At 37.5% G+C, this 57,671-nt stretch carries 50 protein-coding genes and 1 pseudogene (2 of these 51 cut by a window edge); 7 read left to right on the top strand and 44 right to left on the bottom strand.

All coding sequences use genetic code 11. From position 1 onward, the window contains the following. The 3 genes from recG to VXM77_RS04680 all read right to left on the bottom strand — a co-directional run. On the bottom strand, positions 1-641 hold the 5' end (the start) of the coding sequence (recG, locus tag VXM77_RS04690; protein WP_338507250.1) for an ATP-dependent DNA helicase RecG. Its footprint begins 1,405 nt before the window's first position; 641 of the gene's 2,046 nt are visible here — the first part of the coding sequence; it begins with the start codon at positions 639-641; its stop codon lies off the left edge, out of view. 323 nt (positions 642-964) lie between these two features. Continuing rightward, positions 965-2,590 (bottom strand): DAK2 domain-containing protein, encoded by a 1,626-nt coding sequence (locus VXM77_RS04685; RefSeq protein ID WP_338507249.1) that lies wholly within the window; start codon positions 2,588-2,590, stop codon positions 965-967. A gap of 14 nt (positions 2,591-2,604) precedes the next feature. Further along, complete coding sequence (locus VXM77_RS04680; protein WP_161830875.1) at positions 2,605-2,970, bottom strand: Asp23/Gls24 family envelope stress response protein; 366 nt, start codon at positions 2,968-2,970, stop codon at positions 2,605-2,607. A gap of 213 nt (positions 2,971-3,183) precedes the next feature. On the opposite strand from VXM77_RS04680, the gene rpmB reads away from it, so the two are divergent. Next, positions 3,184-3,375 carry a 50S ribosomal protein L28 gene (rpmB, locus tag VXM77_RS04675; protein ID WP_055245030.1) on the top strand — a complete coding sequence of 64 codons (192 nt, stop codon included), beginning with the start codon at positions 3,184-3,186 and terminating at the stop codon, positions 3,373-3,375. A gap of 55 nt (positions 3,376-3,430) precedes the next feature. Here the strand turns inward: rpmB and VXM77_RS04670 are convergent, their stop codons facing one another. From VXM77_RS04670 to gmk, 21 genes are all read right to left on the bottom strand, one after another. Continuing rightward, positions 3,431-3,790, bottom strand: coding sequence for a hypothetical protein (locus VXM77_RS04670; RefSeq protein ID WP_161830874.1), 360 nt, complete (start codon positions 3,788-3,790; stop codon positions 3,431-3,433). 10 nt (positions 3,791-3,800) lie between these two features. Continuing rightward, the gene (locus VXM77_RS04665; RefSeq protein WP_161830873.1) at positions 3,801-4,172 is read right to left on the bottom strand and encodes a hypothetical protein; all 372 of its coding nucleotides are present in this window, start codon (positions 4,170-4,172) and stop codon (positions 3,801-3,803) included. Positions 4,173-4,435: 263 nt separating this feature from the next. Next, positions 4,436-5,065, bottom strand: a complete 630-nt coding sequence (locus VXM77_RS04660; protein ID WP_161830872.1) for a thiamine diphosphokinase — start codon at positions 5,063-5,065, stop codon at positions 4,436-4,438. A 6-nt stretch (positions 5,066-5,071) separates the two neighbouring features. Further along, positions 5,072-5,716 (bottom strand): ribulose-phosphate 3-epimerase, encoded by a 645-nt coding sequence (gene rpe, locus VXM77_RS04655; protein WP_161830871.1) that lies wholly within the window; start codon positions 5,714-5,716, stop codon positions 5,072-5,074. A 20-nt stretch (positions 5,717-5,736) separates the two neighbouring features. Next, on the bottom strand, positions 5,737-6,624 hold the full coding sequence (gene rsgA / locus VXM77_RS04650) for a ribosome small subunit-dependent GTPase A (protein ID WP_161830870.1): 888 nt from the start codon (positions 6,622-6,624) through the stop codon (positions 5,737-5,739). A 49-nt stretch (positions 6,625-6,673) separates the two neighbouring features. After that, entirely contained in the window at positions 6,674-7,993 is a 1,320-nt protein-coding gene (pknB, locus tag VXM77_RS04645) for a Stk1 family PASTA domain-containing Ser/Thr kinase (protein ID WP_161830869.1), read from the bottom strand. Next, on the bottom strand, positions 7,990-8,742 hold the full coding sequence (locus VXM77_RS04640; protein ID WP_161830868.1) for a Stp1/IreP family PP2C-type Ser/Thr phosphatase: 753 nt from the start codon (positions 8,740-8,742) through the stop codon (positions 7,990-7,992). Before VXM77_RS04640 ends, pknB begins: the two co-directional genes overlap by 4 nt. 1 nt (position 8,743) lies before the next feature. After that, the gene (rlmN, locus tag VXM77_RS04635) at positions 8,744-9,784 is read right to left on the bottom strand and encodes a 23S rRNA (adenine(2503)-C(2))-methyltransferase RlmN (protein WP_161830867.1); all 1,041 of its coding nucleotides are present in this window, start codon (positions 9,782-9,784) and stop codon (positions 8,744-8,746) included. A 121-nt stretch (positions 9,785-9,905) separates the two neighbouring features. Beyond that, positions 9,906-11,237 carry a 16S rRNA (cytosine(967)-C(5))-methyltransferase RsmB gene (rsmB, locus tag VXM77_RS04630; protein ID WP_161830866.1) on the bottom strand — a complete coding sequence of 444 codons (1,332 nt, stop codon included), beginning with the start codon at positions 11,235-11,237 and terminating at the stop codon, positions 9,906-9,908. 185 nt (positions 11,238-11,422) lie between these two features. Continuing rightward, on the bottom strand, positions 11,423-12,301 hold the full coding sequence (locus VXM77_RS04625; protein ID WP_161830865.1) for a YitT family protein: 879 nt from the start codon (positions 12,299-12,301) through the stop codon (positions 11,423-11,425). 188 nt (positions 12,302-12,489) lie between these two features. Next, complete coding sequence (locus tag VXM77_RS04620) at positions 12,490-12,669, bottom strand: sporulation protein Cse60 (RefSeq protein WP_161830864.1); 180 nt, start codon at positions 12,667-12,669, stop codon at positions 12,490-12,492. Between the two features lie 41 nt (positions 12,670-12,710). Next, positions 12,711-13,583, bottom strand: a complete 873-nt coding sequence (locus VXM77_RS04615) for a YitT family protein (RefSeq protein WP_161830863.1) — start codon at positions 13,581-13,583, stop codon at positions 12,711-12,713. 38 nt (positions 13,584-13,621) lie between these two features. After that, positions 13,622-14,485, bottom strand: coding sequence for a S1-like domain-containing RNA-binding protein (locus tag VXM77_RS04610; protein ID WP_161830862.1), 864 nt, complete (start codon positions 14,483-14,485; stop codon positions 13,622-13,624). A gap of 196 nt (positions 14,486-14,681) precedes the next feature. Next, entirely contained in the window at positions 14,682-15,566 is an 885-nt protein-coding gene (locus tag VXM77_RS04605) for a TraX family protein (protein ID WP_161830861.1), read from the bottom strand. 297 nt (positions 15,567-15,863) lie between these two features. Then, positions 15,864-17,102 carry an FprA family A-type flavoprotein gene (locus VXM77_RS04600; protein WP_161830860.1) on the bottom strand — a complete coding sequence of 413 codons (1,239 nt, stop codon included), beginning with the start codon at positions 17,100-17,102 and terminating at the stop codon, positions 15,864-15,866. A 128-nt stretch (positions 17,103-17,230) separates the two neighbouring features. After that, positions 17,231-17,611 (bottom strand): VOC family protein, encoded by a 381-nt coding sequence (locus VXM77_RS04595; RefSeq protein ID WP_161830859.1) that lies wholly within the window; start codon positions 17,609-17,611, stop codon positions 17,231-17,233. Positions 17,612-17,713: 102 nt separating this feature from the next. Beyond that, positions 17,714-18,271 carry a peptidylprolyl isomerase gene (locus tag VXM77_RS04590; RefSeq protein WP_161830858.1) on the bottom strand — a complete coding sequence of 186 codons (558 nt, stop codon included), beginning with the start codon at positions 18,269-18,271 and terminating at the stop codon, positions 17,714-17,716. 21 nt (positions 18,272-18,292) lie between these two features. After that, on the bottom strand, positions 18,293-19,225 hold the full coding sequence (gene fmt, locus VXM77_RS04585; RefSeq protein WP_161830857.1) for a methionyl-tRNA formyltransferase: 933 nt from the start codon (positions 19,223-19,225) through the stop codon (positions 18,293-18,295). Between the two features lie 266 nt (positions 19,226-19,491). After that, positions 19,492-21,861 carry a primosomal protein N' gene (priA, locus tag VXM77_RS04580; protein ID WP_161830856.1) on the bottom strand — a complete coding sequence of 790 codons (2,370 nt, stop codon included), beginning with the start codon at positions 21,859-21,861 and terminating at the stop codon, positions 19,492-19,494. A 102-nt stretch (positions 21,862-21,963) separates the two neighbouring features. Beyond that, positions 21,964-22,191, bottom strand: coding sequence for a DNA-directed RNA polymerase subunit omega (gene rpoZ / locus VXM77_RS04575; protein ID WP_161830855.1), 228 nt, complete (start codon positions 22,189-22,191; stop codon positions 21,964-21,966). Between the two features lie 2 nt (positions 22,192-22,193). After that, positions 22,194-22,817 carry a guanylate kinase gene (gene gmk / locus VXM77_RS04570; protein ID WP_161830854.1) on the bottom strand — a complete coding sequence of 208 codons (624 nt, stop codon included), beginning with the start codon at positions 22,815-22,817 and terminating at the stop codon, positions 22,194-22,196. Between the two features lie 234 nt (positions 22,818-23,051). Here gmk and VXM77_RS04565 point away from each other — a divergent pair, with 234 nt between their 5' ends. Next, a complete protein-coding gene (locus VXM77_RS04565; protein ID WP_161830853.1) occupies positions 23,052-24,755 on the top strand; it encodes an NFACT RNA binding domain-containing protein in 1,704 nt (567 codons plus the stop codon). Positions 24,756-24,795: 40 nt separating this feature from the next. On the opposite strand, the gene VXM77_RS04560 is transcribed toward VXM77_RS04565, so the two are convergent. Beyond that, complete coding sequence (locus tag VXM77_RS04560) at positions 24,796-26,070, bottom strand: VanW family protein (protein WP_161830852.1); 1,275 nt, start codon at positions 26,068-26,070, stop codon at positions 24,796-24,798. 38 nt (positions 26,071-26,108) lie between these two features. Next, positions 26,109-28,172: a hypothetical protein gene (locus VXM77_RS04555; protein WP_161830851.1), complete on the bottom strand. Its 2,064-nt coding sequence runs from the start codon at positions 28,170-28,172 to the stop codon at positions 26,109-26,111. Positions 28,173-28,360: 188 nt separating this feature from the next. Between VXM77_RS04555 and VXM77_RS04550 the strand changes: the two genes are divergently transcribed. Beyond that, positions 28,361-29,284 (top strand): exonuclease domain-containing protein, encoded by a 924-nt coding sequence (locus tag VXM77_RS04550; RefSeq protein WP_262950254.1) that lies wholly within the window; start codon positions 28,361-28,363, stop codon positions 29,282-29,284. A gap of 347 nt (positions 29,285-29,631) precedes the next feature. On the opposite strand, the gene VXM77_RS04545 is transcribed toward VXM77_RS04550, so the two are convergent. After that, on the bottom strand, positions 29,632-31,410 hold the full coding sequence (locus tag VXM77_RS04545) for a D-alanyl-D-alanine carboxypeptidase family protein (RefSeq protein ID WP_262953504.1): 1,779 nt from the start codon (positions 31,408-31,410) through the stop codon (positions 29,632-29,634). A gap of 165 nt (positions 31,411-31,575) precedes the next feature. On the opposite strand from VXM77_RS04545, the gene VXM77_RS04540 reads away from it, so the two are divergent. Further along, positions 31,576-32,067, top strand: coding sequence for a CotY/CotZ family spore coat protein (locus VXM77_RS04540; protein WP_161830848.1), 492 nt, complete (start codon positions 31,576-31,578; stop codon positions 32,065-32,067). Between the two features lie 859 nt (positions 32,068-32,926). After that, positions 32,927-33,532, top strand: a pseudogene (locus VXM77_RS04535) (IS30 family transposase); the annotation flags it as partial. Positions 33,533-33,726: 194 nt separating this feature from the next. Here VXM77_RS04535 and VXM77_RS04530 read toward each other — a convergent pair. Further along, positions 33,727-34,461 carry a hypothetical protein gene (locus VXM77_RS04530; protein WP_161830847.1) on the bottom strand — a complete coding sequence of 245 codons (735 nt, stop codon included), beginning with the start codon at positions 34,459-34,461 and terminating at the stop codon, positions 33,727-33,729. Between the two features lie 367 nt (positions 34,462-34,828). Here VXM77_RS04530 and VXM77_RS04525 point away from each other — a divergent pair, with 367 nt between their 5' ends. Beyond that, a complete protein-coding gene (locus VXM77_RS04525) occupies positions 34,829-36,109 on the top strand; it encodes an FtsW/RodA/SpoVE family cell cycle protein (RefSeq protein WP_338507245.1) in 1,281 nt (426 codons plus the stop codon). Between the two features lie 44 nt (positions 36,110-36,153). Here VXM77_RS04525 and addA read toward each other — a convergent pair whose 3' ends face one another. The 10 genes from addA to VXM77_RS04475 all read right to left on the bottom strand — a co-directional run bounded on the left by addA (position 36,154) and on the right by VXM77_RS04475 (position 52,519). After that, a complete protein-coding gene (gene addA, locus VXM77_RS04520) occupies positions 36,154-39,759 on the bottom strand; it encodes a helicase-exonuclease AddAB subunit AddA (RefSeq protein WP_338507243.1) in 3,606 nt (1,201 codons plus the stop codon). Next, positions 39,749-43,309 carry a helicase-exonuclease AddAB subunit AddB gene (gene addB, locus VXM77_RS04515; RefSeq protein WP_338507242.1) on the bottom strand — a complete coding sequence of 1,187 codons (3,561 nt, stop codon included), beginning with the start codon at positions 43,307-43,309 and terminating at the stop codon, positions 39,749-39,751. The genes addA and addB overlap by 11 nt, the downstream gene beginning before the upstream one ends. 448 nt (positions 43,310-43,757) lie before the next feature. After that, positions 43,758-44,030: an HU family DNA-binding protein gene (locus VXM77_RS04510; protein WP_161830844.1), complete on the bottom strand. Its 273-nt coding sequence runs from the start codon at positions 44,028-44,030 to the stop codon at positions 43,758-43,760. A gap of 208 nt (positions 44,031-44,238) precedes the next feature. Further along, entirely contained in the window at positions 44,239-45,714 is a 1,476-nt protein-coding gene (gene spoIVA, locus VXM77_RS04505; protein WP_161830843.1) for a stage IV sporulation protein A, read from the bottom strand. Positions 45,715-46,019: 305 nt separating this feature from the next. After that, positions 46,020-46,268, bottom strand: a complete 249-nt coding sequence (locus tag VXM77_RS04500; RefSeq protein ID WP_161830842.1) for a stage VI sporulation protein F — start codon at positions 46,266-46,268, stop codon at positions 46,020-46,022. Positions 46,269-46,375: 107 nt separating this feature from the next. Beyond that, complete coding sequence (locus VXM77_RS04495; RefSeq protein WP_161830841.1) at positions 46,376-47,383, bottom strand: NAD(P)H-dependent glycerol-3-phosphate dehydrogenase; 1,008 nt, start codon at positions 47,381-47,383, stop codon at positions 46,376-46,378. Between the two features lie 26 nt (positions 47,384-47,409). Further along, entirely contained in the window at positions 47,410-48,720 is a 1,311-nt protein-coding gene (gene der, locus VXM77_RS04490) for a ribosome biogenesis GTPase Der (RefSeq protein ID WP_161830840.1), read from the bottom strand. Between the two features lie 282 nt (positions 48,721-49,002). Then, entirely contained in the window at positions 49,003-50,667 is a 1,665-nt protein-coding gene (locus VXM77_RS04485) for a S1 RNA-binding domain-containing protein (protein ID WP_161830839.1), read from the bottom strand. After that, complete coding sequence (cmk, locus tag VXM77_RS04480; protein ID WP_161830838.1) at positions 50,667-51,335, bottom strand: (d)CMP kinase; 669 nt, start codon at positions 51,333-51,335, stop codon at positions 50,667-50,669. The genes VXM77_RS04485 and cmk overlap by 1 nt, the downstream gene beginning before the upstream one ends. 281 nt (positions 51,336-51,616) lie before the next feature. Then, positions 51,617-52,519, bottom strand: a complete 903-nt coding sequence (locus VXM77_RS04475) for a hypothetical protein (RefSeq protein WP_161830837.1) — start codon at positions 52,517-52,519, stop codon at positions 51,617-51,619. Positions 52,520-52,837: 318 nt separating this feature from the next. Here VXM77_RS04475 and VXM77_RS04470 point away from each other — a divergent pair, with 318 nt between their 5' ends. Continuing rightward, positions 52,838-53,068, top strand: coding sequence for a ferredoxin (locus VXM77_RS04470; RefSeq protein WP_161830836.1), 231 nt, complete (start codon positions 52,838-52,840; stop codon positions 53,066-53,068). A 215-nt stretch (positions 53,069-53,283) separates the two neighbouring features. Here the strand turns inward: VXM77_RS04470 and VXM77_RS04465 are convergent, their stop codons facing one another. From VXM77_RS04465 to VXM77_RS04440, 6 genes are all read right to left on the bottom strand, one after another. Continuing rightward, positions 53,284-54,051, bottom strand: a complete 768-nt coding sequence (locus tag VXM77_RS04465) for a pseudouridine synthase (protein ID WP_161830835.1) — start codon at positions 54,049-54,051, stop codon at positions 53,284-53,286. Between the two features lie 130 nt (positions 54,052-54,181). Then, entirely contained in the window at positions 54,182-54,703 is a 522-nt protein-coding gene (locus VXM77_RS04460) for a nucleoside recognition domain-containing protein (protein ID WP_161830834.1), read from the bottom strand. A gap of 4 nt (positions 54,704-54,707) precedes the next feature. Beyond that, positions 54,708-55,334, bottom strand: coding sequence for a hypothetical protein (locus VXM77_RS04455; protein ID WP_161830833.1), 627 nt, complete (start codon positions 55,332-55,334; stop codon positions 54,708-54,710). Continuing rightward, complete coding sequence (locus tag VXM77_RS04450) at positions 55,334-56,437, bottom strand: D-alanyl-D-alanine carboxypeptidase family protein (protein ID WP_338507238.1); 1,104 nt, start codon at positions 56,435-56,437, stop codon at positions 55,334-55,336. Before VXM77_RS04450 ends, VXM77_RS04455 begins: the two co-directional genes overlap by 1 nt. Positions 56,438-56,666: 229 nt before the next feature. After that, on the bottom strand, positions 56,667-57,557 hold the full coding sequence (locus tag VXM77_RS04445) for an IS3 family transposase (protein WP_161832944.1): 891 nt from the start codon (positions 57,555-57,557) through the stop codon (positions 56,667-56,669). Beyond that, on the bottom strand, positions 57,512-57,671 hold the end of the coding sequence (locus tag VXM77_RS04440; RefSeq protein ID WP_161832943.1) for a helix-turn-helix domain-containing protein. The gene runs 374 nt beyond the window's last position; only the last 160 of its 534 coding nucleotides appear in the window; its start codon lies beyond the right edge, outside the window — the gene reads right to left on this strand; it ends in the stop codon at positions 57,512-57,514. The genes VXM77_RS04445 and VXM77_RS04440 overlap by 46 nt, the downstream gene beginning before the upstream one ends.

Here is a 57,671-nt window from a genome sequence, read left to right as displayed (position 1 = left end):
AGTAATTCCTCATATTTAATCCGACGTTTAGCCTGACGAACCTGTTCTTTATTTTGAGGAAAGTGAGAGAATAAAACCGCCTCCTCCGCCGATATGAGTCGATATCGCATTCGGATTTCATGAGGTAAGTCATCATTCAATGACGCCCCATAGGTATCATACGCCTCTTTTAAAATTTTTTTAAATGTTTTAACGGGGATTTCTTTTAAGGAGTAGATGGGTTCAATTTTTTTACCATCTACGGTTCCTAGTTTTATATCCGTCGCCGTAATCACTTTCCGTCCGAGATCCCATTTCCCTGTCACTGTGACAAGTGTATCGAGTTTTAGTTGATTTTTTAAAAACGTTCGATTAAAGATGACTACCTTCACGATTTCTTGGTTGACTAACACATTAAAGCTTAATCGCGACTTCATCTTTCCGTAATACTGCACCTGACACGCCGTCACAACCTTACCTAAAACGGTAATTTTCTCTTCATGCATGGCACGGTGAATATCGATCAACTCAAAGCTATCATAGCGGTAAGGAAAATACTCTAATAAATCCTTGACGCTTTCGATTTTTAAATGCTGTAGTTTTTCAAGAAGAGACGGCCCTACCCCTTTAACTTTTCCAACTGGAACCGTAGCTAGTGACATCTCATCACACCCTTTCTATCCTCGGTGAACAAATTTATTGAACAAACGTTCTTTAAATCTTATTTTATCACAATTTTCTTCATTCGCTCTACCTCCGACAAAATTTTATCTCTTTTATAGCTTTTCTTGTTTTCAATGATGACACCATTGAAGCGTTAGCCTCTCCATCATAAGAATAACCTCCTTTAACTCTAACTAAAAAGACTCTCCCTTAGCTGCGAAGCATTCACTTATGCATACATTCCCCATTCTTCCCATCATAACTCTTCATACTACTTATAAAAACAAAAAAAGATGAGAATATTCATTCTCACCTTTTTTAATTATTCAACTGAAATAATATATGAATAAACAGGTTGTTGTCCGTTAAAGATTGTTACTTCCACATCGTCATATTTATTCTCAATGTATTCTGCTAATTCATCAGCTTCATCTTCATCGACACCTTCACCATAAAGAATTGTAACAATTTCGCTGTCTTCATCAATCATTTTATCGGCTAAAGCGCAGGCACTTTCAAAACGTTCTGGAACAGAAATCACAATATCTTTGTCTAAAATTCCGATAAAGTCATTTTGTTTAATGTCAACACCGTTCATTTGTGTATCGCGAACCGCGTATGTGACTTGTCCAGATTTAACTTCTTTAATTGCCGCTGTCATCTCTTCCTCATTATCTTCAATCGGTGCATTTTCATTAAACATCATTAATGCCGTATATCCTTGAGGAATCGTTTTTGAAGGCACAACAACAACATTTGCATCTTCTGTTACATCTTTAGCTTGATTTGCCGCCATAATGATATTACTGTTATTCGGTAAAATGATAATGTTCTTCGCATTCAACTCTTTAATTGCCGTTAAGAAATCTTCTGTTGAAGGATTCATCGTTTGTCCACCTTCAATCACGTAATGGCACCCTTGTTCTTCAAATAACTGTTTAACACCTTCACCAGCAACAACTGAAATAATTCCATACTCAGCTTTCTCTGCTTTTGCAACCGGAGCGTTTTGACCAATGATCTCATTATGTTGCTCCGTCATATTTTCAATTTTTAATTTCACGAATTCACCGTGTTTTTGTGCTAAATTCAACGCATCCCCTGGTGTTAAGGTATGGACATGCACTTTAACGATATCTTCATCTTGCACCACGACAATTGAATTCCCTAACTTTTCTAATCGTCCACGGAAAACATCTTCTTTAAATGGTCGACGTCCTTCCTCTAAACGAATGATGAATTCTGTACAATATCCAAACTCGACTTCCTCACTTGATAAAGCCGTTTGAGCAACCTCTTGTGTGGTTGTCTGTTCTTCTAATGCGATTGTTTCTCCTTTTAATGCTTTTAAGAAACCTTCAATAATATAAAGTAATCCTTGCCCACCACTATCAACAACACCAACTTCCTTTAAAACCGGAAGTAATTCTGGTGTACGATTTAACGACGCTTGCATTTCATCAACCACTATCTGATAAAGAGCCTCCATTGTTTCAACTGTTTCATAATTAGCAACTGCTGCCTCTGCAGATTCGCGTGCAACCGTTAAGATTGTTCCTTCAATAGGCTTCATAACTGCCTTATATGCCGTTTTCACACCACTTTCTAATGCCATCGCAACTTCTTCAATATTTGCTTCGTCCTTCCCCTCAAGTCCTGTCGCAAACCCTCTAAATAACTGCGATAAAATAACTCCTGAATTTCCACGTGCACCCATTAATAATCCACGAGATAATACTTTAGCAACCTTTCCGACTGAGGCTTCATTTAAGGCAAGTAATTCTTTAGCCCCTGCCGTCATCGTCATGCTCATATTCGTTCCCGTATCACCATCTGGAACAGGGAACACGTTAAGTTGGTCAACATATTTAGAATGATTCGCTAAGTTATTAGCCCCGTTAATTACCATTTGTTTAAATACGATTCCATTAATCTGTTGTAACGACATGTTCAATACTCCTCCTAGCGATCTAAACCTTTAACTCCTTGTACAAACACATTAACTTCTTTAACGTGTTCACCGAAAGTTTTTTCGATCACATATTCTACCTTCTTCTGAATTTCAAAACATACTTCTGATACTTTAATTCCGATTCCAACAATAACATATAAATCTACAATTAATTTATTATTTTCATCTGCGCGAAGTGTAACACCTTTACTATAGTTTTCCTTTCCTAAAACAACGGCTAATCCATCTTTAACTAAATTTTTTGAAGCCATCCCCACAACACCATAACATTCCGTTGTTGCATTCCCAATGACTGTTGAAAGAGCCTCTCTTGAAATATCAATTCGACCATATTCATTTTTAATTTGGACTGTCATCTGCGACAAACCTCCCTCAGCGCTTTATTCTTAACTTCAATTTTACTATATATTATACACATTGACAAATATAAAATGCCCTGAAAGCCAGGTAAAACCACTTTAACATGACTATTATCCGCAATTATTTCAAAAAAACTTGCTAATCAACAAAAAGTATGATAAATTTATAGGAGTCTCAGATATGAATGTGAAGTAAGGAGGTTTTTACTAATGGCTCGTGTTTGTACAGTAACTGGACGTCGTACTAAAACTGGTAATGCTCGTTCACACGCTATGAACGCTTCAAAACGTACTTGGAAGTCTAACGTTCAAAAAGTTAAAATCTTAGTTAACGGTAAACCTAAAAAAGTATACGTTTCTGCTCGCGCATTAAAATCAGGAAAAGTAGAACGCGTTTATTAATAACATAAAAAAGGTTATCTCTTATGAGATAGCCTTTTTTATGTTATTAACCATCTTATTCTATCCAAATTCTTGTTTTTTCCGTTTGGGTTAAAATATTCACAAAATCGCCCAGCGCTTTTTTTTCGATAAATAGAAGTAATTGATCATAGTCAATATCAGCATATTTTAAAAGCTCCTGTTTAACCACCTCAATTTTTAAAACCGAACTCGCTAATGAAACAGGAATTCGAAAGGTCATCAAACTTTCTGTTTCCTCGAATTGATTGATATTAATATTTAAATATCGATACGTTTGTCCATTTATGCTCTCATAACTTTGTTCAATTGTTTTAATCAATTGTTGGGCCTGCTCGGCCGTAATGATCCGACGCTCGACCATTTTTAAAATTTTAATTAATTCCTCACTCTTCATAAGGCCCCCCTTATTGTGTGATGATACGGACTTGGATTTCTTCCGATTGTAACCGAAAAACTTCAATTGGCGGATAGTCTGCCATTAACTCAACAATTTCTTTTAAGTGTCTTAGAATTTGTGACTTCTCCTCCTTTGTTAACGGATTTGTTGATTCCCCTTGTTCAAAAGTAATAAAAGGGGCACATAGTTTTAAAAAAGGGGTAACAAATTTCAAAGAAACAGCGGGTAATAAAATTTTTTTCCCTCGATGAGTCACTAACAATTTAATTTTACAGGCGCTTTGCTTCTTTAATTTAGTGCCTCGTTCTATCTCCTTAATTGCTTGTGGAACATTTAATTGGCCGGATTCTATCTTTTCTAGTACCGCTAAATAGTTCAAGGCTCATCCCCCTCTCTCCCCTTCATCTCCCTATATTGTATTCAAAAAAACATTTAAAAATTATGTAAAATAAAAAAATAGTTGTCGATTAATTCGACAACTATTTTTAGTGTTTCTTGAACACATTCATAATACTTTGAATAATAACACTGATCCATTTTGGTAGTTTGATTGTATAGAATCTCATCTTTATCCGCTCCCCTAATCAAAGATGTTAATTACTGTACACTATATGAGGGGAAAAATAGAGATATGACTAAAAGTTAATCACAACTCGAAATCATTAATAAATAACCCGATTCAAATTTTACTTGATAGTCTGCTCCAAGTGTTTCATTACTAATACATCGAATATCATCCTGCGCTAATGTATAGTTTACGAGTGGGTATTTAACGTTTTTTAACGTAAGATGAGTCACTGTTGATTCTAATGCAAAAAAGGAAAGGTATTTAAAAGCAGTTGCCTCTAAGTGATGCTCTCCCTTAGAAAGAACCGTCAACCTATTTTTCTCACCAACAAGTTGAACGTAAAGCCCCTTCTTGACAAACTGAAGTAATAATCGAATATTGGCTAATGTATGATCAATGCGTCCTCCTAGCGCTCCATAAAGAGTCACTTCCGACGCTCCTCGCTGCAAAGCTAGATTTAATGCAGCCTCAGTGTCTGTTTCATCCTTTTCGCAAGGAAGATGAATAAGCTCCCTTGTAGCTTGAGAAACTGCATCATATTCTTCGGGTGTCACGGAATCAAAATCTCCGATTGCTAAATCCGGTGAAATACCCCGTTTAAGCAGATGAAAGGCTCCACGATCCACCCCTATAATAAACTGGCCTGCTAATGCCTTTTCATCTAAATATAATTCATGAGAACCACAGACAACGGCGACTTTCATGGGCCATTAACCTTTAATCTGTTCGATGGCAACGCGTCGATTTGGGGCATTAAATACCGCTGAACCCGCGACAACAACATCGGCCCCAGCTTCCTCACATAAGCGAGCTGTCTGTTCATTTACCCCACCATCAACTTCAATTAAGAAAGATAACTCTAACTTTTTGCGCCATTCATTTAAAATCGCAATTTTATTTAATGCCTCAGGAATAAATGTTTGCCCCCCAAAGCCTGGATTAACAGACATAATTAACACCCAATCCACCTCATGTAAGACGTGTTTAATCATCTCAAGTGGCGTGTGAGGGTTTAAGACGACACCGCATGCCATTCCATTTTGTTTGATTAATTGTAAAGTACGATGTAAATGGCGACATGCCTCCACATGTACCGTAATAATATCCGCCCCAGCTTCTTTGAAATCTTGAATAAATAAATCAGGATTTTCAATCATTAAATGAACGTCAAAAGGTAATGACGTATGAGGACGTAAGCATTTAATTAGACCCGGTCCTAATGTAATATTCGGTACAAAGTGACCATCCATTACGTCAATATGAATATAATCAGCTCCAAGCTGTTCCACACATTGGACTTCCTCCGCTAATTTTGAAAAATCAGCAGCTAAAATTGAAGGTGCAAGTTTTAACATCGGTTCGACTCCTTTATTCCTTAATACTTCGGTTTACGGCTTTTAATTTCTGTCAAGAATTGTAGATAATTTTCGTATCTTGTTGGCAATATCTCTCCTACCTCAACCGCTTCCTTTACCGCGCAACGCGGCTCATTGACGTGTAAGCATCCTCTGAACTTACAATCTTGTGATCGTTGGTAAAATTCAACAAAACACTCCGATAAATCATTAGGTTCTAATTGGTCTAAGTCTAACGAACTAAATCCCGGCGTATCTGCAATTAATCCATCACTTAATTTATGAAGTTCGACATGCCTTGTCGTATGTTTTCCACGTCCTAACGCTTTCGAAATTTCATTCACCTGAATATTTAGTGTTTGATCCATTGAATTTAATAACGATGACTTCCCAACTCCTGATTGACCACAGATGACGACAATCTGATTGCGAATCAGATCCTTAATCCCATCTAACCCAAACTGTTGTTTCGAGGAAGTTTCAATGACTTGATAACCAATTTCTCGATAATACTGAATGATTGGCGCAATTAAAGATTGCTCCTCAGACGTTAACAAGTCCATTTTGGTCAAAACGATAATAGGTTCGATTTGATTCGCTTCAATAACAGCTAAAAAGCGATCCAAGAGTTTAGGACTAAAGTCAGGTTCTTTTACCGAAAAAACGACTAATGCCAAATCAACATTTGCAATGGGTGGACGAACCAACTCATTTTTACGGTTTAAAATCTCCATGACATACCCATTCCCATCGGGCTCTACAGTAAAGTGAACAGAATCACCAACAAGCGGAGTAATTTTCTTTTTTCGAAATAATCCACGACTTCGACATTGAATCAGTTCTTTCGTCTGTAAATCTTCAACGTAATAAAACCCGCTTAATGCCTTTAAAATAATTCCTTTTTTCAAACTATCACCTTCTAAATGATGAAACGATTTCATCATTTTTCTTTGTTGTCTATTCTTTCTTATTTGTTTTCTTCTTTTCCTTTTCAGGCTCTTTTGCCACATAAAGGGTTACATTCGATTTAACCTTCACACGTGTTCCTACGGCTGGTGAAGTTTTAAAAATATCCCCGTCTTCATATTCCTCGTCTTCAATATAAATCACTTTTCCATATTTCAGATTCAGTTTTTTCAATTCTTGTTCTGCTTCTTTTAACGTCTTTTGGGTAACATCTGGGATATAAACCTCTGCAACTTTACTATGCGCTGGATGGTAAATAATAATAAAGTAAAGTAACATTGCACCGGCTAAGAAAATAGAAAATGAAACTAAAATGGCTGAATTTAAGAAACCAAACTTCTTTCCGGTATTGGTTTTTCGTCGCCTTTTAGTTTTTTCTGTTGGCTGCTTCGCCATTTTTTCCGATACCTCCTTTTTAAGGTCCGTCATCACCATCGTTTTTTCAAGATCTTCCTCTTGTAAATCAGTGAGTAGAGGTTCATCAACACGATCCATTTGCAGTGCTGAACGTAAACTGACAAGCAATTCATCTACACTACGATAACGTTCACTCGGTTGTTTTGATGTACAACGGCTAATAATATTATCTAGACTATTTGGCAATTGATCGTTCACTAATTTAATAGATGGCATCTCTGCTTCTAAATGCTGTAACGCGATATTAACGGCTCCCTCTCCTTTAAAAGGAACATCGCCCGTCAGTAACTCATATAAAATGATCCCTAACGCATAAATATCTGAGCGCTCTGTAGCTAAATTACCACGGGCTAATTCTGGTGCTAAATAATGCACTGATCCCATAATGGTATTCGTTTGAGTAATATCGGCCTCGTTACTTGAGAGTGCAATTCCAAAGTCAGTAATTTTTACAACCTGATCCTCTGTAATCATAATATTTTGTGATTTTAAATCACGATGAATAATCTTATTTTGGTGAGCGTATAGGACCCCTTCCGCCAACTGGGTCATGACATGAATCGCAGTTTGTGGATCCAGTGCCCCATGCTCACGCAAATAGTCTTTTAATGTTTTACCATTAACATACTCCATGACAATAAACGGTTGTTGTTTATAATCACCCACGGTATAAACATGAACAATATTCGGATGATCTAAATTAATCACCTGAGCCGATTCGCGTTTAAACCGTTTAATAAACCCCTCATCTTTTGACAATTCATAACGCAACATTTTAATTGCTACGTGTCTTTTTAACGTACGATCGTACGCTAAATAAACATTAGCCATCCCCCCATCGCCAATTAACATTTTAATGTCATAGCGTGAATTAATCGTTGTTCCGATTATCATAAAGCTTCACTCCCTTCAAGACGTTCACATAAGGCAATCGATATATTATCTTTTCCGCCCTTTAAATTCGCCATTTCAATCATTAAATTAACTTTTTCTTCTGTTGATTTATCTTGACTTAAAATCCCAAAAATCTCATCATCATCCACCATTGAGGTCAAGCCATCTGTACAAAGTAAAATGGCGTCTAAATTATAATGTTCAAGAACAAGATAATCAAACTTGACATCCTTATTTACCCCTAAAGCATTCATAATAATATTACGATGCGGATGATTTTTAGCTTCTTGTTCCGATAGTTTTCCTTCATCCACTAATTTGCGGACAAACGTATGATCTTTTGTAATCTGTCTTAGTCGTTGATGTGATAAAAGATACGCTCGACTATCTCCAATATGCGCTAATGCAATAAAGGATTTCGTCATCACTGTTACAATTGCTGTCGTTCCCATCCCATGTGAAAGTTGGTGATCGGCAATATACGTCAAAATTTCTTGATTAATTTGATTTAATAGTTGCTTTAACCATTTCCTTAATTCTTCAGGATCCTCAAACTTTAATTCTTCGTCAAAGTGATTACTAATCGTATTAATGACCATACCACTTGCTACCTCGCCCGCAGCATGGCCCCCCATCCCATCAGCAATCACCATCATCGAACAATGTTGGTTTTTATATCCTTTAACAGCATCTTCATTGTGTGGTCGGACTTTTCCGACATCCGTCTTATAACACACCTGATCAAACATTTTACAAGGCCCCCTCTTTAGCTCTTAATTGGCCACACGCCGCGTCGATATCACTTCCTAATTCACGGCGTACTGTCGCATTAATTCCTCGCTTTTTCAATGTCTTTTCAAATTGTTCAATATGCTCAACTGGTGTCCGGTCAAATCCACGTTCTGGAACATAATTGACCGGAATTAAATTCACATGACAATTCATTCCTCTTAATAAATCGGCTAACTTTTGCGCACACTCCACCGTATCATTTACATTTTTTATTAACCCATACTCAAAGGTAATTCGACGATTGGTTTCATTAACATAAAATTTAGCCGCTTCCATTAACTTTGCCAACGGATACGCACGGTTAATTGGCATGAGCTGAGAACGCATCTCATCCGTTGGGGCATGAAGCGAAATCGCAAATGAAACCTGCGGATGGTGTTTAGCAAAATCATAAATTTTAGGAACGATCCCGCTTGTCGAAACGGTAATATGACGCGCCCCAATATTTAATCCTTGCTCCGCGTTTATAATTTCAATAAATCGCGTCAAGTTCTCATAATTTTCAAATGGTTCACCAATTCCCATCACGACGATATGGCTAACACGTCCCTCTGATTGGTCGAGGTACTGTTGAACACGTAAAACTTGGGCAACAATCTCACCAGCTTCTAAATTTCTTTTTAAACCGCTTAACGTTGATGCACAAAACTTACATCCAATGCGACACCCTACTTGCGTAGTCACACACACTGAATAGCCGTAATGATGGCGCATTAAGACCGTCTCAATCAAGTTTCCATCCGACAACTCAAAAAGAAACTTTGTTGTTCCGTCACTTGCTACCTGCTTTTTACGTTCTGAAAGAGTTGTAAAATCAAATGTCTTACTTAGTAACTCTCTTAAGTCCTTCGGTAAGTTATTCATTTCATCAATGGACTGTACTCTTTTTTTATAGAGCCAATCAAAAATTTGCTTGGCACGAAATTTAGGTTGCTTTTGATTGACTAACCACGTTTGCCAATCCTCAATATCTAAACTAAAAATGGACTTAAACTCCATCCAATCACCACCATTTCTACTAAATTCATCATCTATTGTTCACCCTTAAATTAAATGGAACATCCCTTATTTCTTATTATTCACCAAAAAATATCATTTAATCGATGATTCTTCTATCCCCTTACGCCTTTCTTTTTAAACAGGCGATAAAAAATCCATCGGTTTGATAATCGCCAGGAAACAGTTGAACCATTCCATTTTTTGTTTGAGCGGCTAATACTTCAGGTAATCGAGAAACTAAGGTTTGATCGAGTTCAAACTCCGGATGTTTATTTAAAAACCATTCAACACGTTTATCATTTTCCTTACGATTAACCGTACACGTACTATAAACCAGCGTTCCCTGCACCTTTACTAAAGGAGCGACCGCTTCTAAAATATTTTCTTGGATTTTAACAATCTCATCTAAATCTGAGGGTTTCTTCGTTAATTTAATTTCTGGATGTCTTCTTAAAATTCCAAGTCCTGAACATGGGGCGTCAACCAGAATGGCATCAAAACTCTCTTTGTCGTAACATTCATTCAACTTTGTTGCATCTTGAAGCGATGTCACAACATTCGTCAATCCTAAGCGTTTGACGTTCTCTTCAATCAATTTAAGTTTGTGCTCATATATATCATGGGCATAGACCTTACCAGTTTGCCGCATCATTTCAGCAATATGTGTTGTCTTCCCACCAGGGGCCGAACAAGTATCTAATACTCTCGCATGGTGTTTAGGTTTTAACGCGCGAGCGACGAGCATCGATGCTTCATCTTGTACATAAAACCATCCTTGCTTAAAGGTTTGAGTCTTAAGCGGATTCCCTTTTAAAACGATGAGAGCGTCCTCACTTAAATATCCCTCTTTGCATTCCACGCCTTCAGCTTGTAACCTTTGCTTCAACTCCTCGCGTGTTCCACGAACAGCATTGACACGAATCGCCATTTTCACCCGCTCATTATTAGCGCGGGCCATCTGTTGTGTTTTTTCTTGACCGAATTGTTTACTCCAAAGTTTAATGAGCCAAAGGGGATGTGACGTTTCAATGGCTAGTCTCTGTGTTTCGTCCCCTATCGTATCAAGGCTCGCCAAAGGAGAGCGCGTCATTTCACGTAAGATTGCGTTCACTAATTTTCCATGAAACTGTCCACCACGTTTCTTCGCAATAGCTACCGCCTCAGAAACCGCCGCATGCTCTGGGACTCCGTCTAAAAATAACATTTGATAAAGCGTCATTTGAATTAAAATACGCACCCATGCTTTCACTTTCCCTTTAAAAAAAGGAGCTGCATAAAAATTCAATAACTGTTCATTTTGCAATGTCCCATAAACTAATTCTGCCATAAAATTTTTATCTTGCACCGTTAAGTCATTTTTTTCAATTTTATCATTTAGGGCATGATTACTATAGGCCTGGTTAACTAAAATATCCGTTAACGTCTGTAAGGCTAGCTCACGAGCATTTGCCATAATACCACTCCGTTCTCCTGCATTCTTGATGTTTATAGAATGATGTCATTTTATATTATAGCATAATCTACCTACTTTCATCTGTCATTTCACACAATTCTTGCCTAAATTCCCCGCGATTTTAACAATTGATTAATAAAAAAAAGAGGATTCATCCTTTACACATCGATGAACCCTCTTCACTTTTATGCCTTATCAACAATCTTACGATCGAAATTCCCCTGAATTTGCGTGCTTTGTAAAACATTCGTAAACGCGCGTGGATCAACTTCAGATAACAACCTTAAAGCAATATATAATTCATAACTTGAAACGACCATCATTAATAAACTACGATTTTGATGGGTATAAGCTCCCTCTGCATTAATAATCGTAATCCCACGTCCTAGACGATTTTGCAAGGTTGTAATCACCTCGTCTTGTTTATTGGTCACGATGAAGACAGTATAACTTTGATGAGGGGTATGAATACGGTCAACAATTTGCATTTGCACAAACATTAATAAAATCGTGTAAAGAGCAATCTCCCATCCGTCAAGAAATCCTGCAATGGTAATAATCACGCAATTTACGGAAAATGAATACTGACCAAAAGAACCATGTGTTCTCATCGATAAAATTTGAGAAACAATATCAAGCCCTCCTGTCGATCCTCCGTATTTTAAAATGGTTCCACTACCAACCGCATAAATCATCCCCCCGACAACAATATTTAATAAAATATCATCAGAAAAAGAAATCTCAGGAATCACATTTAAACTGATTGTCATGAGAGTAACGGTATAAAGCGTATGATAGGTGAATCTTTTACCTATAAACTTATATGAAATAAGTAATAATGGAATGTTAATCGACCAAATCAATAGCCCTAAATTAATTTTAATTCCCCAGGTACTATACAGTAATCGGCTAATAATCTGTGAAATCCCCGTTACACCACCTACGTATAATCCCGATGGGTTAATAAACCAGTTAATTCCGATTGCAAACAGGATAATCCCCACTGTAATCATCCCTAAACTTCTACATTCTCTTTTAAAACGTTCTTCCTGTGCAAAGCTCATCCTTAAACTCCTCCACTTCCGCTCCTTTTGGATAGTCGTTTTTGTATGGATTTCAATCTAATTCTTGAGAAATTATAACATGTTTTAGGCAGATTAGAAACGGGGAAAAGCAAATATTTTACTATAATTTTTACTTTTATTTTTAGCCCATCATTTAATAAAAAAAGGCGTCCAAAAGGACACCTCATTTAACGATAAATAACCATCGCCGAATAACTATAAACTTGCGATTCCTCATCTTTAAAATGAGAAATCGCATATTTAATATCAATAAAAGACTCTTCAGGTAATGTCATTAAAAATCCATTCACCTTTTCCTCTAAATCTAATTCGTGCTCTTCATCAAAACATTTAACCGAAATAGCCATTAAGCTCCCCCTCCAAACTGAATAAGCTGACGATCCGTTAATTATTTAATTTCCTTCTTCACAAAATGCCCTTGAATCATCTCACTACGAACCACATTGGTAAAGGCTTGCTCATCGACCATTTTGATTAACTCCAATGCTTCATATAATTCATAGCTTGATAAAACCATCATTAAAACACTTTTATCATTTTTCGTATACGCACCTCGGCCTTCAAGAACAGTAATTCCCCGGTAAAGATGCTGATGAATCGTTTGAATCATCTCGTCCTCTTTCGTTGTGACAATGTACAACGTTAAATTTTGATGCACCGTATGAATACGGTCTACCACAACAGAAGTAATATAAATAGAAATAATCGTGTATAAGGCTGTTTCCCATCCCTGGATTAATCCAGCTAATAAAATAATAACCGCATTAATCATAAATGAATACTTTCCAAAAGAACCGTCACACTTCATTGAAATATATTGAGACACAATATCAACGCCACCCGTTGAAGCCCCAATTTTTAAAATCAAGCCAATTCCAACCCCGATTAAAACTCCACCGAATACAGCATTCAATAAAATATCATCGGAAAAACGTCCCATCGGTATAACCTCTAAAATAACGGACTGAAGGAAGACAGCTACAATACTTAAAAAAGCAAACCGTTTCCCAATTGAATGCCACGCTAAATAAAGTAACGGAATATTTATAATAAAAATAAGCATCCCGAGACTCAAACTCACACCAACTGTTGAAGAAACGAAAGCAATAATTAATTGGGCGATCCCAGTTACCCCACCTGTATATAAATTAGCAGGTGTAATAAACATATTCATCGCCAATCCATAAAGAAAGATTCCTAAAAACATCATAACGACATTTTTAGCTTTGATGGCAACCGTTTCATTTTTTAATAGATTCATCCTTTAAATCCCTCCTAACCTTTTAACAGTCACTCAACTTAAATGTCCTCATTTTCTTCTTTTAGATATGTCCATCCATCCTCTTGATACACTTTACCTTCTTTCATTAAATGCCCAAGTGCTCGTTTAAACGATGCCTTACTCATTTTAAAAACGCGTCGGATATCATCTGGTTCCGATTTATCACAAAACGGCATGGCACCTCGGCGTCCCATTAAATAATCAAAAATAACCTCGGCATCTTCGCCAATAGCGAATTCTTTTTGTGGAATGAGTGACATATTAAATTCGCCATTTTCCTTGACACGAACAACGCGCCCTTCCACTACTTCTCCAAGGCGTGGCTCTTCACGACGCTCACTTTCATGAATGAACCCCATATATCCTTCCTCAGTAATGACATTCGTTCCAATTTTCCCTGTACGAATAACACGTGCCTTCACTTTTTTTCCATGCAATGATTGAGGGGCTTCTTCCTTAACTCCTCCAAATTCTTGCGGACGTGCTAAAATAGCAAACAGATAATTCGATTGAGATTCTTTTAAATAGCAATACACATAATCTCCGATCTGTGGCCATAACGATTCAAAAATAGGTAAATCAGACGGCGCAATTAAAATATTTTTATTAATTCCGATATCGACAAATACCCCTAAATCTTTGCGAACATCTACCACTTCAGCCCAACCGAATTCTTCTGTCGTAATTGTTGGTTCGTGCATGGTTGCTGTCAAACGCTTTTTCGCATCATAGTAAAGAAAAACCTCCACATTTTCCCCAACCTCAAGTGGGCGTGTCACCTCTGCTTGATGTAAGAAATATTCCTCACCATCTAAAACTAATGTATAACCAAGGGGCGTCTGACGCTCCACTTTCATTTCATGAAATTTTCCTGCTAACATCTAATCACTTACTTTCCTTTTAAAGTCAATATATTATAACATGCACCAATTTTTGTGAAAAGTGGGTTTTTACTTTTCTTCCTAATTATTCGGCGTTTTCATGGATCCTCTAAAAGATAGTATCACCGATTCCAGTTAAAACCATGCCCGTTATTAATAGAAAACAAAAAAATGACGCGTATGACTCACCTGTTGACTAACCTAGCGCCTTGAAAAGGTAGACAACACCACTTAAAAAAAGCAAATGAACGGGGTAAAACCAATAGAAAAAATATCGATGAAATCGAGGGGACCCCTTCTCTCCCGTATACAACGAAATGGGCCATAACGCCAGCAAAGAAAAAAGCTGAGCAATGTACTGCAAGTATAGACTCGCCTGCAAGACCAACACCCATCCGCTTGTTAAGGTTAAACCGTAATAAACCTCGATAAAACTAGCATCAAAAGGAAAAGAAAATAAGTGCGGTCCATAAAGTAAAACATTCAAAAAAATAATCATCCCATTCATTTTTTTACGGTCATAAAAGAAAAGGTACATTAAAAAAATCATAAAGACGCCATATGAATCATAATCAGCCCTTAAATAAAATGCCACCAACCCAAAGCATAAGACAAGTCCCCCTCCTAAAAGTTGCGATTTTTGACACTTCGTTAATCGATCGTATCCCCAAATGGTCATCAAACCAAGACAAAGCGTAAAAAACACATTTTGATGACCCCAATTCAATAACGAAGAAGAGGTTGCTAAATCAAAAAAGGGTTCCGAAATAAAAGCGAAAACGCCAAGTCTTAAGACATATTTTTTTCGGCTATGCGTGTGGTAAAAACCATTTACAATTAAAAATGCAAAAATAGGAAATGACAATCGGCCGATTAATCGCATCCCTGTCATGATTCCCTCCAATAAAACAATGACCCCCGGTTGCGTCGTACACGACTGAAGATAGGGAACGATAATCGCACCCACATGATCAATAAACATGGTGATGATAGCGATCATCTTTAGCTCAAAGACCGTTAATCCCCTGTTCAATGATGAACTGTCCTCCAAAGACGTGTCTGATTGTTTTAAACTGTCCATTTAGGCCCACCCTTTCTATTTTTTTCTTAAATTATACCACAGCCTTTCTAACATCTATACCTAAATATCCCTGTCTTTCCCCTTCCTAGCAAACTTAGGCTATCTTATAAAACATAAATGCACGATTAAGGCCTCCCGCTAAAGGTTATTTTTTATATAACATTTTTGCTCGGCATCGGATGATGGGAGCCAACCTACTAAATGAGGAAGACGTATTTGCCACCGCGTTTTCTTTCAATGCCTTCATCTTTATCTGAACCAAAAAAGGGAATTCGCCTCTGCGAACTCCCTTTTTGATTAATCTAAATCACACACTAAACGTCCCTCAAGCAGGCTACGTCCAATTGATTTTCCAAGTGCAACTGCATCTACTAATTTTTCCTCATCCGGTTTAAAACATAATTTCACCGGTTCAAGCATCTTTAACTTTAATTGGGTTAGACGCGTGTGAACATTGTCGACAGCTTCTCCACTCCAACCATACGATCCAAAGGCAGCACCAAATTTTCCACCGTGAGTCACAGGATTCATTCCTGTTAAAACATCCCAAACAATAGGTACAGCATCTTTATTAACCGTTGTCGCCCCAATCGCAATCGCATCTGCTGCGTAAAGGTCATTAAATAATTGATCCTTAACTTCTGGGAAAGATTTTATATCTAAGTCATATAGGCGAACCGAAACCTGAGGATTAACCATTAAAATTCCCTCTTTAACCGCTTGTGCCATCGCCTTCGTATAACCATAGGCCGACGTAAATGGAATAACTGCTAACTTATCTGTAGAATAATCTTCTGTTGACCATTTTTTATAGATTCCTATAATTTCTTCAATACGCGTATCAAGAACAGGTCCATGTCCTGGACAAATCATTTTAATACTTAAACGCGATAAAGATGCAATCGCTTTCAGAACATATGTTTTAAACGGTGCAAAAATCGGATTATAGTAATTTAATAAAGCATCCATATAATCTTCATTTTTTGTTTCTGGAAGCTTTGACATCAATACATCATCAAAGGCATAATGGCTTCCAAACGAATCGCATGTAAATAAGATTTCATCCTCTACAAGATAACTGTAAATAGTATCTGGCCAATGTAAGTTTGGCGCGGAAATAAATTGAAGTGTACGCCCCCCTAAATCTAACGTATCATTCATTTTTACAGCCTGAGATTTAAAATCTATATTGACAATATTGCGTAAGTAACGAATCGCTACAGCTGAGGCAATGACTGTAATATTCGGATTAAGCTTAATTAGCTTTTCAATTGATCCGGCATGATCAGGTTCCGTGTGATGAACAATAATATAATCAATGTCCTCAATCGATACTAATTTTTCAATTTTTTGAAGGTAATCCTCAAAATAAGGCGCTTTCACCGTATCAAATAAAGCAACCTTCTCTTCACCTCTAACAAAGTATGAATTATAAGACGTTCCATACTTTGTTTCCATTACAACGTCAAATACTTCAAGCTCATGGTCTTGTACTCCTAACCAGTAAACATTTTCAGTTAGCTTCAAACTCTCCATTTAACTGACATCTCCTTTATAAAACCTGTCATCATTGATATAGACTTTTACGTTTCTAATTTTAACATACTATCCTTTTGTTGCCTACTTATATACCCCTTTTATTTTAAACGTTATTATCTTTTAACTTAGCTTTCATACAACTCAAGCGGTAATCCATCAGGATCATTGAAAAACACGTATCGCTTTTGTGTGTACTCGTCAACTCTAATCTCTTGTGTTTGAACCCCTGACTCATTCAAATAAGAGACAACCTGTTCAATATCTTCTACACGAAAGCACAGATGTCTTAACCCACAAGCCTCTGGATAAGAGGGACGCTCGGGGCTATTTGGAAACGAAAACAACTCTATTTCACTCGTTCCTACCTTTAAGTCTAATTTATACGATTGACGTTCCGCCCTGTAATTTTCCCGAATGACCTCCATTCCTAAAATATTGACATAAAAATGCTTAGAACGCTCATAATCTGAGGCAATAATTGCAACATGATGAATCTGATTAAACATCGTTAACCCCCTCCTTTTTCTCCCCTATTGTACTAGGAATACGCGACAAAATCAAATCACAAAAAAGGAGTTAAGCCGACAACTTAACTCCACTTGTAATCTTTATAATTTGTTTGGTTCTTCGTAGTCAATTCCCTTTGTGTCAACCGTTACTGTTTTCATCATTTGACCAATCACCGGTTGGTCTAAATGGTTACATTCCACACTTGCAATTTGATCAACCACATCAATTCCTTCAATGACTTTTCCAAAAGCGGCATAGCTTCCATCTAAATGTGGTGAATCTTTATGCATGATAAAGAATTGTGATCCGGCAGAGTTAGGTACATTCGTACGAGCCATTGAAATCACTCCGCGCTCATGTTTCACAGGGTTATTAAATCCATTTGAATTAAATTCCCCATAAATACTATATCCAGGTCCACCAATTCCTAATCCTTGAGGATCTCCTCCTTGAATCATAAATCCTCGAATCACGCGATGAAAAATAACCCCATTATAAAATCCTTTATTCGCTAATAAGATAAAGTTACGTACGGATTGCGGCGCAACCTCTGGGTATAATTCGATTTTAATTTGACTTCCATTTTCCATTTCAATTGTTGCAATTGGATTTGTATCCTTTGAATATTCTGTTTGTCCATTGTATTGTTTTGCCATAACAAAAGCCTCCTCTAGCACTTAATTAAATTGTTTCCCAACTTCAAATGGATGTGAACCATTTAATAAGCTTGCAACATCCATTCGCTTTTTACCTGATAATTGTAAATCCGTTAACTTTAATCCGTGTTGATCCCCACAAGCAACAACAACTCCATCTTTTGCAACTTTCACAATGGTTCCCGGAGCTGCATCATATGTTACTTCCTCAGGTTCAGCCCACCATACCTTAACAGTTAAATCGTCTAACTGCGTAAAAGCAACAGGCCATGGATGTAAACCACGCACTTGATTATATAATACACGTGCCGGTTTTGACCAATCCATTCGCTCATTTTCTCGCTTAATATTAAAAGCGAACGTTGCCTCCTCATGATTTTGCGGCGTTGCCACTAAACGTCCCGCTAATAACTCTGGTAAGGTCTGTGATAAAAGTTTAGCACCAGCCTCACTTAACTTTTCAAACATCGATCCCGTATGGTCCTTTTCTCCAATCGGAACAACAACCTTACTAATCATGTCTCCTGTATCCATCTTTACATCCATATACATGATGGTAACACCCGTCTCTGCTTCACCGTCAATAATGGCTTGATGAATAGGCGCCCCTCCACGATATTTCGGTAATAACGAGGCATGAACATTAATACATCCAAACTTCGGAGCATCTAATAAAACCTTAGGAATAATTTGTCCAAAAGCAGCCGTAATAATTAAATCTGGATTCCAATCAAGAACTGTCTGATAATCCTCTCTAATTTTTTCCGGTTGAAAAACAGGAATGCCATGCTCCAGTGCCTTTTGCTTCACCGGCGTTGGCGTCAAGAGGCGCTTTCTTCCCACTGGGCGATCAGGTTGTGTCACAACCCCGACAACCTCATATCCATCCTTAATAATTGTTTCTAAAACAGGAACCGAAAAATCTGGTGTTCCCATAAATACAACACGTGTCATGCCAGTCCTCCTCTTTAGATACTAAATTGACTCCCCATCTCGGGTAACCATCTGTCCTTACCGCAGAAACATTTTGATTATTAGCTAAAACCAACCCTTTACTTCCAATTAAAAAGCGACAAACCTAATTGACTAAAAAGCTCATCCACTTTTTAAACGAAGACAAAGGCCTTTGATAAAACCTCATAAAATGTTTTACAATCGACATCGACTCTAATTATTATTAGCACATCTATCGACATTTTACTACTACCATCCTCATTTTTTTAACTAAATTGATAAGGAAAGAAGTCAAGTGATAAATTAACCGTTCCTTCTTGGAAGTAAGTCAATAACTGTACTAAAACGCCCCTTAATCTAGGCTCCTGCTTATATTTTATCATAAAATACATTCTAAATCGCTGATTAATACGACCCACATAAGGCATCGTTGGGCCAATGATCACACAACTATGTCCCAGTTGATTCCTTAAATATTGATTCACCTGATCACAGGCCTTAATTAACTCATTGTAATCTTCACTATTTAACATAACACTTGCCAAGTAGTAATACGGAGGATAACCAAAACGACGACGCATTTTCATCTCCTCGACATAAAAGGCTTGGTAATTTTGTTGGACCACACATTGCATCACATAGTGATCAGGACTATACGTTTGAATCAAAACCTCACCCTCAAGTTCATGCCTTCCGGCCCGACCTGCAACTTGGGTTAATAGCTGAAACGTCCGCTCTGCCGCTCGAAAATCTGCTAAATGCAGCATTAAATCCGCAGCCAATACGCCAACTAATGTCACATCCTTAAAATCTAATCCCTTCCCGACCATCTGTGTTCCAATTAAAATATCTGCTTCCTTTCGTTCAAAGGCCTCTATTAACTCCTGATGGGATCCCTTCTTTGACGTGGTATCCACATCCATTCGCATCATCTTAGCCGTAGGAAACTCTTCTTGTAAATACTCTTCCACCTTCTGCGTTCCTAACCCAAAAAAGCGCAATTCATCACTCTGGCAAGCGGGACAATGTTTAAGTAAAAACGTTTCAAATCCGCAATAATGGCACTTGAGTTTCTGATTTGATTTATGATAAGTTAATGAAACATCACAATTTGGACAATTGACTACCTCGCCACACTCACGGCATTGCAAAAAGCTTGAATAGCCTCGGCGATTCAAAAGAAGCACGACCTGCTCCTTCCTTTCTAAACGGGTCGCAATCGCTTGACGCAACGCTTCACTTAAAATTAACTGATCCCCTTTTGCACTTTGTCTCATATCTACAAGCTTTACGGTAGGTAAAGTTGCTAAAGAAACCGCACGTTGCGAAAGGGTCAGCAAACGATAGACCCCCTTTTGTGCACGAGCAAAAGACTCTAGGGACGGGGTAGCACTCCCAAGAACAACAGGACAGCGATGAACCGTTGCCCGCCACTTAGCCACCTCGATGGCATGATAGCGCGGAGCCTCTTCCTGCTTATACGTTGCCTCATGTTCCTCATCAATAATAATCACACCAATATCTTTAAACGGAGCAAAGATCGCCGAACGCGCACCAACAACAATCTGAACCTCCTGCTTTAACACTTTACGCCACTCATCATATTTTTCCCCCATCGATAAAGCACTGTGTAAAACAGCGACCCGATTTTGAAATCGGCTCTTAAAACGGCCCGCAATTTGAGGCGTAAGTGCAATTTCTGGAACAAGCATAATCGCCTGTTGTCCCCGATTAATCACAGATTCAATTACCTGTAAATAAACCTCAGTCTTTCCGCTTCCCGTAATTCCGTGAAGCAAAAACACATCATGCGACTTGGATTCAACAGCCGATAAAACACTTTTAACAGCCACTGCTTGTTCTTGATTTAAAGGCAACGCTTGGGATTGAGGATAAACATGATCCGCATACGGATCGCGATAGGCCTCTACCTCAATTTCTTTCACCACTCCCTTATCAATCAACGTTTTTAACACCGCATGGGTGACTTGCAATTCAGACATCAAACGCGACTTTAAAACAGGCTGGTCGTGTTCACTTAAATAAGACACGACCAACTTCTGCTTATTCGCGCGATTAAACATTGAAAAATCTACTATCGGCTGTGTTAGTGCCACATATTTAACCATCTTTTTGCCTAACTTATCTTTAACCTCATAAATAAGTTCTACTTCATTTTGTTCAAGTGCCTTTTTCACCTCTTTCAAAAGCCCCTTAGGAACCTGATCATAATCAACTAAATCCGTATGAGAAAATAATGATTGTATCGAGGGGTGAGTCGGTTGACTTAAACACAGCAATTTCTTTTTATATTTAGCACGCATTGCATTAGGAATCATCGCCTCAAAACATTGAATCATCGTACTGCCCGTTTCAACACTTAAACTCATTCCTAGTTCTTTTAACTCCTCATTTAAAACAGGAACCACATCAATTAACTCTTGAATAGGTCGAAGTTTCTTTAATTCGGTTCCCTCTTTTAAGGAAATAACAAAGCCCATAACTGTTCGTGGACCAAAAGGAACAAGCACCCTAACACCTGATTGAATGACATCCCTTAACTCTTCGGGTACTAAATAGTCAAACACCTTATTGACAGCCTTATTTTTGATATCGACAACAACCTCCGCAATCATTTACAGCACCTCCGACCACTCTTCCTCTTATTATAGAATATCTCATCCTTTATAATCATTTCAAAAATAAAAACCTTAGCGTTGGCTAAGGTTTTTTTCAGCTTATTGTTCTTTTAATTCAAAATCAACAACATCATTTAAGATTTCTTCTAATGCTACCCCTACCGGTTTAGCACATTTCGCTGTCGGTAAACCATCAACATAATCTAATTGAGATTGTCCATCGTTTACAATTTGACGTGCACGTTTAGCCGCGATATAAGCAATTTTATATTTTGAATCGACTTTATCTAATAATTTATCAATTGATGGGTAACGCATTCCTGTCATTCTTATTCAACCTCCACGATGTTTTTATTGTAATACTCTAATACACGATTTGAACGTGAGTGTTCAGCCTCAATAATGACCATAATACGATCACGCGCATTTTCAACCGTATCATTAATGACGATATAATCGTATTCATGAGCAAGTCCGATTTCAGACTCCGCTTTTTGCATACGTTTATTAATAACTTCCATCGCCTCTGTTCCACGCGTCATAATACGATTGCGAAGTTCTTCCATACTTGGAGGCGCGATAAAAATAAAACATGCATCCGGCATCACATTTTTTACTTGTAACGCCCCTTGAACTTCAATTTCAAGGACAACATCTTTTCCTTCATCCAACTTTTTCTTCACGTAATCTAATGGAGTTCCGTAATAGTTTCCAACAAATTCAGCCCACTCCAATAATTGACCTTGATCAATTCTATCTAAAAATTCTTCTTTTTCAACAAAGAAATAATCCACGCCATCCACTTCTCCAACGCGTGGCTTTCTTGTTGTCATTGAAATCGAATACTCTAAATTATGGTTTTCTTGTTTGAATATTGATGCGCGCACAGTTCCTTTTCCTACACCACTAGGACCTGATATGACTATTAGTACGCCTTTTTCTACTAATCTCATGCATTCACTTCTCCTTAAACTTTCATTCCACTATAATAGCATGAATTTAAATAAAATTAAATAGTTCCATCTCGAATTTCTAACGAATTATTATCTCATTCATTGTAGACATTTTTTTAATATCTATACACTATCTAGCATTATTATGATATTTTTCGGTGTTTTTATGTCTAATCATTTTAAAAAATGCTATACTTTTAAATATAAAATTAGTGTTAAAGAGGTGATTTTTCAATGGCTTTTGACGGTCTTATGACATCAAGCGTTGCCACGGCGTTAAAAGAAACTTTAACCGCCGGTCGTATCAACAAAATTTATCAGCTATCCAATCACGAAATTCTCATGCAGATTCGTGCTGGTGGAAAAAATCAAAAAGTCCTATTTTCCACACATCCCGCTTATGCCCGCGTCCAAATTACACACCTAGACTATCATTATCCAGACGAACCACCGATGTTTTGTATGTTTTTAAGAAAACATCTAGAAGGGGGAATCATTCACCATATCGAGCAAATTAATCACGATCGAATCATTAAATTTACGATTCGTCATCTCAATGAACTAGGGGATCAAATGGTAAAATTTTTATATATTGAAATCATGGGAAAACACAGTAACCTCATTTTAACAGACCCTTCCCATCGCATTCTTGATACCATTAAACACATTTCACCCCTGGTGAACCGTTATCGCTCACTTCAACCAGGGGCGACTTATATCCTCCCGCCCCTTCAAGAAAAACAATCACCTACGCCTGTTAGCTTTGAACTTTTTTCTAAGCTCATCACCGATCAAGAACGTTATGATAAACAACTTGTCGCTCAATTTCAAGGATTATCCCCACTTATTGCCCGTGAAATTGTTTATCGCAGTGAAACAAACGCATTAAAAGACCTTTATCAGGCGTTTACTGACACGATAGAACAAATAAAACACGATCCCTCTTACCATTTAATGCTAGGAGCTAAAGAAAACTTTTATCTTATTCCTCTCTATCACACACATAGCGAGCTCATTTTATGTGAAACCCTCTGGGAGATGTTCGATCGCTTTTACTTCGGCAAAGATGAACGTGACCGAATCCGTCAACAATTTTACGATATCGAACGTTTTATCCGTCAAGAATATGAAAAAAATGCAAAAAAATGTGACAAGTTAAATCAAGAATTAATAAATTCTGAAAAAGCGGACGAGTATAAACAATTAGGGGATCTTATTTTGGCGAATATTTACCAAATTCAAAAGGGAAGCACGTCTATTCGAGTGCAAAACTTTTACTCAGAAACACTAGATGAAGTGACCATCGCGTTAGAGCCTATGTTAACTGCCTCAGAAAATGCTCAAAAGTATTTTCAAAAATATACGAAGGCTAAAAATGCCGTCAACTATATTATTGAACAAATGGATCATGCAGAAAAAGAAATGGCTTACTTTGAGACGCTAATGTTACAAATGGAAACTGCAACCTTAAAAGATGCCTATGAAATTAAAGAGGAACTTGAACAAACAGGCTATTTAAGAAAAAAACAAACAAAAAAACGCAAGACCTCTTCAAAACCAAGTATTGAAAAATACTTATCAACTGATGGGGTTGAAATTTTTGTCGGAAAAAACAATCTTCAAAATGATTATCTTACTCATAAATTTGCACGTCGTCATGAATGGTGGTTCCACGCAAAGGATATGCCTGGATCGCACGTCCTTGTTCGTAGCGACGCAGATGAGCTAAGCGAAGCAACTATTCGCTCGGCTGCACAACTCGCCTCTTACTTTTCAAAGGGTCGACTGTCATCAAGTGTTCCAATTGATTATACCCGCGTGCGTCACGTCAAAAAGGTGCCTGCTGCACATTTAGGCTTCGTGACTTACGATAACCAAAAAACGATCTATATTGATCCAGATGAGCACTTTGTAATGAACTTAAAAAAATTAAAATAATCACCATAAAGGGAGGGGCTAATTAGCCCCTCCCTTTATTTTATTTGGATTTCTTTTTATAAACACTCGTATGCAAAAATTTCTCATAGACAACCTCACCTTCCGCATTATAGCCATAAAGCGTCGTATCGGCCTTAAGCCCATGATCATAAACCACCGTCTTTGGCTCATAACGAATCCCATGTAATGCATCAGCATTCGACCAAAGCTCAACGGTCAAGCTCCCATAAGCCGCGTACGCATAAATATAAATCGGATAATCGAGCGTATTAATAAATTTTAAATCCACCGAATAATCTACCATGGTCGCATCTTGTCCTAATGGAACATAACTCACCGGCAAACTATGGTTTCGACGTTCCGTTGCCGTAATACCCGCCAAAAGGTGCGCATTATATAACGTTGACGAAACTTGACAAATCCCTCCTCCAACCCCCGGAACAGGTCGACCATTAAAAAAGACGGTGGAATTAACATAGCCATTTTCAATACTTACCGGAGAGACTTTCTTAGCATAAGAAAACTGTTCTCCTGGCATCAAAATGGTCTGACTAACTTTCGAAGCCGCAAGTTCTACATTTTTAGCACGCGGAATTCCTGGTAAATAAGTCGTTGAGTAAGAAGAAATTTTCGCATTAATCTTTCTCAACTCTAATACATCGTGTTCCCGAGGATCCGTTAAAAGGTTCGCTTTAACTTCAATTGAATCACCTGTCGCCTTCTCTAATGTTTCTATGATTGAATCACGAAGCTCTTCTGCTAAAATTAATTGCCCATCTCTTCCCTCGTTAAGAACTAATTGATTATACCCCTGCATGTCAAACGTCGGTTCAATTTTTTCAATATACACCTCTTTTTCAATGAGACGTACCCATTCTTCAATTAATTGCTGATCATACTTATATTCTAATGAAAGGTCATATTGTATCGGTTCACGAAGCTGTGTCGCCCATTCTATCGATTCTAACTCTTTGAACTTTAAAAGAAGATCATCAACTAATAACTCACGCTGGCGTTTTAGTTGCGGATGAAACGTCGATAGCTTGGTCTCAAACGTTTTATCTCCTGCTAAAACAGTTAACTTTCGCTCTGATTGTTGATCTAATTTATTTTCAATCACTGACAAAATTCCTTCATGATCGATACTTGTGATTTCTTGCCCATCAATAAAAAAACGTGGCATAGCCCCGCCCTCTTCAGCGAAGGCAACGATTTCCGTCATCAGACATCCTAATCCTATCGTTAATAAAAGAAACAACGTATGAAGAAACAGGACTGCCCTACACATCATCCGCCACGCTATCGACTTCCACATCGTTTGACCTCCTCAATTATTCTAACCATCATCTCTTATTAGAATGTTATAAACAACTCTTGTTTATTCTCAAAAACGACAAGATCTCCTATTTTTTGTTGTGAGAATGATTGTTTTATTGCCCCATAACGCCGATGTTGTCTCTTTTTTTCATTTCTTTTTTCAAAATTAAAAATGGATTGCCCACACAACAACGTTTGCATCCTAAAAAAATAAATTTCATTGGACAAACCTAATCGCCGTTGTCTTACCCGTTGAATTTCCCTATTCAAAAAATGCAGGATAGGTTCTGAGGTCAAAAGCATTGTCTGACAAATGTCCTCATAACAACGTTGTGCCACCTGATATCTATTAAAATTTTCAATTCCCCAGCAAATCACATCGCCTTCATATCCCTTCATCTTCAACGTCGCCGCTTCAACTCTAGCCGGTATAAACACTCCCTCACCATTCACGCGATATTCCCGGCTTCCTCCCCCTTTATAACCAGCTCTTTTTTCTGAGTATTCTGGTTGATGCTGGCGCAGACATTTTAATAAAGTTTCTTTAGTCGATAAAACCTCTAATTCATAAAGTCCTTTCGCTATTTTCTCTGATGCATCTGGTGGAATGATTTGAAAATGGGTTAACTTTAAGCAAGATAAATCAATCTCATCTAAGGAGGCATCGAATGGGCATGGTTTTAGAAAGATGCCGTTCTGTTTTAATTCCTGTCTCAATTTATGCGATAGCCGACAGGTCAAGGTCTTCTGAACAAGTTCACCATTCTTAATTAAATCATACGTCCGGTAAACATAAGCCTCCCGCTTTGCATCCCGATGATTTTTTTGTACGACTCCGCACAGTTTAACCGTAAAATACACGTTCATTTTTGTTTGACTCGCCTTAACCGTAACAACCCGGGCAGGTTTTCCTAAAAAGGAGGCGGTAAAACAGAGATCATTTCGACTGTCAGAGACGACCAAAGGACGTTCAGCTCGATAATAAAGTTGGGTAAACGGATCGTCTAATAGCCGCTTTAACACATCAAATACAGAAAACCTTGAATTTAACGAATCGCTGATTTGATGGCGACTGGCTCCTTCATCAAGATATACCAAGCTTTGCTTTAGTTCATTCACTGAATATCCTTCGTAAACAACAGAGAACAAGGAAGTTTCGCGCAATAACTGGCTCGCCTCATGAATAAAACGGTGTTTGAGTAGATAGTAACTATATGCTAAACGAAACTGTTCCTCCATAGATTCGGAGATGACTGAAGGATTTATTTTTATAAGCTCCCCCTCTAAACTAAGCGCTCCATCAAACGTAACAATAAGTTGTGAGACCTGCTCAATCCGTTTAGGATGGCGAACCCGGTTCGTCTGTCCCATTAAAAAATAATCTTGATTTTCAATGACCCACTGGCGATTTTCCTGCGTTTTCAAACAAGAAATCCACCGTTTTAACCGGCGACGATAGCGAATGGCCTCACAGTAAGGATAAAAATCCCCCGTTTGCCCCGTTTTAGCAAGGCGAACTAAAAAGGGAAGATAACAGTTCCCCATTCCTACAACGTAAGTCATCACATGATGAGAAAACAAATCTAACATCCAACCATAACAACGCGACCATTCTATCGAAAGCGGGTACCGTTTCGAATAAAGATGTCCTGTCGTGACAATAATAACCTGCATCTTTTCGAAACTGCTTCTTTGGGTTGCCCATAAAAAAACTTCTGCTAGAGCCTCAGATAAAACGCATTCCCCGTCTCCACAACATTCCTCTAACTGTCGATGCAACTGATCAATTATTTGTTGTGGTTCTTCGAGGGTGGCCTGTTCAATTAACCCAATCAGTTCACCTTCCCCACCAAATAACAGAAGGGAGAGTTTGTGTTTTTTTCCAATTGACTTAACCGTTTCCGTCACTAGGTCCTTAAGGTCCTCTAAGTGCGCGGCCATTAAGGAAGAACCATCGATTAATAAAATGGTATGTAAAGTCGCACGTTTTTGAATAGGCGACACCATTTCATAAAAATATCCCATTTTTCTTTCATTAGGTGATAACTGTACTTCCTTCTTTCCTAAACTATAAACCCTTCGTCCACTCACGCGTTCCACTGAACATCCCTCCACCCATTGATTGTTATCCAATATATGAAGGGGTCCTTTATATTATTCAATGAACATCATCAGGAACCCTCCCTCTTTAATCCCTGATATTTCTTCTATGACTTTCCTTTCATTTATGTTAATCTCTAAACGATCCCCTCTTTTCATACAAAGATGGAAATATAAAGGAGAATATTATGAACTTTGTCGCTATTGACTTTGAAACCGCCAATGAAAAACGGGCCAGTGCCTGTTCCCTTGGACTTGTCGTCGTGAAAAACAGCCAAATCGTCGACAAACGCTATTACTTAATCAAACCGAAAGAATTACGCTTCGCCCCTATGAACACTCGAATTCACGGCCTACGGGCAACCGATGTTAAAAATGAAAAGGAATTTAATGAGCTTTGGCCCGAGATTAAAGATTTATTTGAGCATCAGTTTATTGTGGCACATAACGCCTCATTTGATATGGGCGTCTTAAGGGCTACCCTTGATCTCTACCACATTCCCTTTCCTCATTTTGACTATAGTTGTAGCATGCTATTCTGTCGAAATTACTTTCCCCTTCTTGAAAATGCAAAGCTAAACACGGTCAGTCACCACCTAGGCATTGCCTTTAATCACCATCACGCACTAGCCGATGCCCTAGCCTGTGCAACCCTTTTATTAACAGTCAACAAAGAGTTAGGGTCTCCTTCCATCAGGGCACTCTTTCAACACGTCGGTATCACCCCAGGATCTGTATTTGAAAAAGGATACCAAGCACCTAAAAGGGGAAAATCGATGGTAACCTCTCAAGCCTCACCCCATTCAGTTACTTCCTCTCTTTTCAACAGCCAAACTGATTTTTTCAAACATCAAACCGTTGTCATCACTGGTCCCCTCCAGTCTATGACGAGAGCGGAGGCAATTGCTATCATCAGTCACCTTGGAGGGACGGTGGGGAGTTCCGTTACCAAAAAGACAAATATTCTTATAACTGGGGGACAAAAAATATATGAATTATCCCCTGAGGAAATGACTACTAAACTAAAAAAGGCAATCACGCTTGTTTACCACGGACAAGACATTCTTTTTTTAACCGAAAATGAATTCCTCTCCATTTTAAGAGGCGAATAATTGGTGATCATCTTATGATAAAAAAGGTTCCTACATTTATAGGAGCCTTTTTATTTTTTCACACGCATCTTAGGGCCGTCTTCTTTCATCGTTCATGGACTAAAAAACATGATTCCCCCTCTTTTTCTAAAAAGAGATATTTCCTCCCCCTCCTTTTATTTCCTAACTTTTCGACACGCTATTTTTAGTTATTTCCCAGCACCACTCATTGGCGATAAATATCGACACAACATTTCCCGACATGTTTTTCAATTACCGTGATGCGACATCTATTTCCCGACAAAATCAGTGTTGTTTTTGGGAAATAAAAAAGAGTGCAAATGCGCACTCTTTTTCCCTTTTGTTGGCTACAATTCGTATTTTTCCTGACTATTCAAATCGTCATCTTCTTGTATAGCTTGACTTTTATCTGGTGTTTCCTCAGAGGGAGTTTCCTCTTTCGGATGATTCCGTTCATCTACTGAATCATCACCCTCACGGGACGACTCACCCGATACATCTTCGTTATCACCTAACTCGGATTCATCCTCTTTTGGTTTAGCTGAGGAATCTTGTTGATCGTCTGCTTTGTCCGCCGGTGAATTTTCTGACTCCTGTTGATTTGGAACATTTTCTTTATCTTGGTCTTGTTTATCGTCCTGTTTATCTTTACGATCAACGGCAGCGTCGTCGTTATTTTCATCCTCTTCGTTTGAATTTGATTGATCAAGTATTCCATAATTTAAGATATAGTCTTCAAGCGTCCAATCTTTATCATGGATTTCAGTCGCTACTTCAACACCTACATAGCGAAGATGATAAGGTTCATAAAAATAACCCACCTCGGATTCCCGATTTTCCGGATAACGAAGGATAAATCCATATTCATGCGCGTGTTCTAGTACCCACTTTCCTTCGTCGGTATTCGCAAATTCAAGGGAAAGTTCATTATTAATCGTTGGTGTCGTAATATCAATCGCCAATCCGGTTTGATGTTCGCTATGACCAGCACGACTATTAAAGGAATCCGCGTATTCAAGCCCCATTTCATAAACATCTTGATCGTAAAGGTTTTTTTGGACCTCATATGAAATATATCCGTTTCGTAAGACTAAATCATACCCCGCTTCTTTCGCCTTTGCAAAGAGTAATTCGGTTGCATCAGCAGCGTCACGACGTAAGTAATTCGTATTCACTAAGGAGTGTTCAGTTAACGGGACCTCTACCGGAACAAAATCAGTAGGCGTATAATTAGCGGCAAGTTGATAGTTTTGATTGACCAAAACAAGTAGGCTATCAACATTTGGCGTTTGAACAATATCCTGATAGAAATTTGATTTAACATTAGGATACTTAGCGTATTGTAGGGCATAGGTCACCGAATAATTTTTCTCTAAACTTAAAATTTCATCATAAATAGAAAAACGAGAGGGATCAAAGCTACTTGACTTCATTAACTCAAGGGCCTGCTCAGGTTTAATCTCAGTTTCCATGAGCGCCTTCAAATTAACTAATCCGAACTTTTGAAATAACTTCTCTACTTCCTCAGCCGCATACCCTTTTTCCTTCAATCCAGGTAAGACAACATCTTGGTATTCATCGACCATCGCCACAACTTCGGTTGGCTTAAGTGTCGCATTCTCCTTCTCATAGGCGACATAGCCAAGTAATGTCATCATATCTTTTTTCGTTTCCTGCGCATAATTTAATAATCGATTGAGGGTCAATACGTCCACTGACTCCACATAAGTTTTAAACTGCGGATCGGAAAACCAACCTTTAATAACATCCTCTTCATAACCCTGTTGAAGTAATGTTGGAAAAAATACATGGTCTAAAAAGGTTGCTAAATAAACAACCTCATTGGTCTCAAGATCTTTATAATGTTTAGAAAGCTCGACATAAGAATCATAGCAGTCGTAATTAAACCCTGAAACTTCTAAATACTTTTCTAAATCTTTGCTGCTTCGATGATCATCAATTAAATCTTGAACTAACTGAGGATGATTTTCCTTCAACTCCTGAATTAGTGAGTGATCATAACCAAGCCTTCTTAACACCATTTCATCACTCATCATATACGAGTAAAAAAATACACCGCAACCAAGTAAAGTGGCTACCCCAACTGGGACTAATACTTTTTGCATCTGACATTCACCCCTTTTCAAATCTTTCTTAGTATGTACCAACTTTTTAAAAATAAACCTAAATTTAGCAATTACAAGAAGGAATTTAATCAACTATTTTGGGTTTTTTAACTAAACGTTGCCCTTTATCTCACATAAAGTAATAGTGTACCTGGAGGTGATTATATGAGTTGTGAATGCAGTACTTCATCCACAAATACGAACTCAAATACCAAATATGCAAATTGTGTCGCAGACACTGTGCGCTTCATTAATCGATTACAACAAGCTGTTGTTCCTACTGAAATTGGTTGCAATCGTTGCAATAACCCTGTTTTAGGAGAAACTTCACGGGCGAATACCCGTCCATTTATTCTCTATCTTAAAAATGGGGAGGCATTTAAACCGGCCTTCTTAACAGATAGCCCACAAGCGCCACTTCCTATCTTTCGAGTTGAAGATGTCTGCGGAAATTGCGCCACATTAAGAGCTTTAGCAAGAAAACACCCTGGTTGTATGAGCGAAGGATTCGAATTTGACGATTGTTGCGAACATCATCATGATGAATTAGTTCCAACACGCACTTGTCTCATCGTTAATTTGAATGATTTCATTGCCATTCAATGTCTTGACGATGTCTTCCTTAATTTAGAAGTTTGCGATTGTGCGCGTTTATAAAAAATAGATGGTTAGAGAGGGTCTTAAACGTAAAGGTTAAGACCCTTTTTGAATAATCATCCCCTTGTTCAATTCCCCTCTAACATTTAAAGTTAAAAAAAGGGATAAATCCAAGACTGGATTCACCCCCTTTTAAACCTCATCTGTTATCTATTTCACTTTATTTTATATAAATTTATTTTTATACTAAAAACCTCGTATCTTTTGCTCGCGTTCCCTTAAATGAATTTGGAACTCTTCAATATCTTCTTGTGTCGCTTTATTTTTAATCAATGATCGTGACACCGGCCGTTGTTTTAGATAATTTGAATACTCCTTATTTTTAGCTTCCTAACGTTTATTAGCTTTAGTTTGTTTAGTTATTTTCATTTGAATTATCCTTTCTAAAATAATAAAGTATAAAAAAGAGTAATAAAATTCCACTAAAATACGTTTTCTTAAACATTAATAAAATTGCCATTAATATAATTAAACAAATTCTTAACATATTATTCTGCTAGATGTTATAATAGGAAGAGGGTGGACCTAATCACCCTCTTAAACCTTAGCGTTTTTTATTTCGCTTGGGTTTGTTAACAGTTGCTTTATATGCGATGGAAGCAACTATTATTGGACTTATGGGTGTGGCGAAGTTATAAAAATTTTCGCTACACTCTTTTATTTTATCTAGCATTTCCTCACCTCCTAAATACGTTATAATGCGTGCAGTAAGAAAAAACAAGTATTTTTTATAAAACATATAAAAAAAGTAGCAAGTGATAAAAATCACTTGCTACTTTTTATTTAAAACTTGATTAGCTTATCCATTAAATTTTCAGATCTAAATAAAGAGTTGAAATCAGAACAACTGATGGAAACCATTCAAAAATATCTAGAGCTAACTTGGTCACCCGAACAAATTCCTAATAAGGTTTTAAAGATTGTTATTTCATTTAAAACTATTTATCGTTGGATTTAGGATGGAACGATTTTATTAGGAGATTTAAGTTGTTTAGGGCAAAAAGGAAAGCGTCGAAAACCACGAGAAACACGTGGACGACTTAACATTAGAACCTCGATTCATCAGCGTCCCAAAGAGGTAAACAAACGTCATACATTGGGACACTGGGAACTTGATATGGTTGTTTCAAGTCATGGTAAAAGTAAAGATTGTTTAGCCACCTTTGCTGAACGTCAAACACGCTTTTATGTGACTATAAAAATAGAAAATCGCTCGGATTCAGAAATGTATCGAGCGATTAGTGAGTTATATGAACTCTTTCCTAAAGACACCTTTAAAACCTATACGGTTTGATCGAGGAAAAGAGTTTGCTTATTATTCCAAAGTAGAAGTTGACTTAAAGGTTCCTGTTTACTTCGTAGATGCCTATTCATCTTAACAAGAGTCAGTGATGAAGAAATTAATGAGGCACTCTGCCTCATTAATCATCGACCACGAAAATGTTTAGGTTGGAAAACTTCATGAGTCACCTACCCACGCAGTGACATCCACATTTAGTAGGGAATCGAGCTATTTCATGAGAAACTATCGCATTTGTATTAACAATTCGTCATGTTGAAAAAAAAACATCTTCATAACATTCAATTATCTCCCTGTCAATAATGCTACTATGATATTAGTTAACGGCATCTTCAAGAAATTTCATATTAATTTTCCCCTTAAAGATGTAGAATACGAATACCTTCAATCTCTGCCACAGAAATGACCTCGATTTCATCTTTGAGATTATCAATCGTAATATGTCGATCATCTTTTAGCTCAATCATCCCTGATTTTAAACTCCCATCTTTTTTTACAATCTGAACGATAGGTGCCTTCATCAATAACGGACGATTAGTTAATTCTTGAATAAATGTTAAAAGTTCTTGTTGCTTCTCATCTAACTCAACAACGGCATCTTGTGGATCTTGCACGTCATTAGCCCCTTCATCCTCTAAAGTGACCTCTGATGGACTCTCCTCTACCACCTGATCAACAATCTCTACCACTCGCTCCTCCATCTCTTCCGTTGAATCTACAGCCACGCCTTCAACCTCAATCTGAGGTTCACTCGCCTCTACTTTTGGCACAGGGCATGAAGTTGATTCACTTTCCTCTGACACTTTTGCAGGTTCTTGATGATAATTAACAACAATATTGACCGTTTCATAGGGACAATCATCCGACTCGACCACAGATTCCTCATATGTATTTTCCTGCATATCATCTTCCTTTGGAACAAGCGCCTGAAAATGACTCTCCTCTAAGCGATCAAAACTATGTACATAATTTTCGGCCACGATATCTTTTGGTTTTTGAGTGGGCGTTTTAAAAAAGCTTTGCTCTGTAACCCTACATCCTTTATACGTCGTATCAACAAATAATAAGGGTCCCCTTTCATTTGATTTTGCCATATTAAACAAACCTCCCTTACGTTAACCTACTATAATCTATGCAGCACATTTTGAAGCGGTCACTCCCATCTTCTCAAAAAAAGAAGGCGCAGCTTTTGAAGACTTCTCCCGTTGTTTGAAGAGATTAAAACGATTCCAAAAAAAGAGCCGACTCTTTTAATCCCGAACAAACTCCTCCTACAAAGAGCACCATGACCTTCGAAAGATGACGACTTCGTCCTTAACTTAAGTCGCTTACATCAATCGTTTGCTCCTCTAATCATCAAGAGGAAACGCGCGCCTCCCTAAAAAATCATCTCAATGGCTTATCTTTTCTCATATTATCTGATAAAATAGACATGATATCTTGACGTAATAGGTGATAAACGTGAGAAATATTTTAAACAAGTTTAAAGTTTTATTTTATAATCCCATTATTGTTTACTTAATTTTAATTATCGGAATTGGGGTGGTTGCCATCCAATCGGCCTCCCCACTTTTTAAAATTAATTATGCGGCTACGCATGATAATAATGCGTTTAAGCAATTACTCTTTATTGGAATTGGGGCCGTTATCGCGGTATTTATTATCATCATTGGTATTGAACGAATTCGCGCCCTTCGGTGGTGGATCTACGGTTTTTGGATGATTCCGCTTCTTGGACTTTTCGCCTATAAAAAGCTCCACCTTCCGATTCCCTTCGTTAAAGATTTAAATGGAGCCGTTTCTTGGTACGAGCTTCCAGGAGGGTTAGGGACAATCCAACCTTCGGAGTTTATGAAAATCGGGCTTGTTCTCGTCGTGGCAGATATTATCCAACGTCACAATGAACGGTACCCACATATTAGGCGAACCTTCAAAACAGATTTAAATTTATTGATGAAAATTATGGCGGCTATTTTTCCCCCATCTATCTTAATTTTCATCCAACCCGATTCAGGGGTAACCATGATTATCCTTTTCTTCATTGCCATCATGATATTTTCTTCTGGCATTCAATGGCGTTACATTTTAACTGTCGGAGGCATCGTGATCGTGCTCATTGCAACCTTCATTTTACTCGTTGGGGTCTTTCCTGAATTTTTAACCGGAACACTCGGAATCGATGCCTATAAATTAAGTCGTTTCTTCGGTTGGTTTGATCCGTTTGGAACGATGGATAAAGACGGGATGCAACTGGCTAAGGGATTACTCGCCATCGGGTCTGGAAACCTCATTGGAAATGGATTTCAAAGTGCCCATGTCTATTTCCCTGAAGCCCACACCGATTTCATTTTCGCCGTCATTGGAATGGATTTCGGATTAATCGGAACGCTTATTACCATTACTTTATGCGGTCTATTTGACTACGAAATCTTAAATACAGCAACGCTTAACCGCGGACATTACAATAGTTACGTTTGTATTGGAATCTTTGGGATGCTATTTTTCCAACAAATCCAAAATATTGGGATGACCATCGGTCTTCTTCCGATTACCGGAATTACCCTTCCTTTTATTAGTTATGGAGGAAGCTCTTCACTTTCCTACATGATTTTATTTGGAATTGTTCTAGCGTCCTATATTGAAGGCATCAAAATCAAACATAATGAAGTCGATTACCATGAACGAACGTTATATTTAAAAACAAAAGCGTATATTAAAGATAATGTTAAATTTGATGATTAAAAAAAGGCTCATTTCTCATAGAGGAAATGAGCCTTTTTTTCGTTCTAAGCATAAACGATGGCTTCTTGAACTTTAAGGAAATAAACGTAACACGACACTGTTTTAGTGGGATAAATTTCTTTAATGGCTTTTGAGTAATATTTCATCTGAACAGCGTAACGCTCTTTTAGTTCTTCATATTGCTCCTTAAAATCACGCACGTAATCTGTCTTATAGTCAATAATTAAAACTTCATCCTCAAATTCTGCTAATAAATCAATAACCCCTTGTAATAAAACTTGTGACCCTTTATCTTCCGTCAATTGAATTAAAGTCATAAAGGGAACTTCTTTTTTAATGGTGATCGCCTGGGCTAACCGGTGATACAACGCACTCTTCGTAAAGTCCAAGACGTGGTGTAGGTCAATTTTATCAGCCATTAGTGGGGTCATCATTTCCTTCTCAATCACCCGTTGTTTCATCTCCATTAAATCCGCTAACGTATAATCAAGACGAATCGGTAAATGTTGCATAAACTGGTGCAATGCCGTCCCTGCCTCAGGTCCACTTACTTGCTTTTCCTTCATAAAAGATGGCCGATCATAGGCTACCGCACGTTTCACTTCTGGTACGCCCTTTATCAATGGGGTTGTTTCCTCTTCCTTTCTTTGGGAAACGGATTGCTTCGCTTGGATTTCTACAAGAGATTGATAAGGATATTGGCGTTGAAACACCTTTTCAAAATCAATGACCGGTGGTGTCACTCCATGATGTTGATCATTCACATCCGTCTCATTCAATTCCTCGTATGCGGATACGACACGTATCTCCCATTCACTAGAATCATCAATCCATAACGGTTGTTGTTCGCAATATATAGCACTAATTTCCTTTGAATCCCGGTGGCGAAGAACCGCTGGAATCAACCAATCTCCGTAACTTTTAGCCTGCATTCTAGCTGTCATAGGCAGTCGATCCCCTGACTGCATCACGATCTCACTCATCGAAGCTAATTTTTTTTCTACGTCAAAAACACCTGTAAAAATAAGCTTCGATTGGGCTCGTGTCATCGCAACATAGAGCAGTCGCATCTCCTCGGCTAACATTTCTTTATGAATCATCGCTCCCACAATATTTTGGGCCATCGTCTTTTGTTTAAGACGAAGATGAGGATCGATATATTTCACAGCGACTCCGTAGTTTTTGTGAACTAAGTAATTTCCGAGTTCATCTTGGCGGTTAAACGTTTTATGAATTTGAGAAACAAAAACAACTGGAAACTCTAATCCTTTGGACTTATGAATCGACATCACACGAACCACATCTTCCGTAGCCGTCACGGTTTTTGCCTTTGCGAAATGTTTTCCTAAAGATTGCATCCGTTCAATATACCGAACAAAGCCGTAGACACCTTTTTTCGTTGTCGTCTCATACATTCGTGCCTTATCTACAAAGACATCCAAATTGGCTCTTCTTAAATATCCGTGAGGAAGCCCTAAGACAAATTCATAATACAACGTTTGCTCATAAACAAGCGTAATCAATTGCGAAAGGGGCATCGTCTTCGACTTAAACCTCCATTGCTCCACACATTGAACAAAATGATTCGCCTTTTCTTTTAACAGGGAATCCTCTCCCTCTTTAGCATAGTGACGGACAAGATCATAAAAAGAGGTCGCCTTACTAAACACCCGAATCATCGATAATTCCCGCTCACTAAAGAAAAAGAGTGGCGAACGCATCAATCCAGCGAGTGGAATATCTTGATAAGGATTATCAATTACCTTTAAGCAGGAAACTAAATTAATAATTTCTATAGACTCAAAAAGATCTGTGTTTTGCTCCGTAAATAATGGAATATGATAGCTCCTAAACACATCTTGAAAAATCGTCACACTTCCTAACGATCGCATTAAAATAACGATATCCTGATATTTTAAAGGGCGATAACTTCCCTTTTTGCGATCATAAATTTCTTGCCCTTGGCTCATCCACTGTAAAATTAATCGAGCAATATGATGAGCCTCCACTTCCACCGCACTTAAATCCACGTCGCTTTCCTCATCAAATTGAGGTTTATCAATTAAATGAATCTCACTTTTATTAAACGCATCATTCGCTTCATTTAAAACCCCAAGCTTTAATTGAGCTGCTTCATCATAAGCAATTTCACCCACTTCTTCGTCCATGACCTGCGTAAAAACATAATTAGTAGCGTCTATCACTTGTTGATGTGAACGGTAATTTTTCATCAAGTCTATTTTATTTCCATCTGGTTGAGGAGTAGAAAATCGATGATATTTTTCTTGAAAAATACCTGGTTCGGCTAAACGGAAGCGATAGATTGATTGCTTCACATCCCCTACCATAAAGATAGGAATCTTTGGTTTAGCGACACTTGCAATTGAATGAATAATATATTCCTGCATCGAATTTGTATCTTGATATTCATCAATCATAATTTCTTTAAATTGGCGATACACTTCTTTGGCAACTTCTGTTGGCTTCCCACGATCCGTTAATAATTGGAGAGTGTTCCATTCTAAATCAGAAAAATCTAACATTTGTCGCTCATGTTTGGCTTTCATAAAACGTTCATGAAATAAAAAGACGAGTTTTGATAGGGCGATGACAAGGGCTTGGCTCGCTTTAAAATGTTGATGATGTGTTTCATTCGTATATACAAAATATTTTTCTTCGAGTTTGCCAATTCTCTTTTTAAAGGCATCGCGGGCCTTTTTACTTTGCTCATGTGCCTCTTTATCATATTGCTTCGCATTAAACCTTGGGAAAGTAGCTAACTTTGTTCCCTTAAACGCCTCGCGTAACTCAGCATACGTCGCCTGGGCTCCCTCTTTTAAACGATTTAAGTATTCAAGGTCTTGCGGATAAACATCGGTTGGATATTTATGTGCCACGCCCATCACTTCCGCATCTTGCGCAAACGCATATGCCTTTTTCAAATCTAATAATGCCTCATCAATAACAGGTGACATCAGGTGATTTAATTGCTGATAATACCCCCACGTGCTTAAGTCATCGCCCTCCCACTGATATAAGTCAGGCAATTCCTTAAGCCACTGCTCCATATGAGGATTTGATCGAGCGAGTTCATAAACTTTTAAAACCATCGTCTTTAATGCTTCATCATCTCGATCACTATTAAAACTCTCACTTAATTGCACATACGCTTCATCGTCTTGTTCCGCTAACTCATCAAATAGCGCCTCAATCACATCATCTTGCAAGATTCCTACTTCAATATCATCCGCAATCTTAAAAACAGGATCCAGTTGTAACAAATAATAATATTTTCGAATCAACTTATTACAAAAAGCATGAAAGGTTGAAATATTAGCCGATGCAATCTTATTTAATTGAGTTGCTAATAACACATCATGCGGATGGAGTGCCAGTTCCTGCTCAATCCGCGAACGAATCCGTTGCTTCATTTCAGCAGCGGCCGCTTCAGTAAAGGTTAGAACTAATAGTTCATCAATATTAATCTGATCAATTAAAATCTTCTGAATCATCCGCTCGACTAATACTGCTGTTTTACCTGAGCCAGCACCTGCTGAAATTAATAAATCATGCCCCTTTTCATAAATCGCTTGCCATTGCTCATCATTCCAAATGGCATCTTGAGGCTTCTTTGGTAAATTACTCATCATCACCCGGTCCTCCATCCTCTAATCGACACTTCATTGCCTCTAGGGCAACCTCGGTCTTCATTTTAGGTAATACACGCCACTCATTTCCAACAAAGTCTAAATCAAATTGGCAAATCCCTCGATATTGACAGTAATCACACGCCGTCTTTGATCCGTGTTTCGTCGGATTAATTTTTAAATGGCCCTTTGTAATCTTGATCGCTGAGTCCTCAATCATTTGGTTCGTATACTCGCGTAACAACTGAAGTGAATCATTCGCTAAAATAGCATTACCTCGGGATGAAAAACTCCCATCTTTCTTTAACGTAATCGGAACAATATCACTTTTACTTTGCTCCCCTAACCGTTGATCACTGAGATGTACAACATCATAGTCCTCAGGTAAATAGCCATTCATTTTATATTTTTCATACTGTAATTGCTCTACCTTTTGTTCATAGGCTTCCTGACGCAGTAAATCATCTATATCATGACTAATAAATGGCCGATGGACGTGAAAATAAAGCAGTCCCCCGACCTCAGCTGGTAAATCAATCAATTGCAAGGCATTTGAAACCACGATATCTAAATAAGTTAATAACTGGAGGCTCAATCCATAGTACACTTTATCCAATTCTAATTCTTTATCACTTGATTTATAATCAATAATCCTTAAATAGGCACGGTCCCCCGCTTCATTTTTAGCAACATCCACGCGGTCAATAACCCCTTTTAATGATAATCTAAACCCATGAGGTAACTCCCGTGCCTTCAGATGAATCCCAGATGTCCCATGAACATCAAATGGTAATTCAAAAAATAGCGGTTTAAATAAACTATGTTGGCCTTGATACTTTAAGCCTAGCAAGGTTTTAGACACAACTTGAGTCAATCGTTCCGTTAACTTCATCATTCGTTTACTTTGACGTAAAACCCTATAGAGTAATTGTTCACTTAATTCATCTGCTACTAAGCGAGCTAACGTCTGACATTCCTGAACACTTAAGTCGGAAAATGAGCGATTTTCTCTTTTTATCATTTCAGATATTCGCTTTAATGCTTCATGATAAAGTTCCCCAATATGAGGTAAATCCAATTGATACGTCGGACGCTCTTTTAAACGTAATCCATATCGTAAATAATGGGCAAACTCACATTGATTAAATAACTCTAGTCGTGAAACACTAGCTACAATTTCCTCACTATACAATTGTTTGGTTAGTTGCTCATCTAATGAAACCACATCATTTTGGTAATTCAAAATATTCATAATCGTCTGATAGATTAACGGTTGCTTCTCTTTATAATAATTCAATAACGGTTCATAATACGCTCGCTGGCTGGCATCCTGTTTTAATACAGCAATTAAATGTGCAACTGTTTGGGAGTGGGTCGTTAGATGTTCATAGACATCTTCCTCCGATTCACGTCCGATGTGTTGTTCAACCGACTCCTTAAACATGTTTTTTAAATGCGTATAGATGTATGAGGGTAAAAATTCTTTTCCTTCATCATTACTAGTTGCATAAGAGAGCGTTAACGAAAGTTTAGGGGAAGTGAAAACCGTATATAAAATAAATTGTTCATCTACTTGTGCCTGGATTAGACTAGGTGAAAGCTCAATTCCAAACGATTTTAATGCCTCGCGTTCAGTCTCGCTCAATAGACTAATTTCGGTTAATGTTTTAGGAATTTTCCCTTCGTTCACACCAAGGACAAATGCATGTTTAATCCCGTATTGGGAAGGGTCGCTTAAATCCCCCACCAATTGATAACGAGAACGACGAAGTTCACCTACTGCCACTTGATCTAATCGTGGAGGTACCGTCGCATAAACCATCTCTTCAAGTCCGACCTTAAAGATTGGCACAAAATCATCTAAACTTACTGTTTCCTCCTGCCCAATTTCCACAAGTTGTTCAAAAAGAGACAGAAGTTTATTCCAAACTTGGGCGTGACGCTTATACAGTTGCAAATCTCCAAGTTCCTCCGCACTCTCTTCAAATAGGGCTAATTTTTGTGGAATGTGGCAATCCTCTAAAAAGGTGAACAATGCGATCGCGTAATCTTTATACGTTTTCGCTCCTTTAAAGGCGTGTTCAAGTGATAAAATGGCCGTACTAATCTCATTCTTTAATTGGTTGATTTGTCGTTCCAACTCTAAATCGTCGTCCGTTTTGACGTAACCACGCCCAAGTCCCTGATAACGATCATAATTCCATTCTTCTTCACTGATCCAATCCGCCTTCTTTAAATTTCTTGTTAAACAATAGTTTTCAAGTTGATCCACTTGGCGTTGGTAGGCTTGATAGGCGGTATAAAAAGACTGCCCCTTTTTAAATCCTTCAACATTCATAAAGAGCCCCGTTTTAATCACCGTAAAAAGCGTATCATGACGCCAACGTGATAAAATAACATCAAAAATATGATAAATCAGCATCATCAACGGATGATGAAGCATGGATTCTTTATAGTCTAAGAAAATAGGAATTTCAAATTTGGGGAAAATAGCCGCGATTAATTCATCATAAGCAGCCGCGTCCCCCGTATAAATCGCAAGATCACTATATGCATATCCTTCATTGTGAACGAGATGATAAATTCTTTTGGCAACCTCTTCAACCTCTACACGTTGATTAGCTGCTGCAAAAAAGGAAACCCCCTTTTCATTTGAAGGAGATAAAGGCGCTTGTAAAAAATGCTGTTCTAAATGTTGAAGTGCAGGCGACTGATGAAAACGAGACTTGGCATTCGATGATATTTCAACGATTTCATAATCAAGTCCACGTTCAGTCGCCCCTGCTTGTAAACGTTGCAACGTACGTCTTGGTAACTCAAACACTAGGCTTTGATCATTTAGATCATGCGTCAATACAATCGTGACAGACTTGGCATATTTCATCAGTTGAAATAAAATGAGTTCTTCCTGCTTATTAAAGATATGATACCCGTCCACGTAAAAATCGCTAGTCGCAACCGTCTGGCTGTTCGCAATTTGCTCGCTTAAAAGCGTATAATAATCCTCGCTCATTAAATATTTATTCCATGAGACATGTTCAAAGTTTTCATATAAAATCGCTAAGTCATGAATTTTTTTTAACGATTGAAGTGAGCCATTAATCCCTTCCTTTAACTCGTTAGCACAAGCAAATAGCTGAGACGGGCTTACACAATAACTCTTAAATTCTGAAATCATTTCACTAATTTTATTAATAAAGCCCGGTTTATTTGCATAATACGGAAATAATGCAAGATCATCCTTCTTTTCCGTCATGACTTTTTGCAGTAAAATCGCTAGCCCTACCTCATCTAAATGATATCGGCTTAACCCGCCTGTTTCCTGTAAAATACGATATGCAAAACGATTAAAACTAAGTCCCTGTACGCGCATCAGGCTCGGATATCGACTTTGTTTTAATAATTGATATTCCATATGAAATGACATTTGGTCAGGAATTAACACATAAATGGGGTCACCTTGAGGTAACTCATCGCAGGCCTGTTTTATTTCATCTAAAATAACACGGGTTTTTCCAACACCCGATCGTCCTATAATAAAACGAATACTCATCCTCTCACCTCTTATTTCTTTTCCTATAATATGGCTGATTCTAATTCCCGTTAAACACGGCTTCTGCAAACAACTAGCCGATTAAATCTATGGATTTTCCTAATTAACAGCCACCTCTTTTACCGATTCAGACATTCACTTCCTCTTAGGCGGCATTCAGTCACATGTCTTGGCATCCTCATGACACGACTTCATTCACCTTGATGAGGGCGGAAACATGTCTCCTCATTTCCTCCAATCATTATCGTTATATTTAAACCCGACGTTCATGTTACCTTTTATAAGTCTCCCCTAATTAGGCATCCTTACACGCCCTCAAGTCTCCTATCGTTGAATGAAGTTCGACTTGAAATAGGTTGCATTGGCTCATCCGATGGAGGGTCTACCTTATTTCTCGCCTCCTGATGTATAAAAAAGACAACTGCCAATGAGTTGTCTTTTTTATACATTATTTTAAAGCATCTTTTAAAGCTTTACCTGCTTTAAATGCTGGGTATTTACTCGCTTCAATTTCAATTGTTTCTCCAGTATGTAAATTGCGTCCTTGACGAGCAGCACGTTCACGAACCTCAAAAGTTCCAAACCCTACTAAAGCAACTTTATCATCCTCTTGTAATGCTTCAGTTACTGTTTCAATGTACGCACTTAAAAATTTATCTGCTTCTTTCTTTGTTAACTCCGCCTTTTCAGCGATTTTATCTACTAATTGAGAACGATTCATAAATTTTAAATACCTCCTAAGATGTTTCATTGCAAATAAAAGTTTACCATACCCTCTAGTGAGGTTGCAAACATTTATTTGCCTATTTTCCTCTGACATACTATTTTATCCTATTATGTAATAAATTAATGATTCCTAGTCACTATTTTATTAAATTATATTAAAAATTCTCTCATCAAGAAGACGATGAGAGAATTTTTTGGATAAATTATAGCATAATCGCAATTAATCCACCATTACCTTGGTTAACAATCTTGATTAATGTCTCTTGTAATTTCATGCGTGCATTTTCTGGCATTGAGTATAATTTAGCAGAAATTCCATCGCGGACAATTTCGCTTAAACAACGACCAAAGATTTCAGTTGACCAAATTGATAATGGATTTTCATCTACATCTTTTAAGATGAAATCAATTAAATCTTTACTTTGTTGCTCTGTTCCGATGATTGGTTCAAAAACAGATTCAACATCTACACGGATCATATGAATTGATGGGGCAATAGCTTTTAAGCGAACTCCATAACGTGATCCTTGTTTTACAACTGTCGGTTGACTTAATGTCATATCCTCAATTGATGGTGTCGCAATACCATATCCTACTTGTTTCACCATTTGTAAAGCACTCGCGATAGGCTCATACTCTTTTTTAATGTTTGCGTAATCTTGTAATAAATACATTAAATCTGCTTTATCTTTGATTGGACCTACTAATTCAGTTAAGATTTGATCATATAACTCATTTGGAACTTTAATTTCTAATTCGGCTAATCCAACCCCTGCATCTAACGCGCTAATATAGCAATCTTCAATGACATCTTCTGCTTTTAACTCTTCAGCTAAATAGTTAATATCACGAAGTTTATAGAATTCGTTTGTACTTTGGTTAATTAATTTTAAGAAGCGTGCTTTTAACCAATTGTCATCACTTAATGCATCTACCCAGCTTGGTAATTTGATATCTAATTCTGATACTGGGAATTCATATAACGCCTCAGTTAAGACACTATAGATATCTTTTTTCGTCATGTTTTCAACACTTAATGGAATAACTGGCACTCCATATTCTTCTTGTAAATCATTACGTAAAGCCGCTACATCTTCTGTTTTTGGATGTGTTGTATTTAATACAACGATAAATGGCTTGTTAATCGCTTTTAATTGCTCAATAACTAACTGTTCAGCCTCTAAATAATCTTCACGTTCGAAGTTTCCAATTGAACCATCAGTTGTCATAACGATTCCAATGTGTGAATGATCTTCAATAACCTTTTGTGTTCCAATGGCTGCAGCCTCAACAAATGGGATTGGTTCTTCATACCATGGAGTGTTTACCATTCGTGGACCTTCCTCAGTTTCATAACCAACTGCACTTGGGATAACATAACCCACACAGTCGATTAAACGAATACTTGCAGAAACTTCACCTTCAACTGTTACATTAACAGCTTGTGCTGGAATAAACTTTGGCTCAGTCGTCATAATCGTTTTTCCGTTTGCACTTTGTGGTAATTCATCAACCATACGTTTTTTTACATTTTCATCTTCAACTAATGGAATAACAAGTGATTCCATAAATTTTTTGATAAACGTAGATTTTCCTGTACGAACCGCTCCTACGACACCTAAATAAAACTCTCCATTTGTACGGGCAACAACGTCTCTCATCAGTTCATTAGTTTCCATAGTGTAAACCTCCATTTTCAATTATATTTGTCACTAACAATGTATGATGCTTATCCTCTACTTTATGAGAGAATTTAAATAAAACTTTTATTTTTTGATCCGACGTTTGAATAAGTCTAAGGATCTTTTCTCACCTAACTCAACAATGAATCAGGTTGCGTTTCCTTCGAATTATATGCACCATTAGCTTAAAGATATGATAACTTTTTTCCAAATTTATCATTTGCTACATCGTGGGGAATAAAAAAGAGGGTGCGTTTTTTGAAACGCACCCTCTTTTTTATCTTTTTAAAACAAACTCCCACTTACATCATCATTTTCAATAATTGATCCATATCTGTTGGAACTTCACCATTAAGAATCATTTTTGTTAACTGATCTTCTACTGATTTATCCACTTTACGACCAACAATTGAACCAACACTTTGAATTAATGCACGTACTTGCTCTTCATTTTTCAAATCCATTCCTGAGGCTTGATCTGCAATATTAAAAATTTCATCTTGATTAATATTTACATCTTTCCCACAACGTCCAAAAAGATTATTAAACATAAATAAAACCTCCTCATGTCTCATGTTCAATATAACATATGACATCAGGAGGTAATTTGTGACTAATGACCTATTAATTTAACTTTCCTTCAAAAAAAAGCATCTCATTAATAAAATTCTGGTTTCATCTCGCGACTCATTAATTGATTAATGGCTTCACGAGGATCTAATTTATTAAAAATCACTTCATAAACCGTTTCTACAATTGGCATTTCAATATTTAATGCCTGCGCCATCTCATAAGTTGCCTGACAAGTTCTAACTCCTTCAACGACCATCGTCATACTATCAAGAGCCTCTTGAAGATTCGATCCATTTCCAATTTTATATCCAGCTTGCCAATTGCGACTATGTACCGACGTACAAGTTACAATTAAGTCTCCAAGTCCACTAAGACCACTAAATGTTTCTTCGTTCGCACCTACAGCAACCCCAAGACGTTTAATTTCTACAAGTCCTCGTGTAATTAATGCCGCCTTTGGATTATCACCATAACCAAGTCCAGCTAAAATTCCTGCCGCTAAAGCAATCACATTCTTAATCGATCCACCAATCTCTACTCCGATTAAATCATCCACACGATAAACGCGGAAATAATCATTCGTAAACATTTTTTGAACCTCATTCGCACGGTCTACGACTGTCGCCGCACAAGTAACCGTCGTCAAAGAACGTTGAATAACTTCCTCAGCATGTGATGGTCCTGTTAAAGCAACAAACGCCTCTAAATAATCGGCATTAATCTCTTCCATAACAATCTCAGACACACGCTTATGTGTCCCTGGCTCAATCCCTTTACTCGCATTAATAATAACAACCTTATGTGTTAATTGCGTATTAATCGTTTTTAAAACGTCACGAATCACTTTCGTTGGAACAGATAACAAAATAAACTCTGCTTCTTTTAAGGCCTCTTTCAAATCAGTTGTCGCTCGTAAAGAAGATGGCAATTCTACCTCTTCAAAAAATCGAGCATTACGATGATTTTCATTCACATCTTTGACGATGTCTGCATTTAAATCATATAACATCACCTGATTTTTATTATCACATAAAACTTGCGCTAAGGCTGTTCCCCAACTTCCAGCTCCCACTACTGTTATATTTTTAACCATTATAAATCCTCCTCATTATATACCTGTTAATCCCTATTTCTTGCGATAATATGAATAGGTGTTCCTTCAAATCCAAACGCCTGACGCATACAGTTTTCTAAATAACGCTTATATGAAAAGTGTAATAACTCAGGATCATTAACGAAAACAACGAATGTTGGCGGTTGAGTAGACACTTGAGTTGCATAGTAAATGCGTAGACGTTGTCCATTATGCGTCGGTGTTGGATTCATCGCAACTGCATCCATAATTACATCATTTAAAACATGAGTAACCACACGTTTTTTATGATTTTCTGCCGCCATATTTAGTGGTTCAAATAACGTGTGTAAACGTCGTTTCGTTAATGCTGATAAGAAAACAATCGGAGCATAATCTAAAAACGCCATTTCGGTACGAATTAAATCTTCCCACTCTTTCATTGTTTTATCTGTTTTTTCAATCGCATCCCACTTATTAACAACGATGACAACTGCTTTACCAGCCTCGTGTGCATACCCCGCTACACGTTTATCCTGCTCGATTAATCCCTTCGAAGCATCAATGACGATTAAACACACATCACTGCGATCAATGGCGCTAAGCGCACGAAGAACACTATATTTTTCAGTGGTCTCATACACTTTCCCTCGCTTACGCATTCCGGCTGTATCAATTACAACATATTTTTGTCCATCTTTCGTAAATTCCGTATCAATGGCATCACGAGTCGTCCCAGCGATATCACTTACAATAACACGTTCTTCCCCTAAAATGGCATTTGTTAATGATGATTTTCCAACATTCGGTCTTCCGATGAGTGAAAATTTAATCACATCTTCTTCGTAATCTCGTCCTTTTTTATCCGGCATTTGTAAAACGATTTGATCGAGCATATCCCCAAATCCAATACCATGAACAGCAGATGTTGCAATCGGATCACCTAATCCAAGTGAATAAAATTCATAGATTTGATCTCTGAAATTAACATCATCCACCTTATTTACAACAAGAATAACTGGTTTGTTAGTTTTATATAGCATATTTGCAACTTCTTGATCGGCCTGAGTGATTCCGTCGCGAGCATTCGTTACAAATACGATGACATCCGCCTCATCCATTGCGATTTCCGCTTGATGTTTAATTTGTCGAACAAATGGTTCATCACCAATTTCAATTCCACCTGTATCAATCACGTTAAACTTACGTGTTAACCATTCCCCGCTACTGTAAATACGATCACGAGTAATTCCAGGTTCATCTTCTACAATCGACACACGTGATCCTACAATTCGATTAAAAATCGTTGACTTTCCAACATTTGGTCTTCCGACAATTGCTACTACAGGTAATACCATGTTGTCACCTTCTTTCACCTTTCCAAAAAAAATACATCGTTAATATTATAGTAGTTTTTGACTCCATTAGTCAAATTTTCAAGAATAAAAATAAAAAGGGGGAAATCCCCCTTTTTCCTATCGCTATCTTAGTAAACGTTAATCCATTAGGAAGCTTGTCTTTTCTTAAAAAATCTAAGCTCAACAGTGAGATGTCATAAAAATCTTACGTTGAAGCGTATTTCATGTTCTGATGCCCTCTTGTAGTTGGCTCAATCTTTCAAGTTAACAATCAAAAAGATATTATAATAAATTTTTTAATGCATCCCCGAATAAGTCCCCTAATGTTTCGTTTTCCATCGCCTCTTGTTTTTGCATATAGTTATTAAATTCTTCACGTTCTGCATCTTCAACAATACGGCGAATGCTTAATTCTAATTTAAATTGTTTAGGTTCAAAACGAGTGACTTTAACCTCGACTTCTTGCCCAACTGTTAATACGTCTTCCACACGAGAAATACGTTTTTCCGTGATTTGATTCATTGGTAGAAAACCAACTACATCTTCTTCGACTGCAACGAATGCTCCGCGGTCATTAGTCGCCACAACCGTTCCTTTCACAACATCTAATGTTTTAAACGTTACCGATTCCCAAGGATTTGATTTCACTTGACGTAACGATAATCCTAAGCGATGTTTTTTCGCATCTAATGAAATAATTTTAACTTCCACTTCATCCATTGGAGCTACCATCGATGCCAATTTCATCTGAGGATTCCATGATGCCTCTGTGTAATGACATAATCCTTCAATGTATGGAGCCACTTTAATAAATGCTCCTAAATCTGTCACATTCGTTACTTGTCCCTTAATTACATCCCCAACCTGATGACCAAACGCCACCCATGGGTCTTGCTCTACTTGTTTAATTGACAAGGCAAGGCGATGATTTTTATTATCCATCGATAGGATACGAACGCGAACAGTTTGACCTTCTGACACTACCTCATCTAATTTTGCCTTATGATCCCATGATAATTCAGATAAATGAACTAACCCTTCAACACCTGCTGCAACTTCTACAAAGGCTCCAAAATCCATTAAACGGACCACTTGCCCATCTAATACATCTCCAACTTGGTGTGTTGAAGCAAACTGTTCAAATGGCGTCATTAAAGTTGCCTTAATTGATAATTGTAATTTTGTTCCATCAATTTTAATGACTTTCGCAGATACCTTTTGCCCGACTGTTAAGGCATCCTCAACATTTGCCACCGGTAAATGAGAAATTTCAGAAATATGAACTAATCCTTCTAACGAACCAAAGCGAACGAATGCCCCATATTTTTCGATACGAACAACTTCACCTTCAACGATTTCTCCAAGTGCTAATGTTGAAAATTGTTCATCGCGTGCCGCTTTTAATTGTTCTGCAATCACCATTTTACGTGATACTTTAATTTTACGGTTGCGAGCGTTAAATTCAACAATTCTCACAGGAATCTCTTGTGAAACGTATTGATTTAAGTCAGAAACGTATTTAACATCAATCATATTAGCTGGTAAGAACGCCTCTAATCCAATATTTACAATTAAACCGCCCTTAACAACACGTTCTACTTTCGCGACTAATGTTTCACCTTTTTCAAAAGCCGTTTTTAATTCTTGGAAACGTTCGTATTCAAGTAAAGCACGGCGCGATAATAAAATTTGCTCGTCATCAACTTTCTTAATCATCGCTTTTATTTTATCACCGATTTTAACTACATCTTTGGCAGAATCCACTTTATCTAATGTTAATTCATTTAAATAAATCGTTCCTTCTGTTGCTCCATGAATATCAACCGTAACCTCTTGATTTGTTACACGAACAACTTCACCTTCAATGACATCATTCACTGCTGGTAAGTCAAAATTAGCCATTGATAGAACTTCACTCATCGTCATTTCTTCTGGATTTTGTTTCATTAAACTTCCCCACCTTTTTTTACAATATTTATAATTGCATCAACCGCCTCATCAATTGTTAAATCAGACGTATCGACGACAATTGCATCCTCTGCTTTCGTTAAAGGAGAATGTTCACGTGTTGAATCTAACTTATCGCGTAATTCGATTTCTTCTTTTAACGTTTCAAAATCACACGCAATTGATCGGCGTAAGTTTTCATCATAACGACGTTTTGCACGAACATCCACCGATGCTGTCATAAAAATTTTATAATCGGCATTTGGTAAAACATTCGTTCCGATATCGCGCCCATCCATTACCACATTATCCGTTTTAGCATATTCAATTTGACGATTTTTTAATTCATCTCGAACAAATCGAATAGCTGAAACAGCTGATACATTTTGTGAAACAATAGGTTGTCGAATCGCATCTGTTACATCTACCTCATCTAAAAATACTTTTTTATCATTCGTTAAACGAATCGTTGTATTTTTAAGCATCTTCGCAATTGTTTCTTCGTCTGTTACATCCACTTTTTCATTTAACGCCTTTAGCGTTACTGCACGATACATCGCTCCTGTATCGATATAAATGTATCCTAACATTTGAGCTACTTTTTGAGCAATTGTACTTTTTCCTGCTGCTGCTGGTCCATCAATTGCAATTACTTTAGAACGAACCATATTATCACCTCGACTTGTCCTTATTTTATCACATTATTTTACTTGTAAACAACCACAAAATGGGGACTTCTCACAATTGAACCTCCCCCTTATAAAAATAAACTAAACAAAAAAAGAACAACCTTCCGTTTTTGTTTAGTTTACATTTAACTAGCCCTCCGTTATCGTCTAGGCAAGGGCCTTTTCGACCAAGAGGTAAAACACAATCTTAAGTTTTCCATCCAAACTAGGAGTAAAGCGATGCCGTTTAAAATAAAAGTTGTTTTCAACTCTAAATCCATTTAAAATAACATCAAACATGCGATGATTAAAAGTAAAATCATTCCTGCTGATAAAAAATAAATGAACAAATAATTGACGCGATCCGAACGTTTAGGCAAGCTTAACTTACGCTCCTCATTTAGTGCATCTACAACAGCATCTTGATCGTTTAAGTAAAGAGCTTCTAATGTCGTTGATACCGATTTATCCACTTGCTCTTCCTCATTTTTTTCATCAGCAATCGTAGATTGCTGTAACTCAGACCATGCACAATCATCTAAATCCACTTCGGAATTAAAAATCAACTCAATATTCTTATTAAAAATATCGTCTTGATAATTAGAATTCGACGTTTGTTCATTCTCGATAATATCGCTAAAAATAGAGCTAATACATTCGCCCTCTGTCTGTAACCTTTTTAAACGACCATAATCATGTTGAACAAGTGCATCCAAATAATCTAAATCTGTATCTATTATCTCTTCTAAATCTGTATATTCTTCAACTTCGTTGTCTGACATTATCAATGATACCCTCTCTTTAGTTGGCAACTCATCTTCAAGTGGCTCGATTGGAACCGATAATAGTTCCTGTTCTAATTGTTCCCACTCACTAAAATCCTCATTTTTAATCATTTGAGTAATTTTCGAATAAGTCGTCACCCCGTACTTTTCTTGTAACAGTCTCATCATTTCCTGAGATCGTGTCGCTAACTCTTTTCTTCCCGGAGCCCGTCTCATTTGTAAACTTTCATTGGCCTCTAAAGCTGATGACATAATTTCTGATAATCGTGAGGAGATGGACTCTTGTAAGGCCTCTGATTTTAATTCTAAATTAGAGGCTACCGAATGAGACGGTACGTCCTCTTCACATGCATTAAAATAAACCTTTCTTAATTCAGAATAATCTGCTTTCTGTTCCATCTCACTCACACTCCTTTTTATTCAAAATACCGTTTATCTAACGGATCGTTACCTTCAAAAATAAAATTTTCATGACCATCTCGCTCGCCTAAAGGACAAATAGTCATTGATATATAGGAATCGACGAATTGTCGAAGCTTCTTATCACTTTATTTTATATTTTGTAAAATATTCACTGAGGACTTAGTCATTATATCATAAATTTATTTTATTTAGCGCATTAAATTTGAATTTTTTTGTCTTTTTAGTTTATAATATACATGTAATTCAAATGAATTATATATTCTTAATCACAATTCTTGTAAGGGGGATAAATTAATGGCTAAATTCACAAAAGTTAACAAAGATGAATGTATCGCATGTGGTGCTTGTGGTGCCGTAGCACCAGACGTATTCGGATATGATGATGAAGGATACGCTGAAAACATCCTTGAAGGAGATAACAACCAAGGTGTTGTTGAAATCACTGATTTAGAAAGCGATGTTATCGACGCAGCTGAAGGATGCCCAACTGAGGCAATCGAAGTTCAAGATACACCTTTTAACTAATTAAGCCAAATACTACGTTATTATGTAGGATTTTTAAAAACTTATACAAAAAAAGCTTATTATTTTAACAATAATAAGCCTTTTTTTATTAAAGGCGAGAGAAACAAAAAGAATTTAATCCTTTTACTTTCCTACTCACCTCATAAAAGGGTATGAAACGGGCGATAAAGTTTCTAATCATGAGAACTTTATCGCCCGTTTTTTGATGTTTATCTTTAAAATTGACGCATTTTTGTAAACTTAACTTTTGGCTTCTCTCTCTTATCATTCGCCATTGAGACTAATGTCTTTACCTCATGTGGTGTCAACGGACGGAACTCCCCTGCCGCAAGACCAACCACATCGATGCAACCAAACTGCTCACGACGTAATTTTTTTACAGGAAAACCAATCGCATCAAACATTTTTTTTACCTGATGATACTTCCCTTCATGAATGATCAATTGAACAAGTGACGATTGATTCTTTTTATCCACTGAAATTAAACGGGCGCTCGCAGGCTTGGTCTTATAACCATCAACGACAATCCCTTTAGCTAACGGTTTTAAACTTTCCTGTGTAACAATTCCCTTTACACGTGCTAAATAAACTTTATCAATTTCCCCACTCGGATGCATCATTTTGTTCGCAAAGTCTCCATCGTTGGTTAACAATAAAACACCCGATGTATCGTAGTCTAAGCGTCCAACAGGATAAAGTCGTTCCGAAACTTTATCTTTAAAGAAATCTAAAACAGTTCGACGATTTTTCTCATCAGAAACAGTACTAACAAAACCACGTGGTTTATGTAAAACGTAATAAACCTTTTTTTCTCGTTGAAGCGGGATTCCCTCAACTTCAATTTTTTCTTTTCCTGTCACCTTAACGCCTAATTCGCGCACTACTTTATCATTAACAGTTACTTTTCCTTCTAAAATTAATTGCTCCGCCTTACGTCGGGAAGCAATCCCTGCATGGGCAATAACCTTTTGCAATCGTTCCATGTAAAACCCTCCAATCAGAAATGACGCTAAATTCGACAAGAATCTAGATGTAACACTCATTTTACCTTTATTATAAGTAAAAATCAATGTTTAATCCTATGGAAGAGAAATTTCACATGCTATTTATCTTTTATCCAAAGAAAATAGAAACAGACACAATAGCAGCAATAAACCCAATTAGGTCAGCCGTTAATCCTAATTTTAGCGCGTGCTTCATCTCACTCAACCCTACCGCGGCAAAATAAACAGTAATGATATAAATCGTTGTATCTGTACTTCCCTGCATGATTGAGGCTAGACGTCCAATACCCGAATCAGGACCATAAATAGAAAGTAAGTCTGATGTCACACTAAGGGCCGCCGATCCTGACAGGGGCCTTAAAAACATCAGAGGTAACACGTGAGCATCCACGCCAATAGCTGTTAGAATAGGATCTAATAGATTTGCGATAGCGTCAACGATTCCTGAGGCCAAAAAAACCTTAATTCCAACAATCATCCCGACAATATTAGGAACTAAAGACACCGTTGTCCTCATCCCCTCTTTTGCCCCCTCTACAAAGTGATCAAAGGCATTCGTTTTGTTCACAAAGGCCATGACAAAAACAGAAAGCAAAAAGATTGGTAAAATGTATACACTGATTGCCCCCATCTACTCACCCTCTTTCCTGTCGTTTTCTAACAACACCCTCACCAGAGGAAGGAATCCGTTTCATTCGACTATAAATATTATGAATCAACAATCCCCCAATGGTCGTGATGCCGGAAGCAAAAAGAATGGGTAAAAAAACCTCACTCGGATTTGTTGAGTGATACATATGACGAATCCCAATAATCGTTGTTGGAATTAAAGTAAATCCCGCGGTATTCATAACGAGCAACGTATACATCTCAAAGCTCGGACGTGCGGGATCAGGATTTGTTGCCTGCAACTCCTTCATGGCCTTAAGACCCGTTGGAGTTGCTGCGCTTCCAAGCCCTAATAAGTTACTCACCATATTGGTCGTTAAATATTTCAAAGCTGGATGTCCCGCTTTAAGCTTGGGGTATAAAAACCGAGTCACTGGCGTTAAAACCTTGCAAAGCAAATCAAGCATTTTTGCATGATTTGCCACCTGTAAAATTCCTGTCCAAAACACCATGATTCCTGCTAAATAAATAAGCAAATTGATCGCTTCCTGGGCACCTGCCAAAATCGCATCATTGACTGCTGAAGTTGTTCCACTAAAAAAGCCATAAACGATTCCAATTGCGAACAGTCCCATCCAAATTTTATGAATCACTAGAAGCTCACCGCCCCTGTGAACCAATTAACCACTTTTTCAAACCATGATTGCTTTTCAACTTTTGGTTCGATTGCTTTATAAACAGGAATTTCCTGTACCAGCTGCTCATCAATAAATACCTTTAATTGTCCCACTTCTTTTCCCTTCGCTTTCTCATAAAGCGATAAGTCCGTCGTCACCTTCTCACTTCCATCTTTTGCAATAACAACATCGACTTGTTTTTCAATATATAACTTATCTTTAAGCTCGCGGTTTTCTACGTGAATCTCCCCTGGCGTCATTAACGTCTTAACCTCATAATGATCAAAACCATAATTAAATAAACTCATATGATCATTCCAATCATCACCCGCTTTTAAAGTGACAACAATTAACTCCATCTCATCTTTGCGTGCTGAAGTCACAAGCGTTCGTCTGGCCTGCTTCGTAAAACCAGTTTTCCCACCAATGGCATAATCATAGTAGCCCGTCACTAACTTATGTTTATTGTTCCAAACATAAGTGGTCCCATTTTTCGTTGTTGCCTTATGAGTCTTTGTCCCTGTAATTTCTCTAAAAATAGGATTATTCATCGCATATTGCATGACTAATGCCATATCTTTTGCCGTCGATAAATTATAGGTTGTCTCATCTAATCCAGAAGGATTTTGAAATACACTATTCGTCATTCCGATTTCTTGAGCCTTTTCATTCATCATCTTGACGAATCCCTCTTCATCTTCACCCACAAATTCAGCAATCGCCATCGCCGCATCATTTCCTGAGCGAAGCATTAATCCATACAATAAATCAATAAGCTTAACTTGATCCCCAAGCGTTAAATATAACGCAGATCCTACTTGTTGTGTAACGTTCTCCGATACTTCTACCCATGCATCCAAATCCGCATTTTCAATCGCCACAATCGTTGTTAAAATCTTCGTAATACTAGCAATATACATCTGATCATTCGGACACTTTTCATAAAGAACCCGCCCAGTTGATTGCTCCATTAAGATTCCACACTGAGAACTAATTCCCATCGCAGAGGCACGATTTGAATGACTTGTTAATAGGAGTAAAAAGATCATTAGCGTTACGAATATCTTGTTTTTTTTCATTTTTTACTCACCTCAGTCCTGTAACTATTACACTCTATGAGTAGAAGACAAAAAATATCCTTGAATAAAAACACCTGTTATGACAGATTTTTAATAATAATCACGATTTACCCCTTTGGCATCCCTCGTAACAAATCGTCCTTTTGATTCACACTTATCTCTTTTCTTCTTTTTCAAATCATAAAAAAAGGATGAGAATTGTAGTGAACCCCAAATGTTGAACTTAATATTATGCAGCTAATTGGCTGGTACGAATTCGGTATTTGACTGGACTCATACCAGCCAATTTTCTTTTAATTCGTTTATGATTATAGTAGTAGATATAGTTTTCAATGGCTTCTTTTAACTCCTCATAGGTTTTAAATGTCTTTCCATAGTACATTTCTTGTTTAAGGATTCCAAAGAAGTTTTCCATCGGTGAATTATCTAGACAATTTCCTTTTCGTGACATACTTTGAAAAATTTTATGTGTTTTTAATGCTTTAACCCATTTTTGATGTTGATACTGCCAACCTTGATCGGAATGAAGGGTTATTCTATATTTTGCTTGTTTGAGAATAGGTAGGACCTGATTCAGAGATTCCATGACAAAATTCAAGTCAGGTTTATGGCTCATTGAATAGGACAAAATTTCACCGGTTGCCATGTCCATGATTGGGCTTAAATATAATTTCTTTCCTTCCTGCGTTTTAAACTCAGTCACATCTGTTGTCAATTTCTGATACGGATAAGGGGTATTAAATCGGCGGTTAATTCGATTCTTAGCCACTGTTCCAACAGTTCCTTTATACGAACGATATTTACGTGATTTATGACTAAACTTAACGCAAATAATTCCACGCTTTTTCATCAGACGATAGACTTTCTTATGGTTAACCCGATGACCTCGATGATGAAGCTCATCTGTGATTCGACGATAACCATAATTCTCATCATTTTCTTTAAAAATGCTTAAAATAAGATTTTCAAGTTCTTGATCTGGATTCTCTTGCGCCATCTTTTTAACCCAATAATGATAGGTTGATTTAGGAAATTTTGTGACCTTTAAAATATCACTTAATTTAAAATTAGCCGTTAATTCTTGGATGATTCTTGTCTCGATTTGATTCTTTGGTTCCATGGCGTAATCCCATGGGCGTGACACTTTTTTAAGTATTCATTCTCAATTCTGAGTAATTTAATTTCTTCTTCTAATTGTTGTTCACGTGTTAAAGTTTTCGGTTGTTTAGATGCT

Source organism: Turicibacter sp. KK003 (genome assembly GCF_037014675.1).
Classification (GTDB): Bacteria; Bacillota_I; Bacilli_A; order MOL361; family Turicibacteraceae; genus Turicibacter; species Turicibacter faecis.
Note: the sequence above shows the minus strand (reverse complement) of the source record. Positions and strands in the feature narration are given on the sequence as shown.

Bases quoted from the DNA above. Each gene is read 5' to 3' on its own strand.
- VXM77_RS04685 (WP_338507249.1), bottom strand. From the start codon at position 2,590: ATGTCGTTACAACAGATTAATGGAATCGTATTTAAACAAATGGTAATT.
- VXM77_RS04680 (WP_161830875.1), bottom strand. From the start codon at position 2,970: ATGACAGTCCAAATTAAAAATGAATATGGTCGAATTGATATTTCAAGA.
- rpmB (WP_055245030.1), top strand. From the start codon at position 3,184: ATGGCTCGTGTTTGTACAGTAACTGGACGTCGTACTAAAACTGGTAAT.
- VXM77_RS04670 (WP_161830874.1), bottom strand. From the start codon at position 3,790: ATGAAGAGTGAGGAATTAATTAAAATTTTAAAAATGGTCGAGCGTCGG.
- VXM77_RS04660 (WP_161830872.1), bottom strand. From the start codon at position 5,065: ATGAAAGTCGCCGTTGTCTGTGGTTCTCATGAATTATATTTAGATGAA.
- rpe (WP_161830871.1), bottom strand. From the start codon at position 5,716: ATGTTAAAACTTGCACCTTCAATTTTAGCTGCTGATTTTTCAAAATTA.
- pknB (WP_161830869.1), bottom strand. From the start codon at position 7,993: ATGATAATCGGAACAACGATTAATTCACGCTATGACATTAAAATGTTA.
- VXM77_RS04640 (WP_161830868.1), bottom strand. From the start codon at position 8,742: ATGTTTGATCAGGTGTGTTATAAGACGGATGTCGGAAAAGTCCGACCA.
- rlmN (WP_161830867.1), bottom strand. From the start codon at position 9,784: ATGGAGTTTAAGTCCATTTTTAGTTTAGATATTGAGGATTGGCAAACG.
- rsmB (WP_161830866.1), bottom strand. From the start codon at position 11,237: ATGGCAAATGCTCGTGAGCTAGCCTTACAGACGTTAACGGATATTTTA.
- VXM77_RS04625 (WP_161830865.1), bottom strand. From the start codon at position 12,301: ATGAGCTTTGCACAGGAAGAACGTTTTAAAAGAGAATGTAGAAGTTTA.
- VXM77_RS04620 (WP_161830864.1), bottom strand. From the start codon at position 12,669: ATGGCTATTTCGGTTAAATGTTTTGATGAAGAGCACGAATTAGATTTA.
- VXM77_RS04615 (WP_161830863.1), bottom strand. From the start codon at position 13,583: ATGAATCTATTAAAAAATGAAACGGTTGCCATCAAAGCTAAAAATGTC.
- VXM77_RS04610 (WP_161830862.1), bottom strand. From the start codon at position 14,485: ATGTTAGCAGGAAAATTTCATGAAATGAAAGTGGAGCGTCAGACGCCC.
- VXM77_RS04605 (WP_161830861.1), bottom strand. From the start codon at position 15,566: ATGGACAGTTTAAAACAATCAGACACGTCTTTGGAGGACAGTTCATCA.
- VXM77_RS04600 (WP_161830860.1), bottom strand. From the start codon at position 17,102: ATGGAGAGTTTGAAGCTAACTGAAAATGTTTACTGGTTAGGAGTACAA.
- VXM77_RS04595 (WP_161830859.1), bottom strand. From the start codon at position 17,611: ATGTTTAATCAGATTCATCATGTTGCAATTATTGCCTCAGATTATGAG.
- VXM77_RS04590 (WP_161830858.1), bottom strand. From the start codon at position 18,271: ATGGCAAAACAATACAATGGACAAACAGAATATTCAAAGGATACAAAT.
- fmt (WP_161830857.1), bottom strand. From the start codon at position 19,225: ATGACACGTGTTGTATTTATGGGAACACCAGATTTTTCGGTTCCTGTT.
- priA (WP_161830856.1), bottom strand. From the start codon at position 21,861: ATGATTGCGGAGGTTGTTGTCGATATCAAAAATAAGGCTGTCAATAAG.
- rpoZ (WP_161830855.1), bottom strand. From the start codon at position 22,191: ATGACAGGAATGCGTTACCCATCAATTGATAAATTATTAGATAAAGTC.
- gmk (WP_161830854.1), bottom strand. From the start codon at position 22,817: ATGAGATTAGTAGAAAAAGGCGTACTAATAGTCATATCAGGTCCTAGT.
- VXM77_RS04565 (WP_161830853.1), top strand. From the start codon at position 23,052: ATGGCTTTTGACGGTCTTATGACATCAAGCGTTGCCACGGCGTTAAAA.
- VXM77_RS04560 (WP_161830852.1), bottom strand. From the start codon at position 26,070: ATGTGGAAGTCGATAGCGTGGCGGATGATGTGTAGGGCAGTCCTGTTT.
- VXM77_RS04550 (WP_262950254.1), top strand. From the start codon at position 28,361: ATGAACTTTGTCGCTATTGACTTTGAAACCGCCAATGAAAAACGGGCC.
- VXM77_RS04545 (WP_262953504.1), bottom strand. From the start codon at position 31,410: ATGCAAAAAGTATTAGTCCCAGTTGGGGTAGCCACTTTACTTGGTTGC.
- VXM77_RS04540 (WP_161830848.1), top strand. From the start codon at position 31,576: ATGAGTTGTGAATGCAGTACTTCATCCACAAATACGAACTCAAATACC.
- VXM77_RS04530 (WP_161830847.1), bottom strand. From the start codon at position 34,461: ATGGCAAAATCAAATGAAAGGGGACCCTTATTATTTGTTGATACGACG.
- addA (WP_338507243.1), bottom strand. From the start codon at position 39,759: ATGATGAGTAATTTACCAAAGAAGCCTCAAGATGCCATTTGGAATGAT.
- addB (WP_338507242.1), bottom strand. From the start codon at position 43,309: ATGAGTATTCGTTTTATTATAGGACGATCGGGTGTTGGAAAAACCCGT.
- VXM77_RS04510 (WP_161830844.1), bottom strand. From the start codon at position 44,030: ATGAATCGTTCTCAATTAGTAGATAAAATCGCTGAAAAGGCGGAGTTA.
- spoIVA (WP_161830843.1), bottom strand. From the start codon at position 45,714: ATGGAAACTAATGAACTGATGAGAGACGTTGTTGCCCGTACAAATGGA.
- VXM77_RS04500 (WP_161830842.1), bottom strand. From the start codon at position 46,268: ATGTTTAATAATCTTTTTGGACGTTGTGGGAAAGATGTAAATATTAAT.
- VXM77_RS04495 (WP_161830841.1), bottom strand. From the start codon at position 47,383: ATGGTTAAAAATATAACAGTAGTGGGAGCTGGAAGTTGGGGAACAGCC.
- der (WP_161830840.1), bottom strand. From the start codon at position 48,720: ATGGTATTACCTGTAGTAGCAATTGTCGGAAGACCAAATGTTGGAAAG.
- VXM77_RS04485 (WP_161830839.1), bottom strand. From the start codon at position 50,667: ATGAAACAAAATCCAGAAGAAATGACGATGAGTGAAGTTCTATCAATG.
- cmk (WP_161830838.1), bottom strand. From the start codon at position 51,335: ATGGTTCGTTCTAAAGTAATTGCAATTGATGGACCAGCAGCAGCAGGA.
- VXM77_RS04475 (WP_161830837.1), bottom strand. From the start codon at position 52,519: ATGGAACAGAAAGCAGATTATTCTGAATTAAGAAAGGTTTATTTTAAT.
- VXM77_RS04470 (WP_161830836.1), top strand. From the start codon at position 52,838: ATGGCTAAATTCACAAAAGTTAACAAAGATGAATGTATCGCATGTGGT.
- VXM77_RS04465 (WP_161830835.1), bottom strand. From the start codon at position 54,051: ATGGAACGATTGCAAAAGGTTATTGCCCATGCAGGGATTGCTTCCCGA.
- VXM77_RS04460 (WP_161830834.1), bottom strand. From the start codon at position 54,703: ATGGGGGCAATCAGTGTATACATTTTACCAATCTTTTTGCTTTCTGTT.
- VXM77_RS04450 (WP_338507238.1), bottom strand. From the start codon at position 56,437: ATGAAAAAAAACAAGATATTCGTAACGCTAATGATCTTTTTACTCCTA.
- VXM77_RS04445 (WP_161832944.1), bottom strand. From the start codon at position 57,557: ATGGAACCAAAGAATCAAATCGAGACAAGAATCATCCAAGAATTAACG.